Below are 55307 nucleotides of genomic sequence, written 5' to 3'. Positions count from 1 at the left end.
CTACGCGATGTCGCTTCGCTCCACCCTTGACCGACCGACCCGAACCGGAAAGCCGAAAGACTGCCGGGAAACCCCCAAAGAAACGGCACGGTCCAGAGCAGAAGGGACGGGTCCGTCAGCAATGAGCGAGGGGCCGGGGGCCGGCCCCGGGCATCCGGGCCCTCAGCAGTCGAGATTCCGAGCCGTGGCCCGGCTACCCGCACGAGAGGCCGATCAGAGCGACCTCCAGACCACCCAAGCGCGACAGATCGCTACGCACTCCTCCCGGCTTGGCGTCCGGCGACCGCCTTGGGCTGATACCCACACCAGAAGACGATCAGAGCGTCCTTGGAGGCATCCAGGCGCGGTAGATCGCTACGCGCTCCTCATCGGTTGGCAGCCGACGGCCGCCTTGGGCTGATACCTGCACGAGAAGACGATCAGAGCGGCCAAGGAAGCCGACAGGCGCAGCAGATCGCTACGCACTCCTCATCGATCGGCGGCCGACGGCCGCCTTGGCCTGACACCCACTCCAGAGAACGAGCAGGGCGGCGCAGGTCGGACGGGCGTCTGGGCCTGGGAGGGGCGGACGAGTGCCTTCGGGGGGCGAATCCGCTCTCTCGCAGGGCCTTTGGGTGCTTCTCGGAGCCTGCGGGTGTCCTTTTCACCCGCAGACTCCGACAGAGGACCATCCCGCCTCACCACAGAGCCCCACAAGCGGATGAAAGGGGCATTCAGGCCTCCAAGGTGACCCACGCCCAGCCCCAGACGGTCGCCGGCCGCCAACCGATGAGGAGCGCGTAGCGATCTGCTGCGCCTGGAGGCATCCCTTGCTGCCCTGTTCGTCCTCTGGTGCGGGTATCAACCCAAGACGGTCGCCAGAAGCCAAGCCGGGAGGAGCGCGTAGCGATCTGTCGCGCTTGGGGGCTCCGTGGGAGGTCCTGATCGGCCTCTCGTGCGGGCTGCCGCGCCCCTGGCACGGAATCAGGGATTTGGGGCCCGGATGCCCGGCGGGCCTGCCCCCGGCCCCTCGCCTGATCCCTGACGGACCCGCTCCTCCAACGTTGGACCGTGCCGTTTCTTTGGGGGTTTCCCGGCAGTCTTTCGGCTTTCCGGTTCGGGCCGGTCGGTCAAGGGTGGAGCGAAGCGACATCGCGTAGCGACGCGACGAAGGAGCGCCCTTGAGGGACCGGCCCGAACCGGAAGGACGATGGGACTGACGGGAAGCCCCCAGACTTCTCTGAGACGGGGCGAGGGGACACCGCCCCCCGCACCCCCGCCCCGCACCCAAGGGGGCGGGTGGGCAACCCCCGCCCCACCCCACCGCCTCGAGGGGGAGATAGCGGGCCCCCACCACACCCCCCGCCCCGCCCCCGCCCGGCATCATCGACCCATGACGAGAATGCCCGGCGACGGCCGGGGGGCCGCCAATGCCGCCTCCGTGTTGCGGACCGTGCTGGACCACGGGCCCGTCGCCCGGAGCGGGATCTCCGGCCTGTGCGGGCTGAGCCCTGCCGCGGTGTCGCGGCAGGCGACCGGGCTGCTGCGGGCCGGGCTGCTGCGCGAGTTGCCCGGGCCCTCGGCGCACGCCGGGTCCGGGCGGCCGCGGGTGCCGCTCGACCTGCACACCGGGGCCGTCGGCGGGCCCGTCGCCGCCGGGCTGCACATCGGGGTGCCCTCCTCCACCTTCAGCCTCGTCGACCTGCGCGGCCGGACCCTGGCCCGCCGCTCCCTCCCCCACCACGCCGGGCGGAACGACCCCGCCCGCATCGCCGCCGCGCTCCGCGCCTTCCTCCGCGAGTCCGGCACCGGCCGCCCCCTGCTCGGCCTCGGCACGGCCCTCGGCGGCTGGGTCCGCCCCGACACCGGGACCGTCGTGCGCCACCCCGCGCTCGACTGGCACCACCGCCCCCTCGCCGACGAGCTCGGCGCCGCGCTCCGGCTCCCCGTACGGGTCGACAACCACGCCCGGGCCGTCGCGGCCGCCGAGATCCTGTTCGGGCACCCGGCGGCCCGCCGCAGCCTCGTCCACCTGTTCATCGGCAACGTCGTCGACGCCGCGTTCGGCATCGAGGGCACCGTCCACCAGGGCCCGGGCTCCGCCGCCGGCGACGTCGCCCACCTCCCCGTGCCGGGATCCGGCGCCGCCTGTGAGTGCGGCCGTACGGGGTGCCTCCAGGCGGCCGCCTCCGACACCGCGCTCGGCGCCGAGGCCGTCCGGCGGGGCATCGTCCCCGATCCGTCGGTCCCCCTCCTCGCCGACGCCGCGGCCGCCGGCGACCCCCGCGCGGACCGCCTGCTGCGCGAGCGCGCCCGGGACGTCGGGCGGGCCGCGGCCCTGCTCCTCGACGTGTTCAACCCGGCGGTCATGGTCGTCACGGAGCTCTCCAGCGTCCTGCACGAGGAGTACCTCGACGAGATCCGCACCGCCGCCCTGGAGCGCTCCCGCGTGTGCGACGACCCCGCCCGGATCGTCGCCCCGCACGCCGGCCCGGCCGTACTCCCCCAGGCCGCCGCGACGGTCCTCCTGGCCCCCCTGTTCCGGGACCCGGCGGGCGGTGTCCCGGCCCCCACCACAGGCCCCGTCCCGGCTCCCACCCCACCTCCACCCCACCCCGACCCCACTCCCGCCCCACCCCCGACCCCACAGCTCATCTGAGAGGGCGAGATCACATCCGGTGGTTCTGGTAACCGTCGAGTAGCCACCCCTAGCATTCGAGCCATGACGGTCCTGCCTGACGACGGGCTCTCCCTGGCCGCCGAATTTCCTGACACGACACACGAGCAGTGGCAACGCCTCGTCGAGGGCGTACTGCGCAAGTCGGGCAAGGAAGTCACCGGCGAGGCAGCGGAAGCAGCACTGTCCACCAAGCTAGAGGACGGGCTCATCACCCGCCCGCTGTACACGGCGCGCCCCGACGCGGACGCCCCCGACACCGGCTTCCCCGGGTTCGCGCCCTTCGTACGGGGCGGCACGCCCGAGGGCAACAGCACCTCGGGCTGGGACGTGCGCCAGCGCATCGCGGGCAGTGATCCGGTACGGGTCAACGAGGCGGCCCTCGCCGACCTGGAGAACGGCACCACCTCCCTCTGGCTGACCGTCGGCCGGCAGGGCGTACCCGCCGGAGCCCTGGGCCGCGCCCTGCAGGACGTCTACCTCGACCTCGCCCCGGTCACCCTGGACGCCGGCGCCGACTACGCCGACGCCGCACGCGCGTTGCTCGCCCTGTACGCGGAGCGCGAGGTGGCTCCCGGAGCCGCCCGCGCCGCGCTCGGCATCGACCCGCTGGGCCACGAGGCCCGCACCGGCGAGGCCCTGGACACCGCGCCCGCCGTGGAGATCGCCCGCGAGGCGGCAGCGTCCTGGCCGGGCGTGCGCGCGCTGACCGTGGACGCCCTGCCGTACCACGAGGCGGGCGGCTCGGCGGCCGAGGAGCTCGGCCTGTCCCTGGCCACCGGCGTCGCGTACCTGCGCGCCCTCACCGGGGCCGGGCTCGGCACCGAAGCCGCCTTCGGGCAGCTGGAGTTCCGCTACTCCGCGACCGCCGACCAGTTCCTGACCATCGCCAAGCTGCGCGCCGCGCGCCGCCTGTGGGCCCGGATCGCCGAGGCCTGCGGCACCCCCGAGGCGGGTGCGCAGCGGCAGCACGCCGTCACCTCGCCGGTGATGATGACCCGCCGCGACCCGTGGGTGAACATGCTGCGGACCACCGTGGCCTGCATGGCGGCCGGCGTGGGCGGCGCGGACTCCGTCACCGTGCTCCCGTTCGACAGCGAGCTGGGCCTGCCGGACGCCTTCGCGCGCCGCATCGCCCGCAACACCTCGACCGTCCTCCTGGAGGAGTCGCACCTGGCCCGGGTGATCGACCCGGCGGGCGGCTCGTACTACGTGGAGCAGCTCACCGACGAACTGGCGCATGCGGCCTGGGAGTTCTTCCAGACCGTCGAGCGCGCGGGCGGCCTGGCCGACGCGCTGCGCTCCGGGCTGGTCGCGGAGCGGCTCGCCGCCACCTGGGCGGCGCGCTCCAAGAAGCTGGCCACCCGCCGCGAACCGGTCACCGGTGTCAGCGAGTTCCCGCTGCTGTCGGAGAAGCCCCTGGTCCGCGAGGCGGCTCCGGCCGCGCCCTCGGGCGGTCTGCCGCGGGTGCGGCGCGACGAGGCGTACGAGGCGCTGCGCGCCCGCAGCGACGCGCACCTGGAGGCCACCGGCGGCCGTCCGCGGATCTTCCTCGCCGCCCTGGGTCCGGCCTCCGCGCACACCGCGCGGGCGACCTTCGCGTCGAACCTGTTCCAGGCGGGCGGCATCGAGCCCGTGCACGACCCGGTGTCGGTCGACGCGGCGAACGCCGCCGAGGCGTACGCGGCGAGCGGCGCGGACGGCGTGGCGGTGCTGTGTTCCTCGGACGCGCTGTACGAGGAGCAGGCCGCTGCGGTGGCCGCCGCCCTGCGCGGGGCCGGCGCGACGACCGTGTTCCTCGCGGGCAAGCCCGGCACCTGTGCCGGCGCCGTGGACGAGTACGTGTTCGCCGGCTGCGACGCGGTCGCCGTGCTGTCCTCCGTACTCGACCGGATGGGAGTCCCCCATGGCCAGTGAGCGCCGTGTGAGCAGCATCCCCGATTTCTCCGAGCTCTCCCTCGGCGCGGCCCCGCGCGGCGCCGGCGAGGACCAGTGGCGTGCCGCGGTGAAGGAGTCCACCGGCACCACCCCGGCCGACCTGCTGTGGGAGACGCCCGAGGGCATCGGCGTGCAGCCGCTGTACACGGGCCGGGACCTGGAGGGCCTGGACTTCCTGCGGACCTACCCGGGTGCGGCGCCGTACCTGCGCGGCCCGTACCCGACGATGTACGTGAACCAGCCCTGGACGATCCGGCAGTACGCCGGTTTCTCCACGGCGGAGGAGTCCAACGCCTTCTACCGGCGCAACCTCGCGTCCGGTCAGAAGGGCCTGTCGGTGGCGTTCGACCTGCCGACGCACCGCGGCTACGACAGCGACCACCCGCGCGTGACGGGCGACGTCGGCATGGCGGGCGTGGCGATCGACTCGATCTACGACATGCGGCAGCTGTTCGACGGGATCCCGCTGGACAAGATGTCGGTGTCGATGACGATGAACGGCGCGGTGCTGCCGGTCCTCGCGCTGTACATCGTGGCGGCGGAGGAGCAGGGCGTCTCGCCCGACAAGCTCGCCGGGACCATCCAGAACGACATCCTCAAGGAGTTCATGGTCCGCAACACCTACATCTATCCGCCGAAGCCCTCGATGCGGATCATCTCGGACATCTTCTCCTTCACCTCGCAGAAGATGCCGCGGTACAACTCCATCTCGATCTCCGGGTACCACATCCAGGAGGCGGGGGCCACGGCCGACCTGGAGCTGGCGTACACCCTCGCGGACGGGGTGGAGTACCTGCGGGCGGGCCAGGGCGCCGGGCTGGACGTGGACGCGTTCGCGCCGCGCCTGTCGTTCTTCTGGGCGATCGGCATGAACTTCTTCATGGAGGTCGCGAAGCTGCGCGCGGCGCGCCTGCTGTGGGCGAAGCTGGTGAAGCAGTTCGACCCGAAGAACGCCAAGTCGCTCTCGCTGCGCACGCATTCGCAGACGTCGGGCTGGTCGCTGACGGCGCAGGACGTCTTCAACAACGTCACGCGCACGTGCATCGAGGCGATGGCCGCGACGCAGGGCCACACCCAGTCGCTGCACACCAACGCCCTCGACGAGGCCCTGGCCCTGCCGACGGACTTCTCGGCGCGCATCGCCCGCAACACCCAGCTGCTGCTCCAGCAGGAGTCGGGGACCTGCCGGTCGATCGACCCGTGGGGCGGCAGCGCGTACGTGGAGAAGCTGACGTACGACCTGGCGCGCCGGGCCTGGCAGCACATCCAGGAGGTCGAGGCGGCCGGCGGCATGGCGCAGGCCATCGACGCCGGCATCCCGAAGCTGCGCGTGGAGGAGGCCGCGGCCCGTACGCAGGCGCGGATCGACTCGGGCCGCCAGCCGGTGATCGGCGTGAACAAGTACCGGGTGGAGAACGACGAGCAGATCGACGTCCTCGTCGTGGACAACTCCTCGGTGCGCGCGCAGCAGATCGCCAAGCTGCGGCGGCTGCGCGAGGAGCGCGACGAGGCGCGTACGCAGGACGCGCTGCGGGCGCTGACGAACGCGGCGGAGCGCGGTGCGGGCCAGGGGCTGGAGGGCAACCTGCTCGCCCTGGCGGTGGACGCGGCGCGGGCCAAGGCCACGGTCGGTGAGATCTCGGACGCACTGGAGAAGGTGTACGGCCGGCACGCGAGCCAGATCCGTACGATCTCGGGTGTGTACCGCACCGAAGCAGGCGAGTCCCCGTCCGTGGAGCGCACCCGTGCGCTCGTCGACCGGTTCGAGGAGGCGGAGGGCCGCCGTCCGCGCATCCTGGTCGCGAAGATGGGCCAGGACGGCCACGACCGCGGTCAGAAGGTCATCGCGACGGCCTTCGCCGACCTGGGCTTCGACGTGGACGTCGGCCCGCTGTTCCAGACCCCCGCGGAGGTGGCCCGCCAGGCCGTCGAGGCGGACGTCCACGTGGTGGGCGTCTCGTCGCTGGCGGCCGGCCACCTGACCCTCGTACCGGCGCTGCGCGAGCAGTTGGCGGAGGAGGGGCGCGAGGACATCATGATCGTGGTGGGCGGTGTGATCCCGCCGGCGGACGTCCCGACGCTGCTGGAGATGGGTGCGACGGCGGTCTTCCCGCCGGGCACGGTCATCCCGGACGCGGCCCACGACCTGGTGACGCGGCTGGCCGCGGACCTGGGCCACGAGCTGTAGGCGGCCGAGCGGATGCCCCCGAAGATCGACATCGACGTGTACGTGAAGGGCGTGCTCGACGGGAAGCGCGCGCACATCGCGCGCGCCATCACCCTCGTCGAGTCCACCCGGGCGGACCACCGGGCCCTGGCCCAGCGGCTGCTGACGGAGCTCCTGCCCCACACGGGCAGGGCGCGCCGGATCGGCATCAGCGGGGTGCCGGGGGTGGGCAAGTCCACCTTCATCGACGCGTTCGGCTCGATGCTGACGGGCCTGGGGCACCGGGTCGCGGTCCTGGCGGTGGACCCCTCGTCCACGCGTACGGGCGGCTCCATCCTGGGTGACAAGACCCGGATGGAGCGGCTCGCGGTCGACCCGGCGGCCTTCGTCCGGCCCTCGCCCTCGGCGGGGACGCTGGGCGGGGTCGCGAAGGCCACGCGCGAGTCGATGATCGTGATGGAGGCGGCGGGCTACGACGTGGTCCTGGTGGAGACGGTCGGTGTCGGCCAGTCCGAGACCACGGTCGCCGGCATGGTCGACTCCTTCCTGCTGCTGTCCCTGGCCCGTACGGGCGACCAGCTCCAGGGCATCAAGAAGGGCGTCCTGGAACTGGCGGACGTCCTCGCGGTGAACAAGGCGGACGGCCCGCACGAGCGCGACGCGAAGGCCGCGGCCCGGGAACTGTCGGGCGCGCTGCGCCTGATGCACCCGGCGGACGCGGCGTGGACCCCGCCGGTGCTGACGTGCAGCGCACGGGAGTCGTCGGGCCTGGACGAGGTCTGGAACCGCCTGGAGCAGCACCGGGTCCTGCTGGAGGCGGGTGGCCGGCTGGCCGCGAAGCGGGCGGCCCAGCAGGTGGAGTGGACCTGGTCGATGGTCCGCGACGAACTGCTGGAGCGCCTGCGCTCGGACCCTGCGGTACGGGAGCTGGCTCCTGCGCTGGAGGCGGCCGTCCGGGCCGGTACGGTCACGCCGACCTCGGCGGCGGACCGGATCCTGGGAGCGTTCGGGGGCTGATCGGGTGCCCCGGCCGGGCCCGTCACCGCGTCGTGCGGGGGCGGGCCCGTCCGCGTTCCTACGCGTCGACCAGGACCGGGTCCGGGGTGCCGAGGGCCGCGCGGAGGGTGCTGGTGCGGGCGGCGGGGTCGGTGGCGGACAGGAGGGCCGCGAGGACGGCGATGCGGGCCTGGCCGGCGCGGAGGGTGCCGGTGGGGACGGCTCCGGCGGCGACGAGGTCGACCGCGCCGCCGTGCGTGTAGATCTCGGTGACCGGGCCGGCGGCGACGCGCGTGGTCAGGGCGACGAGGACGCCCCGGGCGACGGCGGCCCGTACGGCTTCGACGATCTCGGGGGTGGCGTTGCCCGCTCCGGTGCCGATGAGGACGATGCCCTGGGCGCCGGCCTCGACGGCGGCGTTCAGCAGCAGCGGGTCGGCGTCGGCGTGGTGCATGACCATGTCGACGCGCGGGGGCAGCTCGGGCATGGCGGGCAGGGCGAGGGGGGCCGGGCGCTCGGGGGTGCGGAGCACGGCGACCTTGCCGAAGCCGATCTTGCCGAGCAGTTCCTTCGAGGGGTCCGCGAAGGCGTCCAGGGCCACGGCCTGGGTCTTCACGGTGCCGCGGGCGGCGTGGACGCGGCCGGCGAAGGTGATCAGGACGCCGAGCCCGCGCGTGGTCGCGGCGGTGAGGAGGGCGTCGTAGAGGTTGCCGGGGCCGTCGCCGTCGGCGGAGCCCATGGGCAGCTGCGAGCCGGTGAAGACGACGCTGCGCGCGTCGTGGTGGTGCAGGTCGACCAGGAAGGCCGACTCCTCCAGGGTGTCGGTGCCGTGGGTGACGACGATGCCGTCGACGCCGGGGTCGGCGAGGACCTCGTGGACGGTGCGCAGCAGGGTCAGCTGGTGGGCGGTGGTGAGGCGGGGGCTGTTCACGCTGAACAGGTCGACGACCTCGACGCTGACGCCCTCGGGCAGCGGTGCGGTGGCCATGACCTCGCGGCCGTCCGCCTCGGCGGCGAAGCCCGAGCCCATCCACCGGCTGGCTATCGTCCCGCCGGTGCTGATGACGACGATGCGCCCCATGGCCACCCTTCCTTCACGTCTTTCGTACAGATTTTCTGGAGGGGGCAATGATAGTGAGATCTACGCGCAATGCGATTGCGCGTTTGGGCCGAGCCGTAACAAAAGCTGAGCGATAATTGCGTGATGGACGCCATTGACCGTGAAATCTTGCGCGAGCTCCAGCGCGACGGCCGGCTCAGCAACCAGGAGCTCGCCCAGCGCGTGGGCCTCACCCCCTCCCCCTGCATGCGCCGGGTGCGGCAGCTGGAGCAGGACGGGGTGATCCAGGGGTACCGCGCGGTGATCGACCCCGAGGCGGTGGGCCGGGGCTTCGAGGTGCTGGTGTCGGTGGAGGTCCGCCGGGACCGGGACGCCGTCGAGGCCTTCGAGGCGGCCCTGCAGGACATCCCCGACGTGGTGGAGGCCTATCGGCTCTTCGGCAGCCCCGGCTGCCTGCTGCGCATCGCCGTCGCGGACCTGCGCGCGTACGAGCGGCTGTGGATCGAGCGGCTGACGGCCCTCGAAGGGGTCACCGAGGTCAACTCCCAGATCATCATGAAGCGCGTCAAGGACCCCACGGGCCTGCCCGTGTGAGCCGGTACACCCGCCGGCACACCCCCTGCGGCCTGCGGATATCACCGCGGGCCGGGAGGCGCACGGCGAGCGATAACCCTCCAATAAGGCCCCCGCATAGCTTCTGGAATCCAGAACGGATGCTCACACCAGAAGGGGGTGCCGCATGGACTTCCGGCTGCTCGGGCCGATCGAGGCCAAACGGGGAGGCGGCGCTACGATCCCGCTCTCCGGTTCGAAGGTGCACACGGTGCTCGCCGCGCTGCTGCTGTCCGAGGGACGCGTGGTCTCCGATGCACGGCTCAGCGCGCTCCTGTGGGGGTGGGACCCGCCGGCCACGGCGAGCGCGCAGATCTACACGTACATGTCGAGGCTGCGCAAGCACCTCGGCGAGGAGATCGAGATCGTCCGGCGCCAGCCCGGCTACGTGCTGCGGGCGCCCGGGGCGTGGATCGACCTGACCGAGTTCGCCCGGCTCGACCGGCTGGGCCGCGAGGCCCTCGCCGACCGGCGCTTCGAGGAGGCCGGGGCGCTGCTGCGCGACGCGCTGGACCTGTGGCGGGGCACCGCGCTGGCCAACGCGACCGAGCAGATGATCGAGGCGGAGCTGCCCCCGCTGGAAGAGGCGCGGATGATCGCGCTGGAGAGCCGGATCGAGGCCGACCTGGCCGTCGGACGGCACGAGCAGGTGACCGCCGAGCTGACCGGGCTGGTCGCCGAGCACCCCGTACGGGAGCGGCTGCGCGCGCAGCTGATGACGGCCCTGTACCGCTGCGGGCGGCAGGCCGACGCGCTGCACACCTACTACGAGGGCCGCGCGGTCCTCGCCGACCAGCTGGGCGTGGACCCGGGCGAGGCGCTGGGCTCCACCTACCAGGCGGTGCTCGGCGGCGGACTGGGCCTGGCCTCCGCCGCGCCCCCGGCGTCCGCCGCGGAGGGCGCTGCGGCCGCCGCGGCCGCCCCCGCGGGACGGGCCGTGCCCTCGACGCTGCCGGCGCCCTACGGGGAGTTCACCGGACGCGGGGCCGAACTGGCCGCGCTGCGCGAGCGGTTGACCCGGGAGGACGGCCGCCCGCGCCGGCTGCTGATCACCGGCATGGCCGGGGTGGGCAAGACGGCGCTCGCGGTGCGTGCGGCCCAGGACTGCGCCGCGCGCTTCCCGGACGGGCAGCTGTACGTGGAGCTGTGCCACCCCGACGGCACCCCGAAGGAGCCCGCCGAGGTGCTGGTCCGGCTGCTGCGCGCCCTCGGGGAGCCGCCGCCGGCGGCCGCCGCGCAGGATCTGGAGGAGCTGGTGCGGCTGTACCGGACCCGGACCTCGGGCGCCCGGCTGCTGCTGGTGCTGGACGGGGCGGTGGGCGACCGGCAGGTGGCGCCGCTGCTGCCGGGCGGGCCGGAGGCGGCGGTGCTGATCACCGGTCAGGCCCGGCTGGCCCGGGTGGCGGGCGCGGACACCACCGCGCTGACCCCGGTCGACGACGACGAGGCGATGGAGCTGCTGGCCTCGCTGGCCGGCCGGGACCGGCTGGAGGCGGACCCGGACGCGGCCGACGACCTGGTGGCGTACTGCGCGGGGCTGCCGCTGGCCCTGTCGGTGACGGGGGCCCGGCTCGCGGCGCGGCCGCACTGGCCGGTGGCCCGGCTGGCGGCCCGGCTGGCCGATCCGGACGGCCGGCTGGCCGAGCTGGCGTACGGGGACGTGAGCGTGCGCGAGGCCCTGGTGCACTGCGTACGCCGGGTCGGCGGCCCGGAGCTGGCCACGCTGACCGGGCTCGCCGACTGGGACGGGGAGCCGTTCTCCGCCCAGTACGCGGCGCTGGTGCTGGGCACCGCGGAGGAGGAGGCGGAGGCGGCCCTGGACGCCCTGGTGGACGGCGCCCTGATGGAGCTGTCCGGGCTGGACGCCCAGGGCAGGCCGCTGTACCGGTGCAACGACCTGGTACGGCTGCTGGCGGCCTCGCTGACCACGCGGGACGCCTTCCCCTCCGCGGTGCGGTGAACGCGTGGCGGGCCGGGCACCCAGGGGGTGTCGCGAAAGTCCCGTGCCGGGCGCCCTGGGCGCCGTGCGGGACTTTCGCGACACCCCCTACGGGGCGGCGCTCACCAGGAGCTGTGGGAGCGCGGCTGGAAGGTGCCGGCCGGCCGCAGGGCGGGTTCGATGGTCTCCCGGACGATGGTCCACACGTCGCCGACGACCCGCTCGCGCGGCGGGCGCGGCGACCGGGACAGGGCGTCCGCGGCGATGGCCCAGGCGGAGGCGACGGCGGCGGTGGCCCGGACCTCGGCGGAGGGCTTCGCGGCCTTCGCCCGGGCCCGGCCCACGTCGATGCGGAACGCGAGCTCGGCGGCCTGGGCCAGCTGGACCTCGCGGATGAGCCGGGTGACGGGGAGCGCGAAGACGGCGGGCGAGAGCGGGTGTTCGTAGACCCGGCGGACCCAGGTGGAGAAGCGCAGCCGCTCCCGCTCCTCCCAGCCGCCGCGTGCGGCCGGGCCCGGGTCGTCCTGTTCGACGGCCTCCGCGATGTGGGCGAAGTAGGCCTCCAGGTCCTCGGCGGTCAGGCCCAGGAGGGTGGTGCCGGCCGGGGCCTGGGACGCGGGGCGGCCGGGGGCGGAGTGGGCGGCGATCAGCTCTTCCACGGGGAAGAAGGACTCGATGGTCATGGCTCTGCGGGCCTTTCGCTGAGGCGGTACCGGGGCGGTCCGGCGGGGACGGGGTGCGGGTGCGCGGCGGGCGCGGGTGCGGGTGCCGATGCGGGTGCGGGTGCGGGTCCTGATGCGGGTGCGGCCGCGGCTGCGGGCGCTGGTTCGGGTGCGCGCACTGGTTCGGGTACGTGCACTGGTTCGGGTACGGACGCCGGCGCGGCTTGGGGTACGGGCGTCGGCCCGGGTACGGGCACGAGCGCTGGTGCTGGTGCGGTGCGCCGGTTCAGGCGGCCGTCGGCCGGTCGGTGTGGTGGTGGACGGGGCCGTGCGCGGCGGGTCCCGCCGGCCGGGCCAGTGCCACCGCGACGCCGTCGAACACCCGGAGGTCCTCCACGGTCCAGGCGGTGGTCCGGCCGCGGTGGGTGTGGGTGACCCGGACGGGTCCGGTGCGGGCCGGATGGGTTTCCAGCAGGCCGAGTTCGACCCCGGACAGGCCGAGGCCGGTGGCCTTGACCACGGCCTCCTTCCGGGTCCAGATCCGGTGGAAGGCCGCGTCCCGTCCGGGCCCCTGGGGCAGGGCGGCCAGGTGGGCGCGCTCGGCGGGGGTCAGGTCCGGGTCGGTGGTCGCCGAGCGGCGTACGGGGCGCAGGGCCTCGGCGTCGATGCCGATCGCGGGGCCGGCGCCGAGCGCGAAGACCCCGCAGCCGTTCGTGCGGCTCATGCTGAGGGCGAGCGGCACCGGCGGGACGACCAGCCGGGGCGGGCCGTGGCTGCCGTCGCCGCAGCCGGGACAGCCGTCCCGGCCGAGGGCGACGTCCCGGGGTTCGAGGCGGAACAGCTCCCCGAGTGCCCGGCGGGCGGCGGCGCGGGAGCGGACGAAGGCCGCGGCGTCGCGTTCCGCGGGCAGGGACAGCGCCCGCCGGAACTCCTCGGTGTCCAGCAGCGGCAGGTCGGCCGGATCGGTGTTCTCGGGCGGACGCCACCACCAGACGTGGGCCTCCCCCTGGGCGCCCAGGGCGCCGGCCGCGGCGACCGCCGCGGCGTGGGCCGGGTCCTCTTCCCTCAATGCCATGAATTCCTCCCCTCTTTCTCCCCCGTCGAACGGTGCGGGAACTGCGGCCGGCCGGCGGATTTCGCCGGGGACAAAGCCGCCCCATAAGCATTCGGCGGGCAACTATGTCCCGCCTATACCTATTTCCGCTGCCCGTTCGGGAGTGTTTTCCATAGGAATGTGATAGGGCGCGTCCGGAAACTGACTCGGGTCAAGGCTCATCTACCCCGAGGAATTCTTCATGCCAAGGACGCGAGAGCACACCCTTACCCTTCCCGTGACCGGTACGACGCCGGACGCCATCACCCTCACCGACGCCGAGCGCGACGAGCTGATCGCCCTGGCCTCCGCCGTGCTGGCGGCCGGCCCGGCACTGATCGACGAGCCGGCCTGGCTGGACACCGTCCGGGACGCCTCGGCGATGCTGCCCCGCCGGATCCTCTCCGAACTGCGCCGGTTCCGGCACGACGCCGGACCGGACGCGGTGCTGCTGCTGCGCAACGTGCCGGTGGTGGCGAGCGACCCGCTGCCGGAGACGCCGAGCGTGCCCGGTTCCGTGGAGCGGGTGCCGGCCGTGGCGTCGGCCCTGGTCACGGCGGCGATGATGCAGCTCGGCGAAGTCATCGCCTACCGCAGCGAGAAGACCGGCGCCCTGGTGCAGAACGTCGTGCCGGTGCCGGGGAGCGAGAATTCCCAGAGCAATGCAGGATCGGTTCTGCTGGAACTCCACGTCGAGAACGCCTTCCATGACAACAAGCCCGACTACGTGGGGCTGCTCTGCGTGCGCGAGGATGCGACGGGCGACGCGAAGCTGTGCACGTCCTCGATACGGCGGGCGCTCCCGCTGCTTTCCGAGCGCACGGTCGCGGTACTGGCCGCGCCCCGGTTCCTGACCGAGCCGCCGCCGTCCTTCGGCGACCTGAATTCCGTCACGCCGGCGCACCCCATCCTGGTCGGGGACCTCGAGGACCCGAACATCCTGGTGGACTTCGCCGCGACGCACCCGCTGGACGACGAGGCCGCGGCCGCCATGGGCGAGCTGCGCGAGGCGCTCATGCGGACGATGTCGGCGCTGGCGCTGCGGGTCGGCGACCTCGCCGTGGTGGACAACCGGCTCGCCGTGCACGGCCGGACCTCCTTCACCCCTCGTTACGACGGCCAGGACCGCTGGCTGCACCGGGTGTACGCGCACCTGGACCACCGGCGCAGCCGGGTGGACCGCAAGGGCGGCGGGGCGGTGCTCAACTGAGGACGAGGACCGGACCGCACGCACCGAAGGCCGGAGGGCCGGCCCCCGCGAGGGGGGCCGGCCCTCCGGCCGTGGCGGCCGCTACTGGCGCGAGCCGATGACGTCCGCGGGGCGGCCGGCCAGGGCGAGCCGGCCCGGGACCAGCGTGGCCAGGGCGGTGAGCACCGCCGCGAAGCCGAGCACCCCGAGGTACATCCAGGGGTCGATGGACGGGGACGCGGAGCCGGTCATCCCGACGCTGAAGGCGGTGAGCACCGCGAAGGCGATGCCGGTGCCGAGCACCGCGGAGATGATCACGACCAGGGCGGACTCGATGCGGAGCATGCCCATCACCTGCCGGCGGGTGGTGCCGACGAGCTGGAGCAGGGCGAACTCGCGGATCCGGTCGGAGACCGACATGGCCAGGGTGTTGACCACGGCGATCGCGGTGAAGGCGATGATCAGGCCCATCGCCACGTAGTTGACCTCGGCGTTGGACTGCTGGACCTCGGCCTGCAGGTCCTCGACCTGGCCGCGGTCGAGCACACCGACGCCGGGCAGCGCGCCGACGGCCTTCTGCAGCTCGGCGCGGCCGGGGCCGCCCTCGCCGGCGGTCTTGACCAGCAGGGAGGAGGCGAGCGGGTTGTCGACGTGCTTGACGACCAGTTCGTGGGACATCGTCAGGTCGCCGAAGCCGAGCCCGCGGTCGTAGACGGCCGCGACGTTCAGCTCGGTCTCGGTGCCGTCGCCGAGGGTCAGCTTCAGCTTGTCCCCCGGCTTCTTGCCCAGGTTGTCGGCGGCGACGTCGCTGAGGGCGACGGACTGCGGTCCGAAGCCGTCCAGGGTGCCGGCGCTGACGCCCGGGTCCCAGGTGTGGGTCAGGCCCTGCGTGGACACGCCCTGGGCCGGGTACTTCTCCAGGCCGACGCGCACGGAGGTGCGTACGACCTCGGTCACCGCCGTGACGCCGGCGACCCGGCGGAGGCTGTCCGCGGCCTGAGCGGGCACGCCGGGGCCGGCCGAGCCGACGACCCAGTCGGCCTTGTTGCCGGCCTTGGCCTGGGCGGTGGCCGCCGCGCCCATGGTGGTCTGGACGAAGAACACCGTGCAGGCCATGCCGATCAGCAGGGCGAGCGGGGTGACGGCCGCGGACAGCCGCTTGGTGTTGGCGCGGGCGTTGGCGGTGGCCAGGTAGCCGCCGACCCGGGAGGCCCTGAGCGGGACCCCGAGGACGGCGACCGCGATCCGGGCGATCAGCGGGCCGAGCAGCGACACCGCCACCGCGAGGACCACGACCGACAGGAAGGTCACCGGGGTGGAGGCCGGTTCGCTGCGCAGCACCGAGAGGACCGCGAGCAGGACGATGCCGCCGGCCAGGAAGGCGGCGCCGGCGCCGAGCCGGCCCCAGGCGAAGTTCCGCTGCTCCATGGCCGCTTCGGACAGGGCCTCGGCGGGGCGGATGCGGGCGGTGCGGCGGGCCGAGATGCGGGCGGCCGCCCAGGCGCCCAGCAGGGCCGCGCCGATCGCCGCGAAGAACGGGAAGACGCTGAAGGTGACTTCGAGGGTGTCGGGGATCGCCTTGAAGCCGACGAACTTGCCGTGCAGCCAGTAGGCGATGGGCAGGCCGGTGACCGAGCCGAGCACACCGGCGAGGGCGCCGACGATCAGTGCCTCGCGGCCGATGAGCTGGCGGACCTGCTTGGGCGTCGCCGCGATGGCGCGCAGCAGGGCCAGTTCGCGGTAGCGCTGCTGGATCGACAGGGCGAAGGTGCCGACGACGACGAGGATGGCGACGAGCAGCGAGGTGCCGCCGATGGCGCCGCCCATGGAGACCAGCTTGATGCGGGCCTTGGCTGCGTCGAGGAACTCGACCGGGCCGCGCTCGCCGCCGGTGACCACCTGGGCGGTGGTGCCGTCGAGGGCCTTCTTCACCTGCTGGGCGAGGTCCCCGGCGGACACGCCGGGCTTGGCCAGCACGCCGACCACGGCGACCTGTCCGGCACGGCCCGAGAGCCGTTCGGCCTCGGAGTCCGAGAAGAAGAGGGAGGTCTGCTGTTCCAGGTCGCCCCCGGCTGGCGCGGCGATGCCGCTGACGCGGTACTTGCGCGGAGAGCCGGTGGCCTGGACGGTCAGTTCGGTGCCGGGCTTGATGCCGGCCCGGCGGGCGAGTTCACGGTCGACGACGACCTCGTCGGCGCCGGCCGGGGGCGCGCCCTCGGACAGGGTGAAGGGGGTCAGGGCCGCGGAGGTCCAGGAGTGGCCGTAGGAGGGCTTCCCGTTGACGCCCTGGACGACCTGCCCCTTGGGGCCGACCGCGTAGGCCGGGAAGGTGACCTCGGGCAGGGCGGCCTTGACGCCCGGCAGCGAACCGAGGGTGGCGGCGGTGTCGGCGGGCAGCCAGACGCGCTCGCCGAGCGGCTTCTCCTTCTCCTTCGTCTTGGTCTTGTCGCCCTTGTTCTTGACGGTGACCTGGTGGACGTTCTGGTCACCGCCGACGATCACCGGGGCACCGGCGTAGCGCTCGGTGCCGATCTCTCCTCTTAAACCCGTCTCCAGGAGGATGCCGCAGGCCGTGACGAGCGCGGCCGCGCAGAAGAGGGCGAGGAAGGCCCCGATGAAGCCGCCCTTGCGGGCGCGCAGGGTCTGCAGGGCATAGCGCAGCATCAGGCCCACGCTCCCAGGTGGGTCATGCGGTCGGCGACGCGGTCGGCGGTGGGGGCGTGCATCCGGTCGGCGATGCGGCCGTCGGCGAGGAAGAGGACGGTGTCGGCGTAGGAGGCGGCGACCGGGTCGTGGGTGACCATGACCACGGTCTGGCCGGTCTCGTCCACGCAGGACCGCAGCAGGGAGAGGATCTCCTTGGCGGTCACCGTGTCGAGGGCGCCGGTGGGCTCGTCGCCGAAGATGACGTCGGGGCGGGTGATCAGGGCGCGGGCGATGGCGACGCGCTGCTGCTGGCCGCCGGAGAGTTCGGCGGGCCGGTGGGTGGCGCGGCCGCCGAGGCCCACGCGGGTGAGGATCTCCTCCAGCCAGGCCGCATCGAGGCGCTCGCCGGCCAGGCGGAGCGGAAGCTCCACGTTCTGGCGCACCGACAGGGCCGGGATGAGGTTGAAGGCCTGGAAGACGAAGCCGATGCGCTCGCGGCGCAGCTTCGTCAGCTGGGTCTCGTTCATCCCGCCGAGTTCGGTGTCTCCGATGAAGGCCTTGCCGCTGGACGGCTTGTCGAGGCCGGCCGCGCAGTGCAGGAAGGTCGACTTACCGGAACCGGAGGGTCCCATGACGGCCGTGAACGAGCCGCGTTCGATGCCGACCGAGACCCCGTCCAGGGCGCGTACGCCGCGACCGCTCTTTCCGTACTCCTTCACGACCCCGTCCAGGCGCAGCGCGAACCCGGGGGATCCGGTGCTGCTCTGCCCACGGAGGCTGTTCGTCTGGGTCCGCATGCGCGACCAGTCCTTCCCATGCGTTTGAGGGGGGTTTGTCAGCAGCCCCATCCGCCCAAGCCGGCGGATGCAACACGCCGATCCTTGAGGGCGGGTCTATATTCCCTCTACGCGAGAAGGCCCCGGGCGCGGGTTTCCGGCCGGGGGCGGTGCCCTCCGGCCGGAAACCTGCGGTCCGGGGCCGTTCGGTCGGCGGGGAGGGCGGTCAGCGGGGGCGGCGGCCGCGGGTGAGGCGGTACGCGAGGGCGGCGAGGGTGGCGGCGGCGCACAGGGCGTAGCAGGCGACGACCCAGCCGGCGGGGGTGCGGCCGGCGCCGAGTCCGTGGACCAGGCCGGCGGCCCAGCCGGCGTACGCGGCGCCGTGCAGGACCCGGAAGGGGCGGATCCAGCGGCGGGTGGCGAAGACGCCCCGCCACAGGCCGGTGAGCAGGGCGAGGACGAAGAGCTGGGCGGCCAGGGTGCCGAGGTCGACCAGGAGGTCCCCGCTCCCCCAGCCGAGTACGGCGTCGGCGGCGCCGATCTTCTGCCCGGCGACCTTGACGCCGATGTGGACGAGGAGGAAGCCGACGCCGGCCAGGCCGGCCGCGCGGTGCAGGAGCTGGGCGAACTGCCGCTGGGCCGGGGTGAGTACGTCGCGGAAGACGGTGGCGAGGCCGAGCATCACGGAGCCGGAGAGCGCGACGAGCGCGAAGACGCCGGCCATCCGGTCCAGGAACTCCTGGACGGCGCCGCCGGCGAGGGGGCCCGCGCACAGCAGCAGGGCGACGACGAGCAGCCCGCCGGTGACGGCCGCGGCCCCGGGGGCGGGGGTGTGCGGGGGCCCTGGCCGGGCGGGGGCGGGGGCGGGGGCGGCGGGTGCGGGGGCCGGGTCGGCGGTGCGGGTGGCGGACTGGGCCATGGGGAGCTCCGGGAAGGGTCGGTCCTCCGTGCGGGGAGGCGGGGTCTGCCGGTCGGGCCCGGCGGCCGGTCGGTTCGGGTCGGGCGGGCGGGTCGGCCCCGGGGCCGGATCCCGCTGCGCGGGGCTGTCCCCTACCCGCCCTTCCACCGTTCCCTGGGGCTCCGCCCCAGACCCCGCGCCTCAAACGCCGGCGGGGCTGGATAGGCCGGCCGGCGCCTGGCGGGCTGGAGTGCGCGCAGCGCAGTTCCAGCCCCGCCGGCGATTGAGGCGCGGGCGCGGTAGCGCCGTGTCCTGAGCCGCACCGGCGTGCAGCGCCGGACGACCGACCCCGGGGCGGAGCCCCGGACCCGGTGGAGCCGCGCCGGCGACTGAGGCGGGAACGGTGGAAGGGCGGGGAGGGGCGAGCCCCGCGCAGCGTCCGGCCCGCGGGCCGGCCGGAAGGCGGGGCCCGGGGCCGCGTCTCGCCCCGGGGGCCGGGGCCGGGGCCCCCGGGGGCTGGAGCCGGGTCCCCGGGGGCCGGAGCCGGGTCCCGGGGGCCGGAGCCGGGCCCCGGGGGGGGGCTGGGGGCGGGCTACGTGGGGCGGTGGCGGTGGACCGGGCCGAGGGGGGAGCCGTCGACCGGGCGGGCCAGGGAGGCCGACCAGTTGCCGTCCAGGTCGAGGTCGTCGATCTGCCAGCGGCTGACCTCGCCCTGGTAGCCGTGTTCCACCTCGACCGGCCCGGGCGTGCCCGGGGTGACGTCCAGGGCGTTGAGGTCGATGCCGAGCAGCCCCAGTCCGACCCCCTTGAGCACGGCCTCCTTGCGGGTCCACACCCGGTGGAAGGCGGCGGTCCGCTCCGGTCCGGCGGGCAGCGACAGGATGTAGGCGTGCTCGGCGGGGGCGAGGACGACATTGGCGAGGGAGCCGGACTCCACGGGCCGCAGCGCCTCGACGTCCACGCCGATCCAGTCCCCCGCGTGCAGGGCGAGCACCCCGCAGCCGCTGGTGCGGGTCAGGCTCACGGCGAGCCCGACGGCGGGGCTCGCCACGGCCGGCGGGCCGTGCTCCAGGTCCCCGCAGCCGGGGCAGACGCGGCGGCCGAGGGCCACCGTGCGGGCCTCAACCCCCAGCAGCTCGCCGATCGCGCGCCGGGCGCCGGCCCGGGTCCGGATGAAGGCGGCGGCGTCCTTCTCCGCCCGGTAGCGGCGGGCGCGCACCTGCTCGACCTCGTCCAGCAGGTCGAAGTCGGCCTGGTCCACCCGGTCCTCGAGCGGCCACCACCACACGTGTGCCTCGCCCGTGGCGCGCAGTCTCGCGGCCTGCCGTGCGGCCGTCACGGGCACGGGCAGTACACCGGTCGTGGTGGTGTGGTCGATGCGGCCGCGCACGGCGGTCAGGGTCTGGCTCGTCATCGGGTCCTCCTCTCCCCCCTTGAGGGCGTTGTCAGGTCAGTCCGCCGAGGCTCAGGAGCAGGTCCTTCACCTCGGTGGCGTGGTAGCGGGGCCGTTCCCGGGACGGGTCCGAGCAGAGCAGCACGGGCGCGTCCCGGTCGTCGCCGGGCAGCCGTCCGTGGCTGCCGCGGACGCAGCCCGGGTCGAGCGGCACCACCTGGAGCGGTGCGCGCATCCCCGCCTTCTTCTTCAGCACCGCGAGGGCCGCCTTCGCCTTGGCCGCCGGATCGGCGGGGTCGAAGAACAGCTCGGCCGGGTCGTAGCCCGGTTTGCGGTGGATGTCGACGCCGCGCGCGAAGTCCGGGGCGCGGGTGTCGTCGAGCCAGTAGTAGTACGTGAACCAGGCGTCGGGTTCCGAGACGGCGACGAGCTCGCCGGCGTTCGGGTGGTCGATGCCGTAGTCGGCCTGCTGGGTGCGGTCCCAGATCTCGTCGACGCCGTCCAGGGACTTCAGTACGTCGCGCACGCGCGGGACGTCGGCCGGGTCGGCCACGTAGACGTGGGCGGCCTGGTGGTCGGCGACGGCGAACGCCCGGGAGGTGTACGGGTCGAGGTATTCCATACCGCGCTGCGTGTAGACGGAGAGCAGGCCCTCGCGGCGCAGCGCGCGGTTGATGTCGACGGGCCGGCTGACCGGCGAGATCCCGTACTCGCTGAGGGCGACGACGGTGGTGCCGCGGTCGCGCAGGCCGGCGAGGAGCGGGCCGAGGGCGGCGTCGGCCTCGCGGGCGGCCCGGACGGCCTCGGGGCCGTCGGGGCCGAACCGCTGGAGGTCGTAGTCGAGGTGCGGGACGTAGATGAAGGACAGGTCGGGGTCGCGGGTGTCGGCGACGTGCCGGGCGGCGCCGGCGATCCAGCGGGTGGAGGTGAGCGAGGCGGTCGGGCCCCAGTAGTTGAAGAGCGGGAACTCTCCCTGGGCAGCGGTCAGTTCGTCGCGCAGGGCGGCGGGGACGGTGTAGCAGTCGGGGGCCTTGCGGCCGTCGTAGTGGTAGACGGGGCGGGGGGTGAGGACGGTGTCGACGTCCGCGCCCATGGCCCACCACCAGCACAGGTAGGCGGTGGTGTGGTCCGGGTCTCGGCGGCGGGCGGCCTGCCAGACCTTCTCGCCGCGGACGAGGGCGTTGTGCTGGCGCCACATCATCACTTCGCCGTGGTCGCGGAAGTACCAGCCGTTGCCGACGGCGCCGTGTTCGCGGGGCAGGGTGCCGGTGGTGAGGGTGGCCTGGACGGTGGCGGTGACGGCGGGGAACACGGTGTCGAGCGCGGCGGTGAAGCCCTGCTCCCCGATGGCCCGGACGTTCGGCATGTGCGGCAGCAGCCGGGGGGTGAGGCCGACGGTGCACAGGACGGCGGTCTTCCGCCGCCGGCCGGAGGGGGTGGGGGCGGTCATGAGCCGGGCTCCTTCTGCGCGGCGGGGGCGGTCGGGACCGGGGCGAGCGCGGTGAGGCCGAGTGCGGTCAGCTCCCGCGCAGTCCAGGCGAGTTCGGCGGCGACGCCCCGGGCGAGTCCGGCGTCGCCGACGGGCCGGGCCGCCTCGGGCAGCACGGACCAGGTGTACGTCTCCACCTCGACGTGGTCGGTGACGGCGTGGTACCCGCCGAACAGGGTCCGCAGGGTGTCGCGCAGCACGGGGCGGGTGGAGGTCAGCGGCGGGGCCGGCTCCTCGTGCAGCGGCACGTGGTAGTGGATGCGCCAGGGCGCCTTGCCGGGCAGGGCTCCGGCCAGGGCGGGCCCGAGGTCGTCGGAGCCGTGGAGGCCGGTGCCGTCGGGCCCGGCCTCGCGGGTCTGGTGCAGGAAGCGCGGCTCGGCGAAGGCGGCCAGCGCCTCCCGGACCCGGGGGTCCTGCGGGTCGGTGGCCTCCAGGGCGCTGGAGGCCTGGAGCTTGACGACCTGGAGTCCGGCGGCGAGCAGCCGGCCGACGGCGGTGCCGGGGTCCTCGTGCGCGACGGCGAGGTGGCAGGCGTCCAGGCAGAGCCCGATCCGCTCGTGGTCGACGCCCGAGAGCACGGATACGGCCTGCTCGGTGGTCTCGGCGACACAGCCCGGCTCGGGCTCGACGGCGACGCGCACGGTGCGTCCGGTCTCCGCCTCGATCCGGGCGAGGCCGGCGGCGAGCGCGTCGAGGTTGCGGGCGGCGGCGGCCGTGCGGGTGCGCGACCAGGCGGTGCGCCAGGCCAGCGGCAGGGTGGAGACGGAGCCGTGCAGGGCGTCGTCGGGCAGCAGTCCGGCGAGGATCCGGGCCAGGTTCAGGGTGTAGTCGAGCCGGGCGGGCTCGGACCAGTCCGGGTAGTACACGGCCCGTTTGACCACGGGCGCGTGGAAGCCCCGGTAGGGGAAGCCGTTGAGGGTCACCGTCTCCAGTCCGCGGGCGGTGAGCTCGCCGCGCAGCCGGGCGACGGCGGCCGGGTCGGCGGCGAGGGCTGCGGCCGCGTCCACGGGCAGCCACAGGCCGAGGCCGACGAGGGGCTCGCCGGTGGCCCGGCGGACCGGTTCGGCGTACGTGTCGAGCTGGGCGGTGATCCCCTCCAGGGTTTCCGCGGGGTGCACGTTGGTGCAGTAGGCGAGGTGGACGGTGGTGCCGTCCGGGTGGCGGAAGCGCATCAGGCGTTCCTTCCTCCTGATCAGTTTCCGCCGCGGGCGATGGAGTTGCCCGCGTAGAGGCCGGCGGCCTGGACGTCCGTGTAGCCGTCGAGGCCGAGGCGGCCCGACTGGGCGTAGAAGGCGACCGGGTTGCGCCACAGCACGCGGTCCACGTCGTCCTCGTCGAAGCCGGCGGCGAGCATGGCCTCGGCGGTGGCGCGGGTGAGCAGCGGGTCGCTGTGGCCCCAGTCGGCGGCGGAGTTGACGAGGATCCGCTCGGTGCCGTGCTCCTTGAGGATGGCGACCATGCGGTCGGGGGTCATCTTGGTGTCGGGGTAGATGGAGAAGCCCATCCAGCAGCCGGAGTCGCGGACCTCGCGGACGGTGACCTCGTTGAGGTGGTCGAGGACGACGAAGCCGGGGTCGATGCCGGATTCGCGGATCACGGCGAGGGAGCGTCCGGTGCCGCCGGCCTTGTCGCGGTGCGGGGTGTGGACGAGGGCGGGCAGGGCGAACTCGACGGCGAGGGCGAGCTGGACGGCGAAGGCGTGGTCCTCGGCCTCGGTGACGGTGTCGTAGCCGATCTCGCCGACGGCGACGACCCCGTCCTTGGCGAGGTAGCGGGGCAGCAGGTCCAGTACGGGCGTGCAGCGCGGGTCGTTCGCCTCCTTGGGGTTGAGGCCGATGGTGCAGTGGTGGCTGATGCCGAACTGGGCGGCCCGGTAGGGCTCCCAGCCGAGGAGGGCGTCGAAGTAGTCGGTGAAGCTGGCGGGGGAGGTGCGGGGCTGGCCCAGCCAGAACGCGGGCTCGACCAGCGCGCGCACGCCGGCGGCGTGCATCGCCCGGTAGTCGTCCGTGGTGCGGGACGTCATGTGGATGTGCGGGTCGAAGATGCGCATGGTCGGGCTCCGGTAGGGGTTGGCGGGGCGTCAGTTGTCGAGGGTGGCCACGAGCCACAGGTCGGCCGGCACGGTGCGGTCGGCGGCGCGCCGTTCGGCGGCGAAGCCGTGTGCCATCCGGGCGAGTTCGGCGTCGCGGCGGTCGTGCAGGCCGGCCACCTTGGCGAGGGGGATGCCGGTGAACAGGCACTTGAGGACGGCCTGGCGCCAGCGGTACTGGTCGAGGTGGGCGCGGGCGTAGGGGCCGAGGGCGGCGGCGATGAGCCGGTTGTCGTTGGTGCGCACGGCGTCGTCGGTGAGGTGCACGGCGCGGTCGCCGACCGGCAGGAACGGCAGGGCGCGCAGGACTCCGCGGCGTTCGGCGGCGTCGCCGTGCGCGTACCGGTCGGCGGCTTCGGCGGTCAGGGCGGTGCCGGAGGTGCCGTAGCGGGTCAGGGCGAGCAGCAGGACGGTGCGTACGGCGTCCTCGACGGCCCAGTCGGCCCAGCCGGGCAGGGGGCCGCGGCCGTACTCGCGTCCGGCGGCGGGGAAGCGCCGGTCGAGGGCGGCGGGGCCTTCGGCGGCGACGGCGTCCTCGGCGGCGGTGAGCCGGATGCGGTGCTCCTGGTCGAGGACGGAGCGGAGGGACTCGCGGAGGGTGCGCAGGGTCAGCGCGTCGTGCACGGTGCTGTCCGCGAGGGTGGCGGCGGGCGGGGCGAGGGTGGGGGCGGTCATACCGGTACGGCCTCCTTCTGTGGGGTCTGCTGCTGCGGCCGCCGGCCGGCGGCGTCGTGCAGGAAGGCGATGCTGTGGCGGGCCGACTCCGCTGCGGCGTGGCTGTGGCGCGGGAGTTCGACGGAGACGAGGCCCTGGTAGCCGGTGTCGGCGAGGGCGCGCAGGACGGGCGGGAAGTCGATCTCCCCCTCGCCGAAGGGGAGGTGCTCGTGCGTGCCGCGGCGCATGTCCTCGATCTGGACGTGGGCGAGGCGGTCGGCGGCCAGGGCCACGCAGCCGGCGACGGGCCACGGCTCCAGGCAGCGGCAGTGGCCGATGTCCAGGGTGAGGCGGAAACGGTCGGGCCGGCCGAGGTCGGCCAGCAGTCTGCGGTAGCCGGCGAGGTCGGCGACGAGCATGCCCGGCTCGGGTTCGAAGGCCAGGTCGATCCCGGCGGCCTCGGCGTGCCCGAGGGTTTCGGCGCAGCCGTCGACCAGCCGATGCCAGGCCTGTTCGCGGCTGGTGTCCGGGTCGGGGGTGCCGCTCCAGAAGTGCACGGCACCGGCGCCCAGGACCGCGCCGATGCCGACGGCCCGGCGCAGCAGGTCGAGGCGGAGCGCGCGGCCCGCCGGTTCGGCGGACAGCAGGGTGGGCCGGTGCTTGCGGTGCGGGTCGAGGAGGTAGCGGGCGCCGGTCTCGATCACGACGTCCAGGCCGGTGTCGTCCAGGGCGCGCCGGATCCCGTTCAGGCGTGCGGCGAGTCCGGGGGCGTACGGGTCGAGGTGCTGGTGGTCCAGGGTCAGCGCGACGCCCTCGTAGCCGAGGTCGGCGAGGAGGCGCAGGGCGTCGCCGAGGCGGTGGTCCGCGAGGCCGTTGGTGCCGTACGCGAAGCGGAGCGCGGCGGGTGCGCTCATGTCGGGGAGACCTTCCGGGCGAGCCGGCGCGCCACCGGCAGGGCGGCGGCGAGCGCGGCGGCGGGTCGGGGGGCTCCGGCCCGGGCGGCGAGGGCGGCCTGGAGGGGCAGGAGGGCGTGGATGCCGGCGCCGACGGCCCGCCGCACCTCGGGGGCGGCGGGGTGGCGGACGGCGCTGGCGAGGGCGGGTCCGTAGCCGGCGGCGTAGAGGGCGAGGGCGGCGCCCTGGACGGGTCCGGCGGCACGGGTGAGGGTGCCGGCGGCCGCGGCGGCGGAGGACAGTGCGGTCAGGGCCGCCTCGTGCGGCGGGGCGCCCGCGACCTCGTGGCGGCTGAGCCGGGTCAGGGCCAGGGTGTGGCCGGCGACGGCGGCGGCCGGTGCGAGGGCCGGGCGGGCGGGGCCGGGGCCGGTGCCGTGCAGGACGTCGAGGCCGCGGGCGGCGGCCATCACGGCGGGCCCGAAGGGGGTGTTCTTGGCCCCGAGGTCGTAGGCCCACACGGCGGCGGCCAGGGGCAGGGTCCGGGTGAGGACGGTGCGGGTCCCGCCGGCGAGGGCGGCCGCCGCCAGTCCGGCGGCGGTGAGCGCGGCGGCCGTGGTCAGGGCGGCACGGGGGCTGATCCGGCCGGACGGCAGGGGCCGTTCGGGCCGCTCGGCGGCGTCCTGCTCCCGGTCGGCCCAGTCGTTGAGGGCCATGCCCGCCCAGTAGAGGCAGACGGATGAGCCGGCCAGGCCCAGGGTGCGGGGGCCGGTACCGCGCCCCGCGGCCAGCGCCCCGGCGAGGACGTCGCCGGGGACGGTGATCGCGGCGGGCGCCCGGAGCAGTTCGGCGTAGGCGCGCAGGGTGCGGCGGGCCCGGAAGGCCCGGCCGGGGAAGGGCGGCAGGCGCAGCGGTCCGCCGGGGGCGGTGGCGTGGGGGCGGGGCCGCCCGGCCGCGGGGGCCGTCGCGGCCGGGCCGGCGGCGGGGCCCGCTGCTGCCGGGGTCACGGCCGGGCCCCGCTCAGCGGGTTGGGGCGTACCGGCGCGGGGGCGGTGGCCGGGGCGGTGGCCCAGGCGCGCAGGGTCTCGTACTGGAGGGTGAGGTTGTGCTCGGTGGAGCCGGCCGGGTCCTTGAAGAAGAAGCCGAGGGGGGCCAGCGCCCCGGCCTCGCCGCGCCGGCCGGCCAGCGCGGTGAGCCGTACGAGGTCCAGGACCAGCGGGGCGGCGAGCGCGGAGTCGCAGCCCTGCCAGGTGAACTGCATGGTCATGCGGACGCCGAGGAAGCCCTCGAAGGAGATGTGGTCCCAGGCGGTCTTCCACTCCCCCATCTCGGGGACGTTGTCGATGTGCGTCTGCCCCTGGACGGCGTGCCCGACGGTCTCCTCCAGGGAGCGCTGCTTGGACTCGGTCTTGGAGCGGGCGGCGGCCGGGTCGGCGAGGGTGGCGCCGTCGCCGCCGCCGAGCAGGTTGGTGCCGGACCAGGAGCGCAGGCGCAGCGCGCGCTGCGTGAACATGGGCGCGAGGGCGCTCTTGACGAGGGTCTCGCCGGTCTTGCCGTCGCGGCCGGCGTGCGGGACGCGGCGCAGCCGGGCCAGTTCCTCCAGGGCGGGCAGGCTGGCGCCCGCCGAGGGGGTGAAGTTGACGTAGGAGCAGCCCGCGGTGAAGGCGGCGTAGGCGTAGAGGGAGCTGGCGGGCAGGGTCACCGAGCCGGCGGCGAGGCCCGCTTCGAGGGCGGCGAGGTCCAGGAAGGCCGGGTCGGGGTCGGGCAGCGGCTCCGTGGAGGAGACGTTGACCACGACGACCTGTTCGAGGGCGTGCCGGTCGCGGAAGGCGGCCATGTCCTCGGCGAGGCGGGCGGCGGTCTCGGACTGGGGCTCGCCCGGGCGGGCGGATCCGTCGCGGATCTCCAGTTCGGCGGCGGCCAGCGGGGTGTCCAGCGCCCCCAGGACGGACGCGGGCAGCACGCCCGCGTCCACGAGCTGCCGGGCCCTCGCCGACAGCGGTGTGCCGACGACGTCGTGGCCGCCGAACACCAGGTCGGCGAGGGCCGGGAGGGGTGCGTCCGCGAAAGGGGGGGTTTCGGTGACGCACCCGACGGGGGAGGCGGCACCCGCGACGATGGCGGCGGCGCCGGCGACGGCGGCCGTGGCGACCGAGCCTCGCGCGCCGACCATCCAGACGCCGATTCGGGGTGCTGATCCGGTCGTGTCTCGCATGGTGTGCCAATCCTCCTGAGCCATGGGGAATGTGGGGCCGGGGTGTGGGGTCCGGGGCCCGTCCGGTGCGGTGGACGGGCCCCGGGCGGGGGCTACTTGCCCAGGTCGGCGGGGTAGGGCCAGACGTCGAACGCGGCGGTGACCTTGGCGTCGGAGCGGCACAGCCACTTGGCGGTGACCTTGTTCACCGTGTGCCGGGGCAGGTGCTTGTTGTCGTTGGCGTCGTTGACCGGCTTGCCGATCGACTGGAGCTCCCAGGCCATGCCGGTGAGGCGGTTGATGTGCGCCCAGAAGCGGCGGTCGATGTCCAGCAGCTGGAAGGACTGGAGGTAGGCGTGCCAGCGGTGGTAGGCCTGGGTGGGGGTGGGGGGCGTGTAGTTCATCATGTGGACCTTGTTGCCGGCGGGGCGGCGCGGGTCGAACAGGGTGCCCTGGCCGAACTCCTGGAAGGCGAAGACGAGGCCCTTGGGGTCGCGGCCGTACCACTTGTCGTAGACCTTCTTCTGCTCGCGGGAGAGCAGTTCGAAGTGGGCGCGGTTCGGCTGGATGATCTCCATCCAGCTGCGCGGGTAGCGGCCGCCCTTGCGGGTGGCGACCCAGGCGTCGTACGACTTGGTGAACCCGCCGAAGGGGGCGGTGATCGCCCCGACCGCGGCCTTCATCTCCGCGCTGGGGTTGTAGTACGACATCTCGTCGTAGTCGTACCAGAACTCGCTCGCCCAGCGGTCGCCGACCAGGCCCTCGACCTTGGGCAGCTCCGGGCGGTGGCGGCCGTGGGCGGCGGCCGGCGTCGCGCCGACGAGGCCGACGGTGGCGGCGGCTCCGGCGACGCCGAGGGCGGTCCGCAGGACGCTCCTCCGGTCCATGGAGTTGAGCGGCATGGTCGTGCTCCTTCGGGGTCTGGCGCGGATGCGGACGGGCATTCGGGGGACTGCGATGACCTGTACTTTTCCGTGGCCCGCTATGGCCGCTCTATACGTTCCGTACGTCTGTCCGGGCCCCCGGGAACGCGGCCGCGCAGGCCCCCTGGGCGGGGGCCTGCCCGGGTTCGGATACGGACGGGTCCGGGGGCGGCTACGCCTCCAGGGGGTTGCGGCGCAGGGCGGGCGAGAGCAGCGCGGCGAGCGCGGTGAGGCCCATGGCGGCGCTGAGGCCGAGGACGGTACGGGCTGGCCCGTACGCCTCCAGGGCGAAGCCCGCGGCGACGGGTCCGGCGGCCATGGCCCCGCCGCCGACCAGCATGGCGAGGGAGTTGGCCCTCCCCCGCATCCGGTCGGGGGCGACGCGGACCATGAACACCCCGCCGGCGACGTTGAAGACGCCGCCGACGTAGCCGCTGGCCGCGAAGAGGGCGCCGAGGGCGAAGGGGTCGCGCAGGACGGCGACGGGCACCATGAGCGCGGTCCAGACGGCCAGTCCGCCCAGGACCAGGGCGCGCAGGGAGAACCGGGTGGCCCACCAGCCGCCGCTGATGGCGCCGACGAGACCGCCGGCCCCGCTCAGCGAGAGGACGAGGCCGATCTCGAACTGCGAGCCGCCGTTCTCCTGGATCCCGGTCATCACCGCGAGGTTGAGGCCCTGGAAGAGGAGGTTGGAGACGGCCACGGCGGCCATGACGGCGCGCAGGAAGTGCTGGCGCCACATCCAGACGAGGCCCTCCTTGACGTCCGCGAGGAGGTCGGGGCGCGGGCCGGTGCGCTCGGTCTGGAGCTTGCCCCGGACCCCGAACAGCAGGGCGACGGAGGCGAGCTGGCCGACGAGTGCCGCCACGTAGGGGAAGGAGGCCCCGAGGGCGACCAGGCCGCTGCCCAGGGGCTGGCCGGCGATGGCCGCGCCGCGGGTGCGGGCCTCGTTGCCGGTAAGGGCGGCGGGGAGCTGTTCGGCGGGGACGACGGCGGGGACGGCGGCCCGCTCGGCGAGCTGGTGCAGGACGCCGAGGGTTCCCTCCACGAAGGCGGCGGCGAGCAGGGCCCACAGCCAGACGTGTCCGCTGAGCAGCAGTGCCGCGACCGCCCCGGCGACGAGCGCCTGTCCGAGGCCGGCGCCGAGCATGATCCGGCGCCGGTCCCAGCGGTCGACGAGGGCGCCGCCGGGGAGCTGGACGAGGAGCTGCGGGAGGAGCAGGGCGGTGCCGACCAGGCCGGCGTCGCCGGGCGAGCCGGTGAGCCAGAGCACGGTGAGCGGGTAGGCGACGGCGGTGGCCCGCCCGGCGAGCAGCGACAGCCCGGCACCGCCCCAGAGCAGCGAGAAGTCCCGGTTCCGCCGCAGCGGTACGGCCGCCTCGCCTCCCCCGGCGGGGTTCCCGCTCCCGGCCTCGGCGTCGGCCCCGGCCTCGGCCGTTGCCCCGGCCCCGGCCCCGGCCTCGGCGTCGGCGTCGGCCGGCGCCCCGGCAGGTGCCGGCGGGGTTCCCTCCGTCAGGGTCGCCCCGGCCTGCGGGGTGGCCCCGGCGGGGGCGGCCTCTCCCGGGGTCCCGTCACCGGAGGCGTTCAGGTGCCACTGGAGGACCGCCGGGTCGGTCGCCGTCTTCGGCGGCGGGGTCACCGTACGGCCAGGGCGGGGCGGAGCCCGGCCAGGTCGTGGGCGGCGTCCGCGTCAGGGTCCGTGTCCGGGCCGGAGTGGGTGTGCTCCAGGACCGCCATGGCGCTGTGCATCTTGTTGGTGGCCTGGGCGAAGGCGATGCTCATCGGCCCGTCCAGCACCTCCGCGGTGACCTCCTCGCCCCGGTGGGCGGGCAGGTCGTGCATGAAGGCGGCGCGCGGGCTGGTCTCCCACAGGCCGGCGGTGACCTGGAACGGGGCGAAGACCTCCCGCCAGTTCGCGTCCGGCTTCTCGGTGCCCGTGGTCTGCCAGCGCGTCGTGTAGACCACGTCGAAGCCCTCGGGCAGCACGTCCATGTCGTGCCGCTCCACGAGCACCGCGCCGGTGCGCTCGGCCTGGGCCAGCGCCCGCCGGGTGATGGAGGGCAGCAGCCCGTAGCCGGGCGGGGTGCGCAGCTCGAAGTGGACGCCCGGGAAGCGGGTGAGGGCCAGGGCCAGGGCGGCGGCGGTGTTGTTGCCCTCGCCGACGTACAGGATGCGCAGCCCCTCGATCCGGCCGAAGTGGCGCAGCAGGGTGGTGAGGTCGGTGAGGGCCTGGGTGGGGTGTTCCTCGGCGCTCATGGCGTTGACGACGGCCATCCGGCCCTGGGCGGCCCAGCCGCGCAGTTCGGCCTCGGGGCCGGCGGTGCGGGCGACGAGGACGTCGAGCATGCCGGACAGGACGCGGCCGGTGTCCTCGACGGACTCCCCCGTGTTGAGCTGGAGGTCGCCGGGGCCGTAGGCGACGATGCGGGCGCCGACGCGCAGGGCGCCGGAGGAGAAGGCGGTGCGGGTGCGGGTGGAGGTCTTGGCGAAGTAGATGCCGGCGACGAGGCCGTCGAGGGCGTCGGAGCCGGTGGCGGTGCCCGCCGAGAACTGGGCTCCGCGGGCGACGATGCGGCGCAGGTCCAGGTCGGTGAGGTCGTCGATGGAGATCAGGTGGCGGGCGGGGCGGCGGCCCTGCCGGTCGGTGGTGTGGCGGTCCATCGGATCAGCCCTTCCGGGGGTGGTCTGCGCCGGCCTGGCGGGCGGCGGCGGCTTCGAGCGCGGTGGCGGTCTGGGCGACGGTGTGGTTGCGGAGCGCGGTGGCCAGGTCGAGGGCCAGTCCGTGCCGGCGGGCGGTGACGAGCAGGGGTGCGACCAGCAGGGAGTCCCCGCCGAGGTCGCGGAAGTCGTCGTGGACGCCGACCTGTTCGAGGCCGAGGACCTCGGACCAGACCTCGGCGAGCACCTTCTCCAGGTCGGTGCGGGGGGCGGTGTAGGGCAGCGGGGTCGCGGTGGCCTGGCGGGAGGCCAGGGCGGCCTTGTCGCGCTTGCCGTTCGCGGTCAGCGGGAGCTGTGCGACGACGGTGACGGTGGCCGGGATGACGGCGGCGGGCAGGACGGTACGCAGCCGGTCGCGCAGGGCTGCCACCTCGACGGGCGCCCCGTCGGCGGGTACCACCCAGGCGGCGAGCCGCTTGCCGCCGTCGGCGGCGTCCACGGGGGTGACGAGGGCCTCGCGGACGGCCGGGTCGGCGGTCAGGGCGGCTTCGGCCTCGCCGGGTTCGACGCGGTGGCCGCGGATCTTGACCTGCTCGTCGGCGCGCCCGGTGAACTCCAGGATCCCGCCGGGCAGGAGGCGGGCCAGGTCGCCGGTGCGGTAGATGCGGGTGCCGGGGAGTCCGTACGGGTCCGGCAGGAACGATTCAGCGGTGAGTGCGGGCTGTCCGGCGTAGCCGCGCGCCAGCCCCTCGCCGCCGAGCCAGACCTCGCCGGCGATGCCGTCGGGCACGGGCCGCAGCCGCTCGTCGAGGATCCGCAGCAGCACCCCGGGCAGGTTGGAGCCCAGCGGGACCAGCGTCCGCCCGGTGTTCGGGCGGACGTACCCGAAGGTGGCGGCGACGGTGGCCTCGGTGGGCCCGTACTCGGCGCCGAGCAGCATCCGCCCGCCGGCCGCGGCGATCCGGGCGGAGACCCGCTCGGCCTGGGCGGTCGGGTAGGCGTCGCCGGCGCAGACGGTGATCCCGGCGAGGCCGCCGAGTTCGCTGTCGGTGAGCTGCGCCTCCAGCAGCTGGAGGTGGCCGGGGGTCAGCCCGACGAAGGAGTACGGGGCCCCGGCCATCAGCAGCGGACCGAACTCGCCCGGCTGCCAGTCCTGCGGCAGCAGGTGCACCGGCTGCCCGGTGAGCAGCGGCGCGTACAGGGCGGGCATGCCCAGGTCGAAGCCGACGGAGGTGAACCAGGGGGCGCCGCCGGTGCCCGCCTCCGCGTAGGCCCGTACGGCCCAGTCGAGGTAGTGGGCGAGGGCGCGGTGGGTGACCTCGACGCCCTTGGGGGTGCCGGTGGAGCCGGAGGTGTGCAGGACGTACGCCAGCCGGTCCGGGTCCAGGCCGAGGCCGAGCGGGCTCCCGTCGCCCTCGTGGGAGACGTCCTCGGCGGCGAGCACCCGCCCCTCGGGCAGGATCCCGGCGAAGCGTCCGGCGTACGAGGCCTGCGTGAGGGCCAGTTCGAAGCCGAGGGCGGCGATCCGGGCGTCCGGGGTGCAGGGGTCGACCGGGAGCTGCGCCGCGCCGGCCTTCCACACGCCGAGCAGGGCTGCCACCAGTTCGGGTCCGCGGTCCAGCAGGACGGCGACCCGGGTCTCGGGGCCGGCGCCGAGGGCGCGCAGCCTGCGGGCGATGCGGTTGGCCCGCTCGTCGAGCTCGGCGTACGAGGTGCCGGGGGTGCCGGCGCCGGTGAGGGCGGTGGCCCACGGGGTGCGGGCGGCCCGTGCCTCGAAGCCGGTGAGGACGTCCACCGGGGTCTCGGGGTGCGGCAGCGGCGGCGCGGCCAGGCGGGCCTTCTCGCAGGCGGTGGGGAAGGCGCCGGTGGCGTCCCCGTCGGCGCCGGTGCGGGCCATCTCGGCGAGCACGGCCTGGTAGAGCCCGGCGAGGCGTTCGGCGTTGGCCTTGGCGAGGGTCCTCGTACGGGAGGCGATCGACATGTGGCCGCGCACCGGGGTGCCGACGACGAGCGGGAACTCGTTGGGGCTGTCGTCGCGGCTGGCCATGATGTCGATGAGCTCCACGTCGACCTGGTGGAAGTCGAGGTAGTGGAAGAGCACGTCGATCAGGTGGCTCTCGCCGCCGGGCACGCGCATGGCGGGCATCGGGTAGCGGCGGTGCGGCCACAGCGAGACCTCGCGGGCGAACACCTCCTGGGCCAGCTCGCCCCAGGTCGCGGCGCCCGTGCGGTAGGGGAAGGGCACGGAGTTGAGGTACATGCCGGAGACGCGCTCGGCGCCGGCCTCCTCGGGGCGGGCGTCGGCGACCATGCCGCCGCGGAAGGCTCCGGCCCGGGTCAGCATCGACAGGACCTTGCTGTGCGCGGCGTGCAGGACGCTCTTGTACGGGACCTGCGCGGCCGAGGCGAGGGCGCGCAGGCCCGGCTCGGCCTCGGCGAGGTCGATGTCGATGCGGTAGCGCTCGTCGATGCCGTGCGGGTCGCCGCCCCAGCCGGTGGGGATGGTGAACTTCTCGTGGGTGTCGACGAGTTCGCGCCAGTAGTCGCGGTCCTCGGTACTGGCCAGGGAGCGCAGTTCGCCGGCGATGAAGTCGGCGTAGCGGACGGCCGGGACGGGCGGGGCCGGTTCGGGTTCGCCGCCGGCGCGCATCGCGTTGTAGGCGCGGAGCAGTTCCATCAGCTGGGAGTGGTAGCTCCAGCCCTCGATGACGGGGTGGCACTCGGTGATGGACAGCCACCAGCTCTCGTCGTCGACGAGGTGGACGGCCATCCGCATGAGGGGGGCGGCGGTGAGGTCGAACAGCTCCTCGCGGTCGCGGTCGGCGAAGGACCACAGGGTGGACTCGCGGTCCTCGCGGGGCAGGTGGCGCAGGTCCTCGAAGACGCAGGGCATGGAGACGGTGCCGACGGCGTGGACGAGCTGGAGGGGCTCGCTGTAGCCGGCCATGGCGAAGGAGGTCCGCATCACCTCGTGGCGTTCGACGATCAGGTCGGCGGCGCGCCGGAAGACCTCGGGGTCGAAGGGGAGCGCGTCGCGGATCCGGAAGGAGGTGATGTTGTGGTAGCGGTTCTCGCCGCTGCGGCCGTGCATCTCGACGAGCATTCCGGCCTGGATCCGGGAGACCGGGTAGGCGTCGGTGACGTCGGCGGGCAGGGTGAGCCGGTCCTCCTCGGAGATCAGGGCGAAGGGGGCGACGGGCCCGTCGGCCCGTTCGGCGGAGCCGTCGCCGGCCTGGTCGCCGAGGGCGGCGCGGAGCTTGGCGACGGTGCGGTGTTCGAAGACGTCGCGGACGCTGGTCTCCCAGCCGGCCTCGCGCAGGGCGCCGACGAGGGAGACGGCGCGGATGGAGTCGCCGCCGAGGTCGAAGTAGTTGTCGTGGACGCCGACCTTCTCCAGGCCGAGGACCTGGGCCCAGACGGCGGCGATGGAGGCCTCGGCGGCGTCGCGGGCCTCGACGTGCTCGCCGACGGCGGTGGCCTCGCGGCCGGGGGCGGGCAGGGCGCGCCGGTCGAGCTTGCCGTTGGCGGTCAGCGGGAGGGCGTCCAGGCTCAGGTAGGCGGAGGGGATCATGTAGGCGGGCAGGGCCTCGGCCAGCGCGTCCTTGAGTGCGGCGGGGGCGAGCGCGGTCCCGTCGGCGCCGGGGGCGGGGACGAGGTAGGCGACGAGCTGCTTGTCGCCGGGGGTGTCCTCGCGGACGAGGGCGACGGCCTCCGCGACGGCGGGCAGCGCGGTCAGGGCGGTCTCGATCTCGCCGAGTTCGATGCGGTAGCCGCGGAGTTTGACCTGGTGGTCGATGCGGGCGACGAAGTCGAGGCTGCCGTCGGGCAGGACCCTGGCGAGGTCGCCGGTGCGGTAGATGCGGGCGCCGGGGGCTCCGTACGGGTCGGGCAGGAAGCGTTCGGCGGTCAGGTCGGGGCGGCCGGCGTAGCCGCGGGCCAGGCCGGTGCCGCCGATCCACACCTCGCCGGGGACGCCCAGCGGCAGCGGCCGCAGCTGCTCGTCGAGGACGTACATGGTGGTGTTCGGGATGGCCCGGCCGATGGAGACGAGTTCGGTGGTGACGGGGCCGTGGGGGGCGCCGTCGGCGGCGAGGAAGTGCGCCGAGTTCCCGACGGTGATCTCGGTGGGGCCGTACTCGGCGGCGAGGCGGGTGCCGCCCTGGCCCGCGGCGGCGGCCCAGCGCTCGGCGAGGCGGTGGGTGAAGGAGTCGCCGGCGGCGATGACCAGTCCGGCCAGGTCGCGGACCTGCGCGGGCTCCAGCTGCTGGGAGAGCAGGTCGAGGTGGCCGGGGGTGAGCTTGATGAAGGCGTACGGTCCCCCGTCCGCGAGCAGCGCGCCCAGGTCGGCGGTGTCGAAGTCCTGGGGCAGCAGGTGGACGCTCTGCCCGGTCATCAGGGGGGCGTACAGGTCGGGGACGCCGAGGTCGAAGGCGACGGAGGAGAACAGGGGCGCGCCGCCGGTGCCGGCCGAGGCGTAGGCGCCGGCGGTCCAGGTGAGGTAGTTGGCCAGGCCCCGGTGGCCGATGAGGACGCCCTTGGGCCTGCCGGTGGAGCCGGAGGTGTAGATGACGTAGGCGAGCTGGTCGAGGTCGTACGCGGCGGGCAGTTCGGCGTCGGCGGTGGCGAGGGCGGTCCGCTCGGCCGGGTCGTCGACGACGATCAGGTCCGGTCCCTCGAAGCGGTCCGCGTGCCGGGTCTGGGTGACGACGAGCCGGGTGCCGGTGTCGCCGAGCATGAAGGAGATGCGCTCGTCGGGGTAGCCCGGGTCGATCGGCACGTACGCGGCGGCGGCCCGCCAGATGCCCAGCAGGGCGGCGACCAGGTCGGGGCCGCGGTCCAGGAGCACGCCGACGGTGTCGTCGGGGCGCACCCCGAGCTGGACCAGCCGGCGGGCGAACCGGTCGGCGCGGGCGTCGAGTTCGGCGTACGTGAGCTCGCCGCCGGAGTACCGGACGGCGACCGCGCCGGGGGTGGCGGCCATCCGCTCGGCGATGGTCTCGAAGACGGGCCGCAGGGCGGCGGCGTCCACGGGGGCGCCGACGGGCTCGGCGGGGCCGTCGAGGAGCAGGGCGCGCTCGGCGCCGCCGATGAACTCCAGGGCGGACAGGGGGGCGCCGGGGTCCTCGGCGACGGCGGCGAGCAGCGCGGCGTAGTGGCCGGTGATCCGGTCGGCGGTGGCGGCCTCGAACAGGTCGGTGGCGTACTCCAGGGCGCCGTGCAGGGAACCGTCGGGGCGTTCGGCGAGGTGCATGGTGAGGTCGAAGCGGGCGATCCGGCCGCTGGCGGCGACCGGGCCGGCCGTGAGGCCGGGCAGGTCGGGGCTGTCGGAGCCCTGGCCGGAGGCCAGGTCGAACATCACCTGGAAGAGCGGGGTGGTGGACAGGTCGCGTTCGGGCTCCAGCTCGTCGGCGATCCGGTCGAAGGGGGTGTCCTGGTGGTCGAAGGCGTCCAGGACGGCGGTGCGGTTGCCGGCGAGCAGCTCGCGGAAGGACGGGTCGCCCTGCCAGCGGCCGCGCAGCACGAGGCTGTTGTAGGCGTAGCCGGCCATCTGCTGGAGTTCGGGGCGGGTGCGGCCGGAGACGGCGGTGCCGACGCTGACGTCCCGCTTGCCGGTGTAGCGGCCGAGCAGCGCCTGGTAGGCGCTGAGCAGGACCATGAAGAGGGTGGCGCCCTCCTGTTCGGCGAGGGTGCGCAGGCGGGCGGCGGTGGCGGCGGGCACGTCGAACCCGGCGACGGCGCCGGCCCAGCCGCGGACGGAGGGCCGGGGCCGGTCGGTGGGCAGGCCGAGCGGTTCGGTGCCGGCGAGCTGCCCGCGCCACCAGTCGAGGGCGGCCTCGGCGGCGGGGCCGCTCTGGCGGGCGTTCATCCAGGCCGCGTAGTCGGCGTACTGGACGGGCGGTTCGGGCAGTACGCCGTCCAGCGGGCCGGTGGTGGTCCCCGCGGCCCGGTAGCAGGCGGCCAGGTCGGCGAGGAGCAGCGGCCGGGTCAGCGCGTCGCAGGCGATGTGGTGCATGACCACGACCAGGACGTGGTCGTCGGCGGCCAGGCGCAGCAGGCGCACCCGCAGCGGGGCCTGGGTGGCCAGGTCGAACACCTCGGTGGCGCGGGCCTGGGCGAAGGCGGCCGCGGCCGCGTCCCGGTCGGCGTCGGCGACGCCGGTGATCTCGGTGACGGCGTAGTCGACGGGGCCGGCCGGGTCGACGACCTGGCGGGGTTCGGCGCCGTCGAGGAGGTAGCGGGTGCGCAGGATCTCGTGGCGGGCGGCCAGTGCGTCGAAGGAGCGGCGCAGGGCGCTCTCGTCGAGGGGGCCGCGCAGCCGGTGGGCGAGCGGCAGCAGGTACTCGGGGCTGTCCGGGTCGAGCTGGTGCAGGAACCACAGCTGGCGCTGGCCGGCGGAGAGCGCCAGCGGCGCCCCCCGGTCGGCGCGCGGGATCCCGGTGCGGGCCGGGCCGCCCGCGGCGCGGCCCGCGCGGCCGGCGAGCCGTCTGCGCAGCAGCTCCGCGCGCAGCTCGTCCTGCGTGGGTGCGGTGGGTGCGGTCACGGCTGGTACTCCCTGTGGGCGATGGCGAGTTCGGCGTGGTCGAGGGTCTCGATCTCGAGGCGGACGGCCTCTTCGACGGCTGCGGCGAGACCGGCGACGGTGGGGTGCTCGAAGACGGCGCGCAGCGGCATCTCCACGTCGAACTCCTCGTGGAGGCGGGCGATGACGCGGGCGGCGAGGACGGAGTTCCCGCCGATCCGGAAGAAGCCCTGGCGGGCGCCGATCCGGCGGGTGGTGCCGTCCTCCCCGGCGAGGACCTCGGCCCAGATCTCGGCGACGATCTCCTCGACCGGGCCCTCGGGCGCGGTGTACGGCTCGTCGGAGAGGGCCGCGGCGAGGTCGGGGGCGGGCAGGGCCTTGGTGTCGACCTTGTTGTGCCGGGTGAGCGGGATCTCGGGTACGGGCACCAGCAGCGCGGGGACCATGTAGTCCGGCAGGCTGCGGGCGCAGTGGTCGAGGAGTTCGGAGTCCCCGGGCGGGGTGGGGCCGCCGGGGACCCAGTAGCCGACGAGCGCGGCGGTGGATCCGCTGCCGTGCACGACGACGGCGCACTGCGAGACGCCGGGGTGCTCGGCGAGGACGGCCTGCACCTCCCCGGTCTCCACGCGGCGGCCGCGGATCTTGGCCTGGCCGTCGGCGCGGCCGGCGAACTCGATGGTGCCGTCGGCGGACATCCGGGCCCGGTCGCCGGTGCGGTAGAGACGGGCGCCGGGGGTTCCGTACGGGTCGGGGACGAAGGCGGCGGCGGTCAGGTCGGGGCGGCCGTGGTAGCCGCGGGCCAGACCGGCGCCGCCGACGCAGAGTTCGCCGGTGGTGCCGTACGGGACGGGCTCCAGGTACTCGTCCAGGACGCGGGCGGTGACGTGCGGGTAGGCGCGGCCGACGGGTACGGCGGTGGCGGTGTCGTGGGCGTCCCAGCGGGTGGCGGCGATGGTGGTCTCGGTGAGCCCGTACTCGTTGACGAACCGCAGCAGGCGGCGGGACAGGTCCCGGGCCAGGGCGGGCGGGCAGGGCTCGCCGCCGGTCTGGCCGACGAGCGGGCGCCGGCCGAGGCCCGCGTCGATGAGCATCTGCCAGTGCGGCGGGGCGACCTGGAGGTGGCTGACGCCGTGCTCCTCGATGAGCCGCAGCTGCGCGGCGTGGTCGTTCAGGTCCCGCTCCTGGGCGAGGACCACCCGGCCGCCGGCGACGAGCGGCATCAGCAGTTCGGTGCAGGAGATGTCGAAGGTGGGCTGGGCCAGGGCGAGCCAGGCGTCGTCGGGGCCCTGCCCGAAGTCCAGGTGGGCCTGCGAGGCGCGGAGCATGGCCAGCAGGGTCCGGTGCTCGACGGCGACGCCCTTGGGGCGGCCGGTGGAGCCGGAGGTGTACATGATGTACGCGAGGCGGGCCGGGTCGGCCGGTGCCTCCGGCGGTGTGGTGGGCCAGGACGGCAGCCCCTCGGCGTGCCGCACGGCCGTGCCCTCGGCCGGCCCCTCGGCCCGGTGCGCTGTACGGGTCCACGCGTCGAGCCCGTCGGCGGCGAGCGCGGGGTCGCTGGCCGCGGCCAGGGCGGCGGCCCCGGCAGCGGCGGCGAAGTCCGCGCTGGGCGCCCAGGCTGCAAGCCCGGCGCCGGGCCGCACGGTGGCCGCCGTACCGGAGGGACCGGTCGCATCGGCGGCACGCAGGCGGCCGCTCCCGGCCGGGGCCGTTGCGGCGTCGGCGGGCAGGGGGCCCGCCGGGGCCGCCCCCGTCGGGATCCCCTGCGGACCGCCGGAGGCCAGGGCGGCCAGGCGGGCGTCGGTGTCCACCGCCAGCCAGGGGCCGTCGTGGTGGCCGCGCAGCCGGGTGGCGCCGGCCAGGTCGGAGACCAGCAGGGTGGCGCCGGCGTCCCGCAGGACGTGGCCGAGGCGGTCGTCGGGGGCCGCCGGGTCGAGCGGTACGTAGGCGGCGCCGGCCTTCCAGGTGCCGAGGTAGGCGGCGATCAGGTCGGGGGTGCGGCCCAGCATGACGGCGACGGTGGTCTCGGGGCCCGCGCCCAGTTCCCGCAGCCGCTGCCCGAAGGCCTCGGCACGGCGTTCCAGCCGGGCGTAGCTCCAGCTCTCGCCGCCGCAGACGACGGCGGTCTCGTCCGGGGTGCGGCGGGCGACGGCCGCGATCGCGGTGTGCACGGCGTCCTCGCCGGTCCGGCCGGTGCCGGGTTCGGGGGCGCCGGGGCCCAGCGCCAGGAGCTCCGTGCGCAGCGCGGCCGGGAGCAGGTCGGCGCGGCCGAGGCGGACCCCGGGGTCGGCGGTGACGGATTCCAGGAGCCGGACCCAGCCGGCGGCGAACCGTTCGACGGTGGCGGCGTCGAAGAGGGAGGTGGCGTACTCGACCATGCCGAGCAGGGAGCCGTCGGCCTGCCGCTGCACGACGAAGGTGAGGTCGGTGCGGGCGGAGCGCCAGGCTCCGCGGAAGGCGTCGACGTCGTCCGCGGCCGTGGCGGTGCCGGTGCGGCCCTCCTCGTGGAGGTCGAACATGACCTGGTAGAGGGGGGTGCGGGCGGGGTCCCGGGATTCGTCCAGCTCGGCGACGAGCCGGTCGAAGGGCAGGTCCTGGTGGGCGAAGGCGGCCCGGGCGGTGTCGCGGACCCGGACCAGTGCCTCCGCGAAGGTGGCGTCGGCGGGGGCGTCGCAGCGCATCACCAGGGTGTTGAGGAAGAAGCCGACGACGTCGGCGACCTCGGGGCGCTCGCGCCCGGCGACGGGCACGCCGACGGGTACGTCCCACTGGCCGGTGAGCCGGGCCACGAGGGTCCCGAACACGGTCAGCAGGGTCTGCTGGAGGGTGGCGCCGTGGCCGCGCCCGAGGGCGGCGGCCCGTTCGGCCAGCCCGGCGGGGACGGTGAACACGTGGGCGGCGCCGAGTCCGTCGCGGACGGCGGGCCGGGGCCGGTCGGCGGGCAGGGCGACGGGGAGGATGCCCTCCAGGGCCTGCTTCCAGTACGAGAGCTCCGCGCCGGCGGCGGATCCGGCCAGCCGGCTCCGCTGGTGGGCGGCGTGGTCGGCGTACTGCACGGGCAGGGCGGGCAGTTCGGCGGTGGTGCCGTGGTGGTGGGCGGCGGCGAGGGCCAGCAGGTCGCGTTCGAGGACGACGGAGGACCAGCCGTCGCAGGCGATGTGGTGGACGGACAGCACGAGGTGCAGGGAGCCGGCGCCGCGGACGCTGAGGGCGCGCCAGACGGGGCCGTCCTCCAGGTCGAAGGGCCGGCTGAACTCGTCCTCGATCAGGGCGCCCCGGGCGGCCGCCGTGTCCGCGCGGGTGGTGCGCAGTTCGACGCGGGCGTCGGCGTCGGCGATCTGGACGGGTTCAGTGCCGCGCAGGACGTAGCGGGTGCGCAGGATCTCGTGGCGTTCGGCGAGGCCGGTCAGGGCGGCGGCGACGGTGGTGTCGGCGTACTCGTGCGGCAGGGTGATGAAGACGGGCGCGTTCCACTCGGCGCTGCCGGGGCGCATCCGGTCCATCAGCCACAGGCCCTGCTGTCCGGGCGACAGGGGCAGGCCCGCCGCGGGGCGTTCCACGGGCCGGACGGTGTCGTCGGCGTCGTCGGCGTCGGCCCCGGCGGCGGCCAGGGCGGGGGCGTCGGCGAGCAGGGCGGCCTGTGCCTCCACGGTGGTGGCGGTGAACAGGGCGCGCAGCGGTACCCGGGTGCCGGAGGCGGCGGTCAGGGCCTCGGCGAGCCGGCTGAGGAGCAGGGAGGCGCCGCCGAGCTGGAAGAAGTCGTTGGTGGCGCCGATCTGCGCGGCGGGGATGCCGAGGAGGGCGGACCACTGCTCGGCGACGACGCGTTCGGCGGGGGTGCGCACGGGGACGTGCGCGCCCTCGGCGGCGGAGGCGGCCGCGGCGGCCGGCTCGGGCAGGGCGGAGCGGTCGATCTTGCCGTTGGCGGTGAGCGGGAACTCGGCGACGGGCACGTAGACGGACGGGATCAGCGGGTCGGGCAGGGCGCGGCGCAGGAAGGTGCGCAGTTCCTCGGGGCGCAGCAGCTCGCCGCGGGACTGGACCCAGGCGACGAGGCGGTGTCCGCCGGAGCCGTCGGGGACGGCGGCGGCGACGGCGGCGCGGACCCAGGGGTGGGCGGCGAGGGCGGCCTCGACCTCGCCGGTCTCTATGCGGACGCCGTTGACCTTGACCTGGTGGTCGAGGCGGCCGAGGTACTCCAGGGTGCCGTCGGCGAGCCAGCGGACGCGGTCGCCGGTGCGGTAGAGCCGCTCGCCGGGCGCGCCGTACGGGTCGGGCACGAAGCGTTCGGCGGTCTGGTCGGGGCGGCCCTGGTAGCCGAGGGCGAGGCCGACGCCGCCGGCGTGCAGTTCGCCGGGGACGCCGACGGGGACGGGCCGGCCGGCCGGGTCGAGGACGAGGGCCCGCATGTGGGCGATGGGGCGGCCGATGGGGACGGCGCCGGTCTGCTGGGCCGGGTCCCAGCGGTGTTCGGTGACGTCGACGGAGGCCTCGGTGGGTCCGTAGGTGTTCCAGATCTCGGCGCGGGGGGCCAGCTCGGCGAGCGCCCGGCAGAGTTCGGCGTGCAGCGGCTCGCCCGCGCTGAAGATCAGCCGCAGGGCTCCGGCGTCCTCCCGGCCGGCCTGTTCGACCAGGCGCCGGTAGACGGAGGGCACGCCCTGCAGGACGGTGACCCCGTGCGCGGCGACGGCGCGCAGCAGGGCGGCCGGGTCGCGTTCGGCGTCCTCGGGGGCGACGGCGACCGCTCCCCCGCTGATCAGCGGGGAGAAGACCTCCAGGCCGGCGGCGTCGAAGCCGATGGTGGTCTTCAGCAGGAAGCGGTCGGTGGCGCCGAGCTTGTGGCGGTGGGCCAGCCAGCGGACCCGGTTGGCGATGCCGCCGTGCGGGACCAGGACGCCCTTGGGGCGGCCGGTGGAGCCGGAGGTGTGCAGGACGTACGCGGGGCGGGCGGCGTCGGGGGCCAGCGGGAAGGCGGCGGCCTCCTCGTCCGGTACGGTCCGCGGCGCGTCGGCGACGTCGAGGACGGTGGTGCCGGCGGGCAGCCGGGCGGCGGTGCCGTGCGAGGCGAGCACGACGGCCGCGCCGGCGTCCTCCAGGACCAGGGCGAGGCGGGCCTCGGGGTAGTTGGGGTCGAGGGGGACGTAGCCGGCGCCCGCGAACCAGACGCCGAGCAGGGCGGCGATCAGCTCGGGGCCGCGGGGCAGGCAGACGCCGACGAAGTCGCCGGGGGCCACTCCGCGGGCGCGCAGGGCCGCGGCGTAGCGGACGGCGAGCCCGTCCAGGGCGGCGTAGCCGAGGGCGGCCCCGTCGGCGCCGAGGACGGCGGGGGCCTCGGGGGTGCGGGCGGCCTGGGCCCTGAACAGGGCGGGCAGCAGCAGACGGCCGGGGGCGGATCCCGACTGCGTACGGTCGTTCACGTGCTCTCCTTCATCGGGATCGGGTGGCGTCGGCCGTGCCCGAGGCCTTGGCGGTCCGGGACGGGCCCGGCGGTGCGGGTGGGTCAGGCCGCGGGGGCGGCCGACATGCGCCGGCGCAGGCTGGCGGGGCGCAGGTCGGTCCACACCTCGGTGATCCGGGCGAGGCATTCCTCGCGGGTGCCCTCGGTGCCCTCGGCGGTCCAGCCGGCGGGGAGTTCGCGCTCGGCCCACCAGAGCGAGTACTGCTCCTCGTCGTTGAGGACGACGCGGTAGCGGGTCTCCGCCTGTCCGCCGCCGTCGCCGGACCGGTTGCCGTTCTGCTGTTCGCTCATCGCTGTTCCCTTCGCGTGATCAGGTGTGGCCATCCTTGAAGAGGGCGCTATCGATGCCCTATCGAGCGCATATACGGGCCGGAACGCGGGACGGGCCCCCGGCGCCGGATGGCGTCGGGGGCCCGTGGGGGTGGGGGTGCGGTGTCAGGCTGCCGCGCTGGTCAGCGGGGTGCGCAGGGCGGCTTCCACGTCGTGGTCGAGGATCCAGCTCACGTCGGCGGCCGCGCCCCTGACGTCGCCGCCGGGGCCGCCGGGGCCGCCGCGGGGCTTGCCGCCCTCGCGGGAGCCGAGCTGTACCCGGGTGGTGTGGGGGCGGCGGAGCGCTTCGTAGCGTCCGAGGGCGGCTGCGGTGCCGTCGGCGCCCGGGGCCGCCTCGGCGAGGCAGACGGCGAGGGCGACGGCGTCCTCGACGGCCTGGTTGGCGCCCTGTCCGTGGTGCGGGAGCATCGGGTGGGCAGCGTCGCCGAGCAGGGTGGTGCGGGCGGTGCTCCAGCGTTCCAGCGGGGCCCGGTCGTACAGGGCCCAGCGGCGCACCTCGCCGGCCGCGCCCACCAGTTCGCGGACCTGCGGTGCCCAGCCGGCGAGTACGGAGTCCAGGTCGGCCCGGTCGCCGGCGCTGGTCCAGGACTCGGCGTCGCCCTCGGGGGCGGGGGCCACCACCACGTAGGTGAACTCCCGCCCGCCGGAGACCGGGTAGCACAGCACCCGTGCGCGGGGGCCGGCGAACATGTACATCCGGGCCGGGTCGAGGCCGGGTACGTCCGCCGCGGCGACCAGTCCGCGCAGGGCGCTGTTCCCCGAGTACACGGGGGCGTCGTCGCCGGCGAGGGCGCGCCGCACGGCCGAGTGCACCCCGTCGGCGCCGACCAGGACGTCGGCCCGGCCGGTGGTGCCGTCCGCGAACTCCAGCAGCACCCCGTCGGGGCGCTCCTCGTACCGCAGCAGCTCCTTGCCGGTTCGCACCCGCTCCGCCGGGACCAGGCCGGCCAGCATGCGGTGCAGGTCGCCGCGGTGGACGGTGAGGTAGGGGGCGCGGAACTGCCGCTCCCAGGACTCGCCCATCTCCTGCACGGCCACCGGGGAGCCGTCGTGGAAGGCGCGGACCTCCAAGGCCTCGGGGCGGACGGCCAGTTCGGCCAGGCGCGGGCCGAGGCCCAGGCGCTCCAGCAGCCGGGTGCCGTTGGGGCCCAGGTGCATGCCGACGCCCTGCTCGCGCAGGGCCTCGCCGCGCTCGTACACGGTGACGTCCAGGCCGCGGGCGTACAGGGCAGCGGCGGCGGTCAGTCCGCCCAGTCCCGCGCCGACGACGGCGACGCGGGGGCTCACCGCTGGTCCACGGCGTTCTCGAAGGACTCGAACTCGTCGAACTCGTCGAAGCCGTCGAAGCCGTCGAGGTCGGTGCCCGCGGCGGTGCCGAGGGCCAGCAGGGCCTCCAGCTCGTTCCCGCCGGCCAGTTCCACGTCGGCGACCGGGGTGTCCGGGTCCCGGACGGCGGCCGCGAGCATCCGCTCGTAGCCGTCGGCGAACCGCGTGACCGTCTCGCGGTCCAGTACGTCGGTGTCGTAGGAGAAGACGGCCGTGACCCCCTCCGGGGTCTGCTCGATGCGCAGCAGCAGGTCCAGCTGGCCCTCCTGCTGGGGGACGTCGATCAGGGCGATGTCGAGCCCCGCGTACGGGACGGACGGGCCCTCGCTCGCGCCCGGCGGGACGTTGGGCACCGGCGGCTCCATGCGGTCCATCTGGACGAGGAACAGCGCGGTGCGGAAGACGGTGGCGCGGGGGAAGGCCAGGGCGCAGGGGTAGCGGACGTTGACCATGCCGCGCATGACGCGCTCGCCGGCCTGGGCTGCGGCGCTGCGGAAGGTGGAGCGGGCGTCGAAGTCGGCGCGGACCGGCATGGTGTTGAGGAAGCAGCCGATCACGTCGCGCTGGGCGCGGCCCATCCGGCTGGTGGCGGGGACGCCGAGGACGAAGGCGTCCTGGCCGGTCCAGCGGTGGGTGAGGGCCTGGAAGACGGAGAGCAGGTACGCGAAGGGCGTCACCCCGGCGGCGGAGGCGGCGGCGGGCAGTCCGTCGGCGGTGTCCTTCGCGAGCTGCCGTACGACGGTTCCGCCGCGGTAGGAGCGCAGGGCGGGCCGGGGCCGGTCCAGGGGCAGTTCGGCGGCGGTGGCGCCGGCCACCGACTCGTGCCACAGCGCGGCGGCCCGCTGCCCCGCCTCGGAGGCGGTGTAGCGCAGCTCCTCGGCCGCGTGGTCGGCGTACGAGCCGGGGATGGGCCGCCAGGCGGGTTCGGTGCCGGCGGCGATGCCCGCGTAGGCGTCGAGGACGTCGCGGACGAGCAGCCAGCGGGAGGTGAAGTCGCTGACGATGTGGTGGGCGGAGGTGACCAGGGCCCAGTCCGTGTCGGAGCGGCGCAGCAGCACCACCCGGAAGGCTCCGGACTCCAGGCGGAAGGGGCGGGCTCCGGCCTCCTCGGCGGCGCGGTGCAGGTCGTCCTCGCCGGCGCCGTCGAGGTCGTGGAACTCCATTCGGACCAGGGGCTGTTCGCTGACGGTGCGGCGTACTCCGGCGGCGCTCTCGGTGAAGACCGAGCGCAGCAGGTCCTGGCGGGCGCCGACGGCGGTGACGGCGGCGTCCATGGCGACGGGGTCGACGCGGCCGCGCAGCCGCAGCGGCATGACGATGTTGTAGGCGGAGGCCTCGGGCGAGACCCGGTAGGCCGTCCACATGGACTGCTGGATCGCGGTGAGCGGCAGCGCCTCCACGGTGGTGGTGCTCATCCGCAGCCTCCTGCGTGGCTCATGTCGGTGGTGCGGCCGGCTCCGACGACGGCGAGTTCCCTCTCCTCGGGCTGCGCGGCGGGGGCGGGGGCCTCGTCCGCGAAGGAGGCGGCGAACTCCTCGACCCGGTCCAGGCCCCAGTAGGGCTCGGTGCCGTTGATGAAGTACGGGACTCCGAAGACCCCGTCGCGGTGCACGTCCTTCAGGGCGGCGGCCCCGCGGGCGCGCAGGCCGGCGTCGTCGGGGGCGGCGGCCACGGCGGCGGCGTCCAGGCCGATCCCGGCGGCGAGTTCGACGACGGTGGCGGGGTCGCAGATGTCGCGGCCCTCCAGCCAGCGGGCCCGTCCGGCGCGTGCCACCCATTCCCGGCCGAGGCCGGCGTCGGCGGCGAGGAACCAGGTCAGGTGGGCCGGCTCCCACCAGGGGGTGCGGTCGGCCGGCCAGGTCAGCGGCAGGTCCCGGTCGGCGGCGAGGCGGCGTACGTCGCGCAGGATGTAGAACTGCTTGGCGCGGCTCATCGGCGTGTACGGGAACTGCCCGCCGGCCTCTTCGAGGAGCCGGCCGGTGGTCTCGTCGGGCTCCCAGAAGGGGCGCCATTCGAGGCGGTCGAGCAGTCCGGGGTGCCGGCGCTCGATGTCGTGCAGGGCGAAGAAGTTGTAGGGGCTGCGCAGGTTGAAGTAGAACCGGGGCGGTTTGGCGGCACGGCCGGCCATGTCGAAACTCCTCTGTGAATCAGGCTGGTCCCGGTGGTCGGGCGGGTCAGACGACCAGACCGCCGTCGATGTGGAAGACCTGTCCGGTGATGTAGGAGGCGCGGTCGGAGGCGAGGAAGGACACCAGTTCGGCGACCTCGTGCGCCTCTCCGAAGCGGCGCAGCGGGATGCGGTCCGTCATCTCCTTGGCGTGCTTCTCGGACAGGGCGCCGACCATGTCGGTGGCGATGAAGCCGGGGGCGACGGCGTTGGCGCGCAGGCCGCTGCGGCCGGACTCCTTGGCGAGGGCCTTGGTGAAGCCGATGATCCCGGCCTTGGTGGCGGAGTAGTTGCTCTGGGTGGCGTTGCCGGCGGCGGCGACCGAGGAGAGGGTGATGATGGTGCCGCGGCGGCGCTTCATCATCGGGAAGGCCACTGCCTTGGCGAAGTTGAAGGTGCCGTCGAGGTTGGTGCGGACCACCGCGTCCCAGTCCTCGTCCTTCATCATGGCGAGGTGGCCGTCGCGGACGATGCCGGCGGCGGTGACCAGCACCTCCACCGGGCCGAGCTCCGCCTCGGCCTCCGCGGTGAAGGCCCGGACCTGTTCGCGGTCCGTGACGTCCACCCGGCGGGCCAGCACCCGCGCCCCCAGCGCCTCCGCGGACTTCGCGGCGAGCCGGGCGGCCTCTTCGTTGGACTGGTAGCAGAAGGCCACGTCGTGGCCGTCCCGCGCCAGGATCTCCACCACGGCCCGGCCGATGCCGCGGGAGCCGCCGGTGACGAGGGCTACCGGCCTCGGTGTCTCGGACATGGATAGGTGCCTCTCTCTCGGGACGCGGGTGTGCGTGCGGGGCCTGCGCGGGTGCGCGGGAACGGGTGGGGGTGCCGGGCTGCGGCGGTGCGGGGCTGCGGGCGGGGGCGCGTCGGCGGGCGGGGGCGCGTCGGCGGGCGCCCCCCGCTCCGGACCGCCCCGGTCAGCCGAGCCGGAGCAGGGTGGCCCCGACGGTGCCGTCCCGGTCGATGGCGGTGACCAGGGCGAGCCGGTCGACCAGGGCGGGCCGGGCGCCGGCGTGGGCGAGGACGGCGGCCAGCTGGAAGGCGGCCGAGGCGGCGGTGGCGTCGCCGACGAGGGGGCGTACGGCGATCCGCTCGCCCGCGACGCCGTCCAGCGCGGACTCCTCCTGCTTGCCGAGCAGCCCGGCCGGGGTGCCCGGGGCGACCAGGGCGACGTCCTCGGGGGCGGCGCCCGCGCCGGCGAGGACCTCCTCGACGCAGCGGGTCAGCGCGGAGCCGGCCCGCCCGCTCTCGGGGAAGGCCCGGAAGCGGGAGCCGAGCACGGTGGCGAGGACCTGGCGGCCCCCGTCGCGGGCGGCGTCCCCGCTCTCCAGCAGGAAGAGCGCGGCGCCCTCGCCGAGCGGGTCGGCCTCGGCCCCGCCGTGGTCGGCGACGTGCTCCAGGCGGGCCCGCTGGACGGAGTACTCCTCGGCGGCGCCGGCCAGCAGCGCGTTGGCGTGGCCGCCGCGCAGCAGCCGGGAGGCGTAGTTCAGGGCGAGCAGGCCCGTGGCGGAACCGCCGGAGACGGTGACGTTGGGGCCTTTGAGGGTGTGCCGGATGGCGCTCTGGCCGGTCGGGCAGTTCATCACGGTGTTCGGGAACCGGGCCGGGTCGACGAGGTAGGGCTTCTCCCCCGTCAGGGCGTCCTTGGTGAAGTCCATGATGGACTGGACGCTGCCGGAGGTGCCGAGCACCAGCCCGGTCTTCTCCGGGTCGGCGGCCAGGCCCCGGCCGAAGTCCTCCAGGAGTTCGCCGACGGTGACGACGGCGATGCCGGTGGCCCGGTCCATGGAGCGGGTGCCCTTGCGGCCGAGCACCTCCTTGATGTCGAAGCCGGGGATCAGGCCCGCGTCCTCGTACGGGACGGGCCACTTCCCGGTGTCGACGGGGGCGGTGGCCGCCGTCCGGGCGAGGAGTCCCTCGGCGAAGGCCCGGCGGCCCAGCCCGTAGGGGGAGCTGACCGCCCAGCCCGAGATGACGAGCTGCCGCTCGCGGGGTTCCGCTGCCGTGCTCATGCGACGGCGCTCCTCTCGTCTTCCCAGTGGCCGAGGACCAGGACGGCGTTGTTGCCGCCGAAGGCGAGTCCGTTGTTCTGCACGACCTTGAGGTCTGCTTCGACGGCCTCGTTCGGTACGCAGTCCACCCCGCACTCGGGGTCGGTGGTGCGGTGGTTGATCGTCGGCGGGATGAACCCCTCGCGCAGGGCGAGGGCGCAGGCCGCGGAGGCGAGGGCGCTGGCGGCGCCCATGGTGTGCCCGATCATCGACTTGATGGAGACGGTGCGGGGCAGGTCCTCGCCGAACACCTGGCGGATCGCGCCGACCTCGGTGACGTCGTTGGCCTTGGTGCCCGTACCGTGCGCGGAGATGAAGTCCACGTCGGCGGGGGTGATGCCGGCGTTGGCGTGCGCGGCGGTGATGCAGCGGGCGATCGAGTCCCGGTCGGGGGCGACCGGGTGGCTGGCGTCGCAGGACAGCCCGTACCCGAGGACCTCGGCGTAGATCCGGGCGCCGCGGGCCAGGGCGGATTCCAGTGACTCCATCAGCAGGATGCCGGCGCCCTCGCCGGTGAGGATGCCCTGCCGGTCGGCGTCGAAGGGCCGGCACACGTCGGGGGCGATGGTGCCGAGCCGGTAGAAGCCGGTGAAGGTCTTGCGGCACAGGGCGTCGGCGCCGCCGCACAGGGCCATCTCCACGTCGCCGGAGCTGATGGCGTCGTAGCCGTAGCCGACGGCGTAGTTGCCCGCGGCGCAGGCGGTCGGGACGGTGACCGTCTCGACGTCCTCCAGGCCCAGTTCGCGGACGATGCCCGCGGAGAGCCGGCCCGGCCAGACGCGCCGGGCGACCACCGGGTCGAGGGTGTCCTCGCCCTGGGCGACCTGGAGCCCGGTGAGGTGGTCCAGGTCGCGGGACTCGCCGTCGGTGGTGCCGACCGAGACCAGGGAGCGCCTGGCCCGGACGTCCGCCTCGGTGAGTCCGCCGTCGGCCACCGCCATGCGGGCCCCGGCGACCGCGAACTGGGCGGCCCGGCCGAGCTCGTCGGCCGGCAGCTCGCGCAGCCAGGCCTCCGGCTCGAAGTCGGTGATCTCGCAGGCGTTGGAATGGGAGAAGCCGGTGGTGTCGAACGCGCTGATGGGCTTGGCCCCGCTGCGTCCGCCCCGCAGGCCCTCGGCGAAGGCGTCGACGCCCGTGCCGATGCTCGTCACGACACCGAGACCCGTGATCACCACCCGGTGCCGGGGGGCGGGTCGCCGCCCCGTCGCGGCCGTCTCGGAGGTCACTTGCCCTCGGCCTCCGCGATCACGGCGTACACGCCGACCAGGTTGACCATGCGGCTGAGCTCGGCCTGCTCCAGCGTGATGCCGAAGACGCGCTCCAGCGAGGCGAGGATCTCGATGGTGCGCAGGGAGTCGGCGTCGTGCTCCTCCTTGAAGAGGCTGGTCTCGGTCACCTCGTCGAGGTCGAGCTCCAGGATGTCGCAGACGATCTCCTTGATCTGCTCCTTGCGCTCGGCGTCGAGGGTGGCGATCTGGGTGGTCATCCGAATTCCTCCGTTGCGTGGGGATCGTGCGGGGGCGATGGTTCGATGGTGGGAGCGGCCGCTATCCGTGGCCTATATCCACGAGGTGGGGCGTGACGGCCGGCTGCGGGTCCTTCCACAGGTGGGAGACCTCGCCGAACTGGCGGCGCACCCAGTCGTCGTCGTAGATCGTCTCCAGGTAGCGGTCGCCGCCGTCGGGCAGGACGAGCACCACGTTGGAGCCCGGGATGATGTCCGGGGCGATCCGCTCCAGGGCGGAGACGACGGCCCCCGAGGAGCCGCCGGCGAGCACCGCTTCCTGGCGCACCAGCCGGCGGCAGCCCACGACGCAGTCGAGGTCGCCGACGTGGATGACCCGGTCCGCGTCCGAGGGGCGCAGCAGCCGGGGAACGACCGAGGCGCCGTGTCCCGGGATCAGCCGGGTGACGCGCTCGGGCGGGGCGAACAGCACGCTGCCGATGGCGTCGACGGCGTTGACGGTGGTGTTCATGCCGTGGCGGCGGATGTACTCGGCGCAGCCGCCCAGGGTTCCGCTGGTGCCCGCGGCCACGACGAGCTGGTCGACGCGACCGTCGAGGGCCTCGGCGATCTCGCGCATCGTGTTCTGGTGGGCGATGGGGTTGAGCGGGTTGGAGTACTGGTCGGGCCAGTAGGCGTCGGGGGTCTCGGCGACGAGGTCGGCGACCCGTCGCAGCCGGGCGGGCAGCAGCTCGCCGGTGACCGGGTCGGGGTCGACGACGATCTCGACCTCGGCCCCGTAGGCCCGCAGGATCGCCACGTTCTGCCGGGTCGTGCGGGCGTCGACGACGCAGATGAAGCGCAGGCCGAAATAGCCGCAGATCTGGGCGAGCCCGATCGCGAGATTGCCCGAACTCGACTCGATCACCGTGGATTTGCCCGGGACGAGTTCCCCGGACCTGATGCGCGCCAGCACCATGGAGAGTGCGGAGCGGTCTTTGATACTTCCTCCGGGATTGAACCGCTCCACCTTCGCGAACACCCGCGAGCCGAGGCCCGGCAGCAAACGCTCCAGTTCGATGAGCGGCGTTCCTCCCACGGTAGAGAGGATTCCCTTCGTCCCTTCGTCGTACGGCATCTGATGCAGCCATCCTCTGCTGGGAGTTGCGGGGTGCGGATACAACGGGACCGAGATTCGGCCAATCCGCTATACCGACGCCATACGGCTGGTTATAGGTGGCGCATAGTCGACGGTCCGAATCTCTTCCCATCGCACAACGGAACTCCCCAGCAGACGGAAGAGAGAGTCCCCACATGACCGGCACCGACTCGCGCATTCAGAAAGTCGTCATCCTGGGCGGCGGTACCGCCGGCTGGATGACCGCCGCCTATCTCGGGAAGGCCCTGCAGGGCACCGTGGACATCACGGTCCTGGAGGCGCCGGCGATTCCGCGGATCGGTGTCGGCGAGGCCACCGTCCCGAACCTCCACAAGGTCCTCTTCGACTACCTCGGGATCGCCGAGGAGGAGTGGATGCGGGAGTGCAACGCCAGCTTCAAGATGGCGGTGCGGTTCGTGAACTGGAGAACCGGCGGCCAGGGCCAGCCGGACGCGCGTGAGCTGGAGAACGGCGGCCCGGACCACTTCTACCACCCGTTCGGCATCCTGCCCGACAGCGACAACGTCCCGATGTCGCACTACTGGGCCAAGCGGAAGCTGGAGGGGCAGACCGAGGAGCCGTTCGACTACGCGTGCTTCCGCGAGCCCCCGGTGATGGACGCGAAGAAGTCCCCGAAGTGGCTCGACGGCACCCCCTCCACCCGCTACGCCTGGCACTTCGACGCCGCCCTGGTCGCCGACTTCCTGCGCCGCTTCGCCACCGAGAAGCAGGGCGTCAACCACGTCCAGGACGAGATGACGCACGCCGAGAAGGACGAGCGCGGCTTCATCACGGCCCTGCACACCAAGGCCGGCCGGGTGCTGGACGCCGACCTGTTCGTGGACTGCTCCGGCTTCCGCGGCCTGCTCATCAACCAGGCCCTGGAAGAGCCGTTCATCGACATGAGCGACCACCTGCTGTGCGACAGCGCCGTCGCCACCGCGGTCCCGCACGACGACGAGGCGAACGGCATCGAGCCGTACACCTCCGCCATCGCGATGTCCTCCGGCTGGACCTGGAAGATCCCGATGCTGGGCCGTTTCGGCTCCGGTTACGTCTACTCCAGCAAGTTCACGACCAAGGAGGAGGCGACGAAGGAATTCAGCGCCCTGTGGGGGCTGGACCCGGAGACGACGAAGTTCAACCACGTGAAGTTCCGGGTCGGCCGCAACCGCCGCGCCTGGGTGAACAACGTGGTCAGCATCGGCCTCTCCTCCGCGTTCCTGGAGCCGCTGGAATCGACCGGCATCTACTTCATCACGGCGGCCATCTACCAGCTCGCCAAGCACTTCCCGGACCGCACCTTCAACCCGGAGCTGGCGAACAGCTTCAACCGCGAGATCGAGGTGATGTTCGACGACACCCGCGACTTCATCCAGGCGCACTTCTACTACGCGCCCCGCAACGACACGCCCTTCTGGCGGGCCAACAAGGAACTGACCCTCCCGGAGAACATCCAGGAGAAGATCTCCGCCTACAAGGCCGGCCTGGCCATCAATTCGCCGATCGCGGACGAGTCCACGTACTACGGCAACTTCGAGGCGGAATTCCGCAACTTCTGGACCAACGGCAGCTACTACTGCGTCTTCGCCGGCCTCGGCCTGGAGCCGGACGCCCCGCTGCCGATCCTCGCCCACAAGCCCGATTCCGTGGCCGGCGCCGAGGCCCTGTTCGGCAAGGTCAAGCAGGAGCAGAACCACCTCCTCGACACCCTCCCCAGCACGTACGACTACCTCCGCAAGCTGCACGGCTAGTACGCAGTCGCTTCCTTCCGGTGCGCAGGCCCGGAGCCGGCCCCTCCCTCCGGCTTCCGGGCCCCGCGCCGCACCCCAGACCAGGAGAGTCCCGCTCATGACAGCCACTTCGCAGCCGTCCCCCTCCGCCACCGCCGTCACCACCGTCCGCGCCGGCCTGTCCGACGCGGCCGAAGCCGACATCAGGCCCCTGATGTCGGCCTTCCCCTCGGGCGTCTCGGTGATCACCACGATCGGCACGGACTCCGAGCCGCGCGGCATGACGTGCAGCTCGCTCGCCAGCGTCGCCCTCTCCCCGCCCACCGTGGTGCTGTGCCTGCGCACCGGCAGCCCGACCGTCCAGGCCGTCCTGGAGACCGGGCACGTGGCCGTCAACCTGCTCCACGAGAACGCCCGCCCCGTCTCCGACCTGTTCGCCTCGGGCGCCCCCGACCGCTTCGAGCGCGTTGAGTGGCGGCTGCCGCTGGGCGCCGGCGGCCCGCACCTGGCCGGGGCCTCGCACGCCATCGCCGACGGGGAGGTCACCCAGGCCGTCGAGTTCGGCGACCACACCGCCGTGTTCGTCCGGATCACCCGGGTCTCGCTGCACGACGGCGAGGAGCCCCTGCTGTACGGCAAGCGCCGCTACGCCCGCTGGACCGACGCCACGGCCGTCCCCGGCCCGCCGGCGGCGGCCCCTCCCCTGCCGGCGATACCCGCCCCGCTCGTCGCGCCGTCGGACCGGGAAGGAGCCGCCGGTGTCCGCCCGTGACCCGCTGCCCGACCTGCTGATCGCGATCCCCACCGTCATCATCGCGTGCAAGGCCGGCGCGATGCTCTTCCGCCGGCTCGGTCAGCCGCCGGTGGTCGGCGAGATCGCCGTCGGCATCCTGCTGGGCCCCTCGCTGCTCGGCTGGCTGTGGCCCGATGCCCAGACATGGCTGTTCCCCGGGACGGTCCTGCCGTTCACCGGGGCGTTCGGAAACATCGGTCTGCTGGCGTTCATGTTCCTGGTGGGCCTGGAACTCAACCTCTCGGCCCTGCGCGGGCACAGCCGTACCGCCATCGGCGTCAGCCAGGCGAGCATCGCGCTCCCGCTGGTCCTCGGCTCGGGCCTGGCCCTGCTGATGTACGACACGATGGCCCCGAAGGGCGTCACCAAGCTGGCGTTCGTGCTGTTCATCGCCGTGTCCATGAGCATCACGGCCTTCCCCGTGCTCGCCCGGATCCTGACCGACCGGGGGCTCTACAACACCCGGATCGGCGCGCTGGCCATGGCCTGCGCGGCGGTGGACGACGTGACCGCCTGGTGCCTGCTCGCCGCGGTCGTCGCCGTCAGCACCAGCAGCTCCCCCGTCGAGGCGGTCACGACGGCGGCGCTCGCGGCCCTGTTCCTGGCGTTCATGATCTACGCGGTCCGGCCGCTGCTCGCCAAGTGGGCCGTACGGGCCGCCCGCACGGTGGACTCCGTCGTCCTGGTGGTGCTCTTCAGCGGTCTGTGCCTGTCGGCCTTCACCACCGACAAGATCGGCGTGCACGCCCTGTTCGGCGCCTTCGTCTTCGGGGTGATCACCCCGCGCGGCTCGCGGGTGATCGAGCTGTGCGCGGCCCGGCTGCGGGCCTTCACCATCCCCATCCTGCTGCCGCTGTTCTTCGTCAACACCGGACTGAAGACCGATGTGGGGCTGGTGGCCGCCGACCCGGTGATGCTGCTGTGGGCCGGCGCCGTCATGGTCGTGGCCTTCCTCGGCAAGTGGGGCGGCAGCACGGCGGCCGCCCGCGCCACCGGCCAGTCCTGGCGGGACGCCATGTCGATCGGGGCGCTGATGAACTGCCGCGGCCTGACGGAGCTGGTGGTGCTGAACCTGGGGCTGGAGCTGGGGGTGATCGGGCCCGAGCTGTTCACGATGCTGGTCCTGATGGCCCTGCTGACCACCGCGGTCACCTCGCCGGCCCTGTCCTGGATCCGCCGGGGCCTGTCCCCGGGCAAGGAGGCCGCCGACACGGCCGAGGGGCCGCTGGTCCACGAGCCGGTACGGCTGCCGGCGAAGGCGGCCGCCCTGTCCCCCTGACCCTGCGGTCCCGACCGCCGCCGGTGGGGGGGGGGCGTCCCCCCCCCCAGGGAAGAAACGCGCGCACCAACGAGGCGTAGCAGTTTTTCCCGTTGGTCCCGCTGCCCGCCCCACAAAGGGGGAGGGGTGCT

The 55307-nt window shown here is 74.5% G+C and carries 38 protein-coding genes; 10 read left to right on the top strand and 28 right to left on the bottom strand.

Translation table 11 applies throughout. The features are described 5' to 3' along the window. Window positions 1-1372: 1372 nt before the first annotated feature. From AC07A6_RS01635 to meaB, 4 genes are all read left to right on the top strand, one after another. The gene (locus AC07A6_RS01635; protein ID WP_478775626.1) at window positions 1373-2638 is read left to right on the top strand and encodes an ROK family transcriptional regulator; all 1266 of its coding nucleotides are present in this window, start codon (window positions 1373-1375) and stop codon (window positions 2636-2638) included. A 63-nt stretch (window positions 2639-2701) separates the two neighbouring features. Continuing rightward, on the top strand, window positions 2702-4573 hold the full coding sequence (locus AC07A6_RS01630) for a methylmalonyl-CoA mutase family protein (RefSeq protein WP_386270609.1): 1872 nt from the start codon (window positions 2702-2704) through the stop codon (window positions 4571-4573). 7 nt (window positions 4574-4580) lie between these two features. Further along, window positions 4581-6782 (top strand): methylmalonyl-CoA mutase, encoded by a 2202-nt coding sequence (gene scpA / locus AC07A6_RS01625; protein WP_362461060.1) that lies wholly within the window; start codon window positions 4581-4583, stop codon window positions 6780-6782. Between the two features lie 12 nt (window positions 6783-6794). After that, window positions 6795-7778, top strand: coding sequence for a methylmalonyl Co-A mutase-associated GTPase MeaB (meaB, locus tag AC07A6_RS01620; protein ID WP_362461057.1), 984 nt, complete (start codon window positions 6795-6797; stop codon window positions 7776-7778). A 58-nt stretch (window positions 7779-7836) separates the two neighbouring features. Here meaB and AC07A6_RS01615 read toward each other — a convergent pair whose 3' ends face one another. Then, the gene (locus AC07A6_RS01615) at window positions 7837-8838 is read right to left on the bottom strand and encodes an asparaginase (RefSeq protein WP_362461054.1); all 1002 of its coding nucleotides are present in this window, start codon (window positions 8836-8838) and stop codon (window positions 7837-7839) included. Window positions 8839-8961: 123 nt separating this feature from the next. Between AC07A6_RS01615 and AC07A6_RS01610 the strand changes: the two genes are divergently transcribed. Further along, a complete protein-coding gene (locus AC07A6_RS01610) occupies window positions 8962-9411 on the top strand; it encodes an Lrp/AsnC family transcriptional regulator (RefSeq protein ID WP_042802011.1) in 450 nt (149 codons plus the stop codon). Between the two features lie 145 nt (window positions 9412-9556). After that, the gene (locus AC07A6_RS01605; RefSeq protein ID WP_478775625.1) at window positions 9557-11389 is read left to right on the top strand and encodes an AfsR/SARP family transcriptional regulator; all 1833 of its coding nucleotides are present in this window, start codon (window positions 9557-9559) and stop codon (window positions 11387-11389) included. A gap of 101 nt (window positions 11390-11490) precedes the next feature. Here the strand turns inward: AC07A6_RS01605 and AC07A6_RS01600 are convergent, their stop codons facing one another. After that, window positions 11491-12051, bottom strand: a complete 561-nt coding sequence (locus AC07A6_RS01600) for a hypothetical protein (RefSeq protein WP_478775624.1) — start codon at window positions 12049-12051, stop codon at window positions 11491-11493. A gap of 265 nt (window positions 12052-12316) precedes the next feature. After that, window positions 12317-13105 (bottom strand): 4'-phosphopantetheinyl transferase family protein, encoded by a 789-nt coding sequence (locus AC07A6_RS01595; RefSeq protein WP_362461045.1) that lies wholly within the window; start codon window positions 13103-13105, stop codon window positions 12317-12319. A 220-nt stretch (window positions 13106-13325) separates the two neighbouring features. Between AC07A6_RS01595 and AC07A6_RS01590 the strand changes: the two genes are divergently transcribed. Further along, complete coding sequence (locus AC07A6_RS01590) at window positions 13326-14333, top strand: TauD/TfdA family dioxygenase (protein ID WP_478775623.1); 1008 nt, start codon at window positions 13326-13328, stop codon at window positions 14331-14333. Between the two features lie 81 nt (window positions 14334-14414). Here AC07A6_RS01590 and AC07A6_RS01585 read toward each other — a convergent pair whose 3' ends face one another. From AC07A6_RS01585 to sbnA, 25 genes are all read right to left on the bottom strand, one after another. Beyond that, window positions 14415-16976 (bottom strand): FtsX-like permease family protein, encoded by a 2562-nt coding sequence (locus AC07A6_RS01585; protein WP_478775622.1) that lies wholly within the window; start codon window positions 16974-16976, stop codon window positions 14415-14417. Next, window positions 16976-17755 (bottom strand): ABC transporter ATP-binding protein, encoded by a 780-nt coding sequence (locus tag AC07A6_RS01580; RefSeq protein WP_362461037.1) that lies wholly within the window; start codon window positions 17753-17755, stop codon window positions 16976-16978. Before AC07A6_RS01580 ends, AC07A6_RS01585 begins: the two co-directional genes overlap by 1 nt. A gap of 205 nt (window positions 17756-17960) precedes the next feature. Further along, complete coding sequence (locus AC07A6_RS01575) at window positions 17961-18653, bottom strand: hypothetical protein (protein WP_478775621.1); 693 nt, start codon at window positions 18651-18653, stop codon at window positions 17961-17963. A gap of 571 nt (window positions 18654-19224) precedes the next feature. Beyond that, the gene (locus tag AC07A6_RS01570; RefSeq protein ID WP_362474137.1) at window positions 19225-20046 is read right to left on the bottom strand and encodes a 4'-phosphopantetheinyl transferase superfamily protein; all 822 of its coding nucleotides are present in this window, start codon (window positions 20044-20046) and stop codon (window positions 19225-19227) included. A 31-nt stretch (window positions 20047-20077) separates the two neighbouring features. Beyond that, window positions 20078-21475 carry an alkaline phosphatase family protein gene (locus AC07A6_RS01565; protein ID WP_478775620.1) on the bottom strand — a complete coding sequence of 466 codons (1398 nt, stop codon included), beginning with the start codon at window positions 21473-21475 and terminating at the stop codon, window positions 20078-20080. Next, window positions 21472-22686 carry a metabolite traffic protein EboE gene (gene eboE, locus AC07A6_RS01560; RefSeq protein ID WP_478775619.1) on the bottom strand — a complete coding sequence of 405 codons (1215 nt, stop codon included), beginning with the start codon at window positions 22684-22686 and terminating at the stop codon, window positions 21472-21474. Before eboE ends, AC07A6_RS01565 begins: the two co-directional genes overlap by 4 nt. 20 nt (window positions 22687-22706) lie before the next feature. Further along, on the bottom strand, window positions 22707-23564 hold the full coding sequence (locus tag AC07A6_RS01555) for a TatD family hydrolase (protein ID WP_362474144.1): 858 nt from the start codon (window positions 23562-23564) through the stop codon (window positions 22707-22709). Between the two features lie 30 nt (window positions 23565-23594). Beyond that, window positions 23595-24278, bottom strand: a complete 684-nt coding sequence (locus AC07A6_RS01550; RefSeq protein WP_478775618.1) for an EboA domain-containing protein — start codon at window positions 24276-24278, stop codon at window positions 23595-23597. Beyond that, entirely contained in the window at window positions 24275-25171 is an 897-nt protein-coding gene (locus AC07A6_RS01545; RefSeq protein ID WP_478775617.1) for a sugar phosphate isomerase/epimerase family protein, read from the bottom strand. The genes AC07A6_RS01550 and AC07A6_RS01545 overlap by 4 nt, the downstream gene beginning before the upstream one ends. Then, window positions 25168-26154 carry an SCO3242 family prenyltransferase gene (locus AC07A6_RS01540; protein ID WP_478775616.1) on the bottom strand — a complete coding sequence of 329 codons (987 nt, stop codon included), beginning with the start codon at window positions 26152-26154 and terminating at the stop codon, window positions 25168-25170. The genes AC07A6_RS01545 and AC07A6_RS01540 overlap by 4 nt, the downstream gene beginning before the upstream one ends. Beyond that, window positions 26151-27362, bottom strand: coding sequence for an inositol-3-phosphate synthase (locus AC07A6_RS01535; RefSeq protein ID WP_386271287.1), 1212 nt, complete (start codon window positions 27360-27362; stop codon window positions 26151-26153). Before AC07A6_RS01535 ends, AC07A6_RS01540 begins: the two co-directional genes overlap by 4 nt. A gap of 92 nt (window positions 27363-27454) precedes the next feature. Next, on the bottom strand, window positions 27455-28243 hold the full coding sequence (locus AC07A6_RS01530) for a Tat pathway signal sequence domain protein (RefSeq protein ID WP_362474152.1): 789 nt from the start codon (window positions 28241-28243) through the stop codon (window positions 27455-27457). A gap of 193 nt (window positions 28244-28436) precedes the next feature. Then, window positions 28437-29903, bottom strand: a complete 1467-nt coding sequence (locus AC07A6_RS01525; RefSeq protein WP_478775615.1) for an MFS transporter — start codon at window positions 29901-29903, stop codon at window positions 28437-28439. Further along, window positions 29900-30925: an ornithine carbamoyltransferase gene (locus AC07A6_RS01520; protein ID WP_478775614.1), complete on the bottom strand. Its 1026-nt coding sequence runs from the start codon at window positions 30923-30925 to the stop codon at window positions 29900-29902. Before AC07A6_RS01520 ends, AC07A6_RS01525 begins: the two co-directional genes overlap by 4 nt. Before the next feature lie 4 nt (window positions 30926-30929). Then, a complete protein-coding gene (locus tag AC07A6_RS01515; RefSeq protein ID WP_478775613.1) occupies window positions 30930-37463 on the bottom strand; it encodes an amino acid adenylation domain-containing protein in 6534 nt (2177 codons plus the stop codon). Then, window positions 37460-42856, bottom strand: a complete 5397-nt coding sequence (locus AC07A6_RS01510) for an amino acid adenylation domain-containing protein (protein ID WP_478775612.1) — start codon at window positions 42854-42856, stop codon at window positions 37460-37462. Before AC07A6_RS01510 ends, AC07A6_RS01515 begins: the two co-directional genes overlap by 4 nt. An 83-nt stretch (window positions 42857-42939) precedes the next feature. After that, window positions 42940-43188 carry an MbtH family protein gene (locus AC07A6_RS01505; RefSeq protein ID WP_478775611.1) on the bottom strand — a complete coding sequence of 83 codons (249 nt, stop codon included), beginning with the start codon at window positions 43186-43188 and terminating at the stop codon, window positions 42940-42942. Window positions 43189-43332: 144 nt separating this feature from the next. Then, the gene (locus tag AC07A6_RS01500; protein ID WP_478775610.1) at window positions 43333-44514 is read right to left on the bottom strand and encodes an FAD-dependent monooxygenase; all 1182 of its coding nucleotides are present in this window, start codon (window positions 44512-44514) and stop codon (window positions 43333-43335) included. Continuing rightward, window positions 44511-45968, bottom strand: coding sequence for a condensation domain-containing protein (locus AC07A6_RS01495; protein WP_478775609.1), 1458 nt, complete (start codon window positions 45966-45968; stop codon window positions 44511-44513). Before AC07A6_RS01495 ends, AC07A6_RS01500 begins: the two co-directional genes overlap by 4 nt. Next, window positions 45965-46681 (bottom strand): DsbA family protein, encoded by a 717-nt coding sequence (locus AC07A6_RS01490; protein WP_478775608.1) that lies wholly within the window; start codon window positions 46679-46681, stop codon window positions 45965-45967. Before AC07A6_RS01490 ends, AC07A6_RS01495 begins: the two co-directional genes overlap by 4 nt. Window positions 46682-46727: 46 nt before the next feature. Next, window positions 46728-47471 carry a 3-oxoacyl-[acyl-carrier-protein] reductase gene (gene fabG, locus AC07A6_RS01485; protein ID WP_362464822.1) on the bottom strand — a complete coding sequence of 248 codons (744 nt, stop codon included), beginning with the start codon at window positions 47469-47471 and terminating at the stop codon, window positions 46728-46730. Between the two features lie 163 nt (window positions 47472-47634). After that, window positions 47635-48729 carry a beta-ketoacyl synthase N-terminal-like domain-containing protein gene (locus tag AC07A6_RS01480; protein WP_478775607.1) on the bottom strand — a complete coding sequence of 365 codons (1095 nt, stop codon included), beginning with the start codon at window positions 48727-48729 and terminating at the stop codon, window positions 47635-47637. Beyond that, window positions 48726-49994, bottom strand: a complete 1269-nt coding sequence (locus AC07A6_RS01475) for a beta-ketoacyl-[acyl-carrier-protein] synthase family protein (RefSeq protein WP_362464817.1) — start codon at window positions 49992-49994, stop codon at window positions 48726-48728. The genes AC07A6_RS01480 and AC07A6_RS01475 overlap by 4 nt, the downstream gene beginning before the upstream one ends. Next, window positions 49991-50254: an acyl carrier protein gene (locus AC07A6_RS01470; protein WP_007267082.1), complete on the bottom strand. Its 264-nt coding sequence runs from the start codon at window positions 50252-50254 to the stop codon at window positions 49991-49993. The genes AC07A6_RS01475 and AC07A6_RS01470 overlap by 4 nt, the downstream gene beginning before the upstream one ends. 61 nt (window positions 50255-50315) lie before the next feature. Beyond that, on the bottom strand, window positions 50316-51350 hold the full coding sequence (gene sbnA / locus AC07A6_RS01465) for a 2,3-diaminopropionate biosynthesis protein SbnA (RefSeq protein WP_362464814.1): 1035 nt from the start codon (window positions 51348-51350) through the stop codon (window positions 50316-50318). A gap of 176 nt (window positions 51351-51526) precedes the next feature. Here sbnA and AC07A6_RS01460 point away from each other — a divergent pair, with 176 nt between their 5' ends. From AC07A6_RS01460 to AC07A6_RS01450, 3 genes are all read left to right on the top strand, one after another. Next, window positions 51527-53125 carry a tryptophan halogenase family protein gene (locus tag AC07A6_RS01460; protein WP_362464811.1) on the top strand — a complete coding sequence of 533 codons (1599 nt, stop codon included), beginning with the start codon at window positions 51527-51529 and terminating at the stop codon, window positions 53123-53125. 97 nt (window positions 53126-53222) lie between these two features. Beyond that, window positions 53223-53876 carry a flavin reductase family protein gene (locus AC07A6_RS01455; RefSeq protein WP_362464809.1) on the top strand — a complete coding sequence of 218 codons (654 nt, stop codon included), beginning with the start codon at window positions 53223-53225 and terminating at the stop codon, window positions 53874-53876. Continuing rightward, window positions 53863-55176 carry a cation:proton antiporter gene (locus AC07A6_RS01450; RefSeq protein ID WP_362464806.1) on the top strand — a complete coding sequence of 438 codons (1314 nt, stop codon included), beginning with the start codon at window positions 53863-53865 and terminating at the stop codon, window positions 55174-55176. Before AC07A6_RS01455 ends, AC07A6_RS01450 begins: the two co-directional genes overlap by 14 nt. Window positions 55177-55307: the final 131 nt, after the last annotated feature.

The organism is Streptomyces sp. NPDC044002, from assembly GCF_056434525.1.
The sequence above is the reverse complement of the archived record's forward strand: the minus strand, read 5'-3'. Positions and strand labels throughout refer to the sequence as shown.

Bases quoted from the DNA above. Each gene is read 5' to 3' on its own strand.
- AC07A6_RS01635 (WP_478775626.1), top strand. From the start codon at position 1,373: ATGACGAGAATGCCCGGCGACGGCCGGGGGGCCGCCAATGCCGCCTCC.
- AC07A6_RS01630 (WP_386270609.1), top strand. From the start codon at position 2,702: ATGACGGTCCTGCCTGACGACGGGCTCTCCCTGGCCGCCGAATTTCCT.
- meaB (WP_362461057.1), top strand. From the start codon at position 6,795: ATGCCCCCGAAGATCGACATCGACGTGTACGTGAAGGGCGTGCTCGAC.
- AC07A6_RS01615 (WP_362461054.1), bottom strand. From the start codon at position 8,838: ATGGGGCGCATCGTCGTCATCAGCACCGGCGGGACGATAGCCAGCCGG.
- AC07A6_RS01610 (WP_042802011.1), top strand. From the start codon at position 8,962: ATGGACGCCATTGACCGTGAAATCTTGCGCGAGCTCCAGCGCGACGGC.
- AC07A6_RS01605 (WP_478775625.1), top strand. From the start codon at position 9,557: ATGGACTTCCGGCTGCTCGGGCCGATCGAGGCCAAACGGGGAGGCGGC.
- AC07A6_RS01600 (WP_478775624.1), bottom strand. From the start codon at position 12,051: ATGACCATCGAGTCCTTCTTCCCCGTGGAAGAGCTGATCGCCGCCCAC.
- AC07A6_RS01595 (WP_362461045.1), bottom strand. From the start codon at position 13,105: ATGGCATTGAGGGAAGAGGACCCGGCCCACGCCGCGGCGGTCGCCGCG.
- AC07A6_RS01590 (WP_478775623.1), top strand. From the start codon at position 13,326: ATGCCAAGGACGCGAGAGCACACCCTTACCCTTCCCGTGACCGGTACG.
- AC07A6_RS01585 (WP_478775622.1), bottom strand. From the start codon at position 16,976: ATGCTGCGCTATGCCCTGCAGACCCTGCGCGCCCGCAAGGGCGGCTTC.
- AC07A6_RS01580 (WP_362461037.1), bottom strand. From the start codon at position 17,755: ATGCGGACCCAGACGAACAGCCTCCGTGGGCAGAGCAGCACCGGATCC.
- AC07A6_RS01575 (WP_478775621.1), bottom strand. From the start codon at position 18,653: ATGGCCCAGTCCGCCACCCGCACCGCCGACCCGGCCCCCGCACCCGCC.
- AC07A6_RS01570 (WP_362474137.1), bottom strand. From the start codon at position 20,046: ATGACGAGCCAGACCCTGACCGCCGTGCGCGGCCGCATCGACCACACC.
- AC07A6_RS01565 (WP_478775620.1), bottom strand. From the start codon at position 21,475: ATGACCGCCCCCACCCCCTCCGGCCGGCGGCGGAAGACCGCCGTCCTG.
- eboE (WP_478775619.1), bottom strand. From the start codon at position 22,686: ATGCGCTTCCGCCACCCGGACGGCACCACCGTCCACCTCGCCTACTGC.
- AC07A6_RS01555 (WP_362474144.1), bottom strand. From the start codon at position 23,564: ATGCGCATCTTCGACCCGCACATCCACATGACGTCCCGCACCACGGAC.
- AC07A6_RS01550 (WP_478775618.1), bottom strand. From the start codon at position 24,278: ATGACCGCCCCCACCCTCGCCCCGCCCGCCGCCACCCTCGCGGACAGC.
- AC07A6_RS01545 (WP_478775617.1), bottom strand. From the start codon at position 25,171: ATGAGCGCACCCGCCGCGCTCCGCTTCGCGTACGGCACCAACGGCCTC.
- AC07A6_RS01535 (WP_386271287.1), bottom strand. From the start codon at position 27,362: ATGCGAGACACGACCGGATCAGCACCCCGAATCGGCGTCTGGATGGTC.
- AC07A6_RS01530 (WP_362474152.1), bottom strand. From the start codon at position 28,243: ATGCCGCTCAACTCCATGGACCGGAGGAGCGTCCTGCGGACCGCCCTC.
- AC07A6_RS01520 (WP_478775614.1), bottom strand. From the start codon at position 30,925: ATGGACCGCCACACCACCGACCGGCAGGGCCGCCGCCCCGCCCGCCAC.
- AC07A6_RS01505 (WP_478775611.1), bottom strand. From the start codon at position 43,188: ATGAGCGAACAGCAGAACGGCAACCGGTCCGGCGACGGCGGCGGACAG.
- AC07A6_RS01495 (WP_478775609.1), bottom strand. From the start codon at position 45,968: ATGAGCACCACCACCGTGGAGGCGCTGCCGCTCACCGCGATCCAGCAG.
- AC07A6_RS01490 (WP_478775608.1), bottom strand. From the start codon at position 46,681: ATGGCCGGCCGTGCCGCCAAACCGCCCCGGTTCTACTTCAACCTGCGC.
- fabG (WP_362464822.1), bottom strand. From the start codon at position 47,471: ATGTCCGAGACACCGAGGCCGGTAGCCCTCGTCACCGGCGGCTCCCGC.
- AC07A6_RS01480 (WP_478775607.1), bottom strand. From the start codon at position 48,729: ATGAGCACGGCAGCGGAACCCCGCGAGCGGCAGCTCGTCATCTCGGGC.
- AC07A6_RS01470 (WP_007267082.1), bottom strand. From the start codon at position 50,254: ATGACCACCCAGATCGCCACCCTCGACGCCGAGCGCAAGGAGCAGATC.
- sbnA (WP_362464814.1), bottom strand. From the start codon at position 51,350: ATGCCGTACGACGAAGGGACGAAGGGAATCCTCTCTACCGTGGGAGGA.
- AC07A6_RS01460 (WP_362464811.1), top strand. From the start codon at position 51,527: ATGACCGGCACCGACTCGCGCATTCAGAAAGTCGTCATCCTGGGCGGC.
- AC07A6_RS01455 (WP_362464809.1), top strand. From the start codon at position 53,223: ATGACAGCCACTTCGCAGCCGTCCCCCTCCGCCACCGCCGTCACCACC.